Source organism: Anianabacter salinae (assembly GCF_019061145.1).
Lineage (GTDB): Bacteria > Pseudomonadota > Alphaproteobacteria > Rhodobacterales > Rhodobacteraceae > Anianibacter > Anianibacter salinarum.
This window is the reverse complement of the sequence record NZ_JAHQZS010000006.1, coordinates 1-54,835: the sequence shown is the minus strand read 5'-3', so window position 1 is coordinate 54,835 and position 54,835 is coordinate 1. Positions and strand designations below refer to the sequence as shown.

Annotated in this window: 57 protein-coding genes, 1 tRNA gene and 1 pseudogene (1 of these 59 cut by a window edge); 27 read left to right on the top strand and 32 right to left on the bottom strand. The window is 63.8% G+C overall.

All coding sequences use genetic code 11. From position 1 onward, the window contains the following. From KTJ87_RS15640 to KTJ87_RS15620, 5 genes are all read right to left on the bottom strand, one after another. Positions 1–1,369 carry the beginning of an efflux RND transporter permease subunit gene (locus tag KTJ87_RS15640; protein WP_267140083.1) on the bottom strand. 1,793 nt of this gene lie to the left of the window's left edge, so 1,369 of the gene's 3,162 nt are visible here — the first part of the coding sequence; it begins with the start codon at positions 1,367–1,369; the stop codon falls past the left edge of the window. Beyond that, the gene (locus KTJ87_RS15635; protein ID WP_267140082.1) at positions 1,366–2,742 is read right to left on the bottom strand and encodes an efflux RND transporter periplasmic adaptor subunit; all 1,377 of its coding nucleotides are present in this window, start codon (positions 2,740–2,742) and stop codon (positions 1,366–1,368) included. The genes KTJ87_RS15640 and KTJ87_RS15635 overlap by 4 nt, the downstream gene beginning before the upstream one ends. A gap of 73 nt (positions 2,743–2,815) precedes the next feature. Continuing rightward, a complete protein-coding gene (locus KTJ87_RS15630) occupies positions 2,816–3,175 on the bottom strand; it encodes a hypothetical protein (protein ID WP_267140081.1) in 360 nt (119 codons plus the stop codon). 216 nt (positions 3,176–3,391) lie between these two features. Then, a complete protein-coding gene (locus KTJ87_RS15625; protein WP_267140080.1) occupies positions 3,392–3,715 on the bottom strand; it encodes an EF-hand domain-containing protein in 324 nt (107 codons plus the stop codon). Positions 3,716–3,762: 47 nt separating this feature from the next. Beyond that, complete coding sequence (locus KTJ87_RS15620) at positions 3,763–4,395, bottom strand: hypothetical protein (protein WP_267140079.1); 633 nt, start codon at positions 4,393–4,395, stop codon at positions 3,763–3,765. A 251-nt stretch (positions 4,396–4,646) separates the two neighbouring features. On the opposite strand from KTJ87_RS15620, the gene KTJ87_RS15615 reads away from it, so the two are divergent. After that, a complete protein-coding gene (locus tag KTJ87_RS15615; protein WP_267140078.1) occupies positions 4,647–5,426 on the top strand; it encodes a response regulator in 780 nt (259 codons plus the stop codon). A 31-nt stretch (positions 5,427–5,457) separates the two neighbouring features. After that, positions 5,458–6,837, top strand: coding sequence for an ATP-binding protein (locus KTJ87_RS15610; RefSeq protein WP_267140077.1), 1,380 nt, complete (start codon positions 5,458–5,460; stop codon positions 6,835–6,837). A 239-nt stretch (positions 6,838–7,076) separates the two neighbouring features. On the opposite strand, the gene KTJ87_RS15605 is transcribed toward KTJ87_RS15610, so the two are convergent. The 3 genes from KTJ87_RS15605 to KTJ87_RS15595 are packed head-to-tail and all read right to left on the bottom strand — an operon-like array spanning position 7,077 to position 8,669. Next, entirely contained in the window at positions 7,077–7,625 is a 549-nt protein-coding gene (locus KTJ87_RS15605; RefSeq protein ID WP_267140076.1) for a luciferase domain-containing protein, read from the bottom strand. Positions 7,626–7,668: 43 nt separating this feature from the next. After that, entirely contained in the window at positions 7,669–8,163 is a 495-nt protein-coding gene (locus tag KTJ87_RS15600) for a nuclear transport factor 2 family protein (RefSeq protein WP_267140075.1), read from the bottom strand. Between the two features lie 26 nt (positions 8,164–8,189). Continuing rightward, positions 8,190–8,669 (bottom strand): ester cyclase, encoded by a 480-nt coding sequence (locus tag KTJ87_RS15595; protein WP_267140074.1) that lies wholly within the window; start codon positions 8,667–8,669, stop codon positions 8,190–8,192. Positions 8,670–8,798: 129 nt separating this feature from the next. Between KTJ87_RS15595 and KTJ87_RS15590 the strand changes: the two genes are divergently transcribed. Then, complete coding sequence (locus KTJ87_RS15590; protein ID WP_267140073.1) at positions 8,799–9,620, top strand: LysR family transcriptional regulator; 822 nt, start codon at positions 8,799–8,801, stop codon at positions 9,618–9,620. Between the two features lie 189 nt (positions 9,621–9,809). Here the strand turns inward: KTJ87_RS15590 and KTJ87_RS15585 are convergent, their stop codons facing one another. Beyond that, positions 9,810–10,736, bottom strand: a complete 927-nt coding sequence (locus tag KTJ87_RS15585) for a LysR family transcriptional regulator (protein WP_267140072.1) — start codon at positions 10,734–10,736, stop codon at positions 9,810–9,812. Between the two features lie 103 nt (positions 10,737–10,839). On the opposite strand from KTJ87_RS15585, the gene KTJ87_RS15580 reads away from it, so the two are divergent. The 4 genes from KTJ87_RS15580 to KTJ87_RS15565 all read left to right on the top strand — a co-directional run bounded on the left by KTJ87_RS15580 (position 10,840) and on the right by KTJ87_RS15565 (position 13,991). Further along, positions 10,840–11,742: an NmrA/HSCARG family protein gene (locus tag KTJ87_RS15580; RefSeq protein ID WP_267140071.1), complete on the top strand. Its 903-nt coding sequence runs from the start codon at positions 10,840–10,842 to the stop codon at positions 11,740–11,742. Positions 11,743–11,829: 87 nt separating this feature from the next. Further along, a complete protein-coding gene (locus KTJ87_RS15575) occupies positions 11,830–12,228 on the top strand; it encodes a VOC family protein (RefSeq protein WP_267140070.1) in 399 nt (132 codons plus the stop codon). A 45-nt stretch (positions 12,229–12,273) separates the two neighbouring features. After that, positions 12,274–12,933 carry a glutathione S-transferase family protein gene (locus tag KTJ87_RS15570; protein ID WP_267140069.1) on the top strand — a complete coding sequence of 220 codons (660 nt, stop codon included), beginning with the start codon at positions 12,274–12,276 and terminating at the stop codon, positions 12,931–12,933. 74 nt (positions 12,934–13,007) lie between these two features. Then, complete coding sequence (locus KTJ87_RS15565; protein WP_267140068.1) at positions 13,008–13,991, top strand: zinc-binding dehydrogenase; 984 nt, start codon at positions 13,008–13,010, stop codon at positions 13,989–13,991. Between the two features lie 183 nt (positions 13,992–14,174). Here KTJ87_RS15565 and KTJ87_RS15560 read toward each other — a convergent pair whose 3' ends face one another. Together KTJ87_RS15560 and KTJ87_RS15555 are read right to left on the bottom strand one after the other, a co-directional pair. Continuing rightward, positions 14,175–14,546, bottom strand: coding sequence for a hypothetical protein (locus KTJ87_RS15560; RefSeq protein ID WP_267140067.1), 372 nt, complete (start codon positions 14,544–14,546; stop codon positions 14,175–14,177). Positions 14,547–15,072: 526 nt separating this feature from the next. Continuing rightward, entirely contained in the window at positions 15,073–15,384 is a 312-nt protein-coding gene (locus KTJ87_RS15555; RefSeq protein ID WP_267140066.1) for an ETC complex I subunit, read from the bottom strand. A gap of 334 nt (positions 15,385–15,718) precedes the next feature. Here KTJ87_RS15555 and uvrB point away from each other — a divergent pair, with 334 nt between their 5' ends. The 7 genes from uvrB to KTJ87_RS15520 all read left to right on the top strand — a co-directional run bounded on the left by uvrB (position 15,719) and on the right by KTJ87_RS15520 (position 23,755). After that, complete coding sequence (gene uvrB / locus KTJ87_RS15550) at positions 15,719–17,911, top strand: excinuclease ABC subunit UvrB (RefSeq protein ID WP_323371851.1); 2,193 nt, start codon at positions 15,719–15,721, stop codon at positions 17,909–17,911. A gap of 217 nt (positions 17,912–18,128) precedes the next feature. Further along, a complete protein-coding gene (locus KTJ87_RS15545; RefSeq protein WP_267140065.1) occupies positions 18,129–19,310 on the top strand; it encodes a substrate-binding domain-containing protein in 1,182 nt (393 codons plus the stop codon). Positions 19,311–19,426: 116 nt separating this feature from the next. Further along, positions 19,427–20,188, top strand: coding sequence for an ABC transporter ATP-binding protein (locus KTJ87_RS15540; protein WP_267140064.1), 762 nt, complete (start codon positions 19,427–19,429; stop codon positions 20,186–20,188). Next, positions 20,181–20,903, top strand: a complete 723-nt coding sequence (locus tag KTJ87_RS15535; RefSeq protein WP_267140063.1) for an ABC transporter ATP-binding protein — start codon at positions 20,181–20,183, stop codon at positions 20,901–20,903. The genes KTJ87_RS15540 and KTJ87_RS15535 overlap by 8 nt, the downstream gene beginning before the upstream one ends. After that, a complete protein-coding gene (locus tag KTJ87_RS15530; RefSeq protein ID WP_267140062.1) occupies positions 20,900–21,931 on the top strand; it encodes a branched-chain amino acid ABC transporter permease in 1,032 nt (343 codons plus the stop codon). The genes KTJ87_RS15535 and KTJ87_RS15530 overlap by 4 nt, the downstream gene beginning before the upstream one ends. A gap of 4 nt (positions 21,932–21,935) precedes the next feature. Next, positions 21,936–22,988 (top strand): branched-chain amino acid ABC transporter permease, encoded by a 1,053-nt coding sequence (locus KTJ87_RS15525; RefSeq protein WP_267140061.1) that lies wholly within the window; start codon positions 21,936–21,938, stop codon positions 22,986–22,988. Next, entirely contained in the window at positions 22,985–23,755 is a 771-nt protein-coding gene (locus KTJ87_RS15520; RefSeq protein ID WP_267140060.1) for an alpha/beta fold hydrolase, read from the top strand. Before KTJ87_RS15525 ends, KTJ87_RS15520 begins: the two co-directional genes overlap by 4 nt. Here KTJ87_RS15520 and KTJ87_RS15515 read toward each other — a convergent pair. The 5 genes from KTJ87_RS15515 to KTJ87_RS15495 are packed head-to-tail and all read right to left on the bottom strand — an operon-like array spanning position 23,752 to position 27,301. After that, complete coding sequence (locus KTJ87_RS15515) at positions 23,752–24,123, bottom strand: hotdog family protein (protein ID WP_267140239.1); 372 nt, start codon at positions 24,121–24,123, stop codon at positions 23,752–23,754. The genes KTJ87_RS15520 and KTJ87_RS15515 overlap by 4 nt on opposite strands. Continuing rightward, complete coding sequence (locus KTJ87_RS15510) at positions 24,123–24,476, bottom strand: MaoC/PaaZ C-terminal domain-containing protein (RefSeq protein ID WP_267140059.1); 354 nt, start codon at positions 24,474–24,476, stop codon at positions 24,123–24,125. Before KTJ87_RS15510 ends, KTJ87_RS15515 begins: the two co-directional genes overlap by 1 nt. After that, complete coding sequence (locus tag KTJ87_RS15505; RefSeq protein WP_267140058.1) at positions 24,473–25,954, bottom strand: AMP-binding protein; 1,482 nt, start codon at positions 25,952–25,954, stop codon at positions 24,473–24,475. Before KTJ87_RS15505 ends, KTJ87_RS15510 begins: the two co-directional genes overlap by 4 nt. Next, positions 25,947–26,720, bottom strand: coding sequence for an enoyl-CoA hydratase/isomerase family protein (locus KTJ87_RS15500; protein WP_267140057.1), 774 nt, complete (start codon positions 26,718–26,720; stop codon positions 25,947–25,949). The genes KTJ87_RS15505 and KTJ87_RS15500 overlap by 8 nt, the downstream gene beginning before the upstream one ends. Further along, positions 26,717–27,301 carry a TetR/AcrR family transcriptional regulator gene (locus KTJ87_RS15495; protein WP_267140056.1) on the bottom strand — a complete coding sequence of 195 codons (585 nt, stop codon included), beginning with the start codon at positions 27,299–27,301 and terminating at the stop codon, positions 26,717–26,719. Before KTJ87_RS15495 ends, KTJ87_RS15500 begins: the two co-directional genes overlap by 4 nt. A 180-nt stretch (positions 27,302–27,481) precedes the next feature. Here KTJ87_RS15495 and KTJ87_RS15490 point away from each other — a divergent pair. Beyond that, positions 27,482–27,558: transfer RNA gene (locus KTJ87_RS15490), tRNA-Arg, on the top strand. 161 nt (positions 27,559–27,719) lie between these two features. Here the strand turns inward: KTJ87_RS15490 and KTJ87_RS15485 are convergent. Together KTJ87_RS15485 and KTJ87_RS15480 are read right to left on the bottom strand one after the other, a co-directional pair. Then, complete coding sequence (locus KTJ87_RS15485) at positions 27,720–29,066, bottom strand: ATP-binding protein (RefSeq protein WP_267140055.1); 1,347 nt, start codon at positions 29,064–29,066, stop codon at positions 27,720–27,722. Further along, positions 29,063–29,722, bottom strand: coding sequence for a response regulator transcription factor (locus KTJ87_RS15480; protein WP_267140238.1), 660 nt, complete (start codon positions 29,720–29,722; stop codon positions 29,063–29,065). Before KTJ87_RS15480 ends, KTJ87_RS15485 begins: the two co-directional genes overlap by 4 nt. A 150-nt stretch (positions 29,723–29,872) precedes the next feature. Here KTJ87_RS15480 and KTJ87_RS15475 point away from each other — a divergent pair, with 150 nt between their 5' ends. The 5 genes from KTJ87_RS15475 to KTJ87_RS15455 all read left to right on the top strand — a co-directional run bounded on the left by KTJ87_RS15475 (position 29,873) and on the right by KTJ87_RS15455 (position 34,609). Then, positions 29,873–30,178 carry a PepSY domain-containing protein gene (locus tag KTJ87_RS15475; RefSeq protein ID WP_267140054.1) on the top strand — a complete coding sequence of 102 codons (306 nt, stop codon included), beginning with the start codon at positions 29,873–29,875 and terminating at the stop codon, positions 30,176–30,178. A 381-nt stretch (positions 30,179–30,559) separates the two neighbouring features. After that, complete coding sequence (locus KTJ87_RS15470) at positions 30,560–30,952, top strand: PepSY domain-containing protein (protein ID WP_267140053.1); 393 nt, start codon at positions 30,560–30,562, stop codon at positions 30,950–30,952. 41 nt (positions 30,953–30,993) lie between these two features. Further along, on the top strand, positions 30,994–31,464 hold the full coding sequence (locus KTJ87_RS15465) for a DUF2271 domain-containing protein (protein ID WP_267140052.1): 471 nt from the start codon (positions 30,994–30,996) through the stop codon (positions 31,462–31,464). A 12-nt stretch (positions 31,465–31,476) separates the two neighbouring features. After that, on the top strand, positions 31,477–33,684 hold the full coding sequence (locus tag KTJ87_RS15460; protein WP_267140051.1) for a PepSY domain-containing protein: 2,208 nt from the start codon (positions 31,477–31,479) through the stop codon (positions 33,682–33,684). After that, entirely contained in the window at positions 33,665–34,609 is a 945-nt protein-coding gene (locus KTJ87_RS15455; RefSeq protein ID WP_267140050.1) for an FAD:protein FMN transferase, read from the top strand. Before KTJ87_RS15460 ends, KTJ87_RS15455 begins: the two co-directional genes overlap by 20 nt. Positions 34,610–34,668: 59 nt before the next feature. On the opposite strand, the gene KTJ87_RS15450 is transcribed toward KTJ87_RS15455, so the two are convergent. After that, the gene (locus KTJ87_RS15450; protein WP_267140049.1) at positions 34,669–35,670 is read right to left on the bottom strand and encodes a helix-turn-helix transcriptional regulator; all 1,002 of its coding nucleotides are present in this window, start codon (positions 35,668–35,670) and stop codon (positions 34,669–34,671) included. A 177-nt stretch (positions 35,671–35,847) separates the two neighbouring features. Between KTJ87_RS15450 and KTJ87_RS15445 the strand changes: the two genes are divergently transcribed. From KTJ87_RS15445 to KTJ87_RS15430, 4 genes are all read left to right on the top strand, one after another. After that, positions 35,848–36,597 carry an SDR family oxidoreductase gene (locus tag KTJ87_RS15445; RefSeq protein WP_267140048.1) on the top strand — a complete coding sequence of 250 codons (750 nt, stop codon included), beginning with the start codon at positions 35,848–35,850 and terminating at the stop codon, positions 36,595–36,597. A 23-nt stretch (positions 36,598–36,620) separates the two neighbouring features. Continuing rightward, positions 36,621–37,151, top strand: coding sequence for an anthrone oxygenase family protein (locus tag KTJ87_RS15440; RefSeq protein ID WP_267140047.1), 531 nt, complete (start codon positions 36,621–36,623; stop codon positions 37,149–37,151). Positions 37,152–37,186: 35 nt separating this feature from the next. Beyond that, a complete protein-coding gene (locus KTJ87_RS15435) occupies positions 37,187–37,657 on the top strand; it encodes a cupin domain-containing protein (RefSeq protein WP_267140046.1) in 471 nt (156 codons plus the stop codon). Positions 37,658–38,060: 403 nt separating this feature from the next. After that, on the top strand, positions 38,061–39,455 hold the full coding sequence (locus KTJ87_RS15430; protein WP_267140045.1) for an MATE family efflux transporter: 1,395 nt from the start codon (positions 38,061–38,063) through the stop codon (positions 39,453–39,455). Positions 39,456–39,941: 486 nt separating this feature from the next. On the opposite strand, the gene KTJ87_RS15425 is transcribed toward KTJ87_RS15430, so the two are convergent. The 11 genes from KTJ87_RS15425 to KTJ87_RS15375 all read right to left on the bottom strand — a co-directional run bounded on the left by KTJ87_RS15425 (position 39,942) and on the right by KTJ87_RS15375 (position 48,900). Continuing rightward, positions 39,942–40,742 (bottom strand): metallophosphoesterase, encoded by an 801-nt coding sequence (locus KTJ87_RS15425; RefSeq protein ID WP_267140044.1) that lies wholly within the window; start codon positions 40,740–40,742, stop codon positions 39,942–39,944. 7 nt (positions 40,743–40,749) lie between these two features. Further along, on the bottom strand, positions 40,750–41,550 hold the full coding sequence (locus KTJ87_RS15420) for a carbohydrate ABC transporter permease (RefSeq protein WP_267140043.1): 801 nt from the start codon (positions 41,548–41,550) through the stop codon (positions 40,750–40,752). Beyond that, a complete protein-coding gene (locus KTJ87_RS15415) occupies positions 41,547–42,440 on the bottom strand; it encodes a carbohydrate ABC transporter permease (RefSeq protein ID WP_267140042.1) in 894 nt (297 codons plus the stop codon). Before KTJ87_RS15415 ends, KTJ87_RS15420 begins: the two co-directional genes overlap by 4 nt. Positions 42,441–42,498: 58 nt before the next feature. Further along, positions 42,499–43,761 carry an ABC transporter substrate-binding protein gene (locus KTJ87_RS15410; RefSeq protein WP_267140041.1) on the bottom strand — a complete coding sequence of 421 codons (1,263 nt, stop codon included), beginning with the start codon at positions 43,759–43,761 and terminating at the stop codon, positions 42,499–42,501. Between the two features lie 2 nt (positions 43,762–43,763). Beyond that, a complete protein-coding gene (locus KTJ87_RS15405; RefSeq protein WP_267140040.1) occupies positions 43,764–44,870 on the bottom strand; it encodes an ABC transporter ATP-binding protein in 1,107 nt (368 codons plus the stop codon). Next, on the bottom strand, positions 44,867–45,628 hold the full coding sequence (locus KTJ87_RS15400) for a DeoR/GlpR family DNA-binding transcription regulator (RefSeq protein WP_267140039.1): 762 nt from the start codon (positions 45,626–45,628) through the stop codon (positions 44,867–44,869). The genes KTJ87_RS15405 and KTJ87_RS15400 overlap by 4 nt, the downstream gene beginning before the upstream one ends. A 248-nt stretch (positions 45,629–45,876) precedes the next feature. After that, a complete protein-coding gene (locus KTJ87_RS15395) occupies positions 45,877–46,056 on the bottom strand; it encodes a tyrosine-type recombinase/integrase (protein ID WP_323371852.1) in 180 nt (59 codons plus the stop codon). A 24-nt stretch (positions 46,057–46,080) separates the two neighbouring features. Beyond that, complete coding sequence (locus KTJ87_RS15390; protein ID WP_267140038.1) at positions 46,081–46,245, bottom strand: hypothetical protein; 165 nt, start codon at positions 46,243–46,245, stop codon at positions 46,081–46,083. 58 nt (positions 46,246–46,303) lie between these two features. Next, entirely contained in the window at positions 46,304–47,695 is a 1,392-nt protein-coding gene (locus KTJ87_RS15385) for a serine hydrolase domain-containing protein (RefSeq protein WP_267140037.1), read from the bottom strand. Between the two features lie 176 nt (positions 47,696–47,871). Continuing rightward, positions 47,872–48,423 (bottom strand): hypothetical protein, encoded by a 552-nt coding sequence (locus KTJ87_RS15380; protein WP_267140036.1) that lies wholly within the window; start codon positions 48,421–48,423, stop codon positions 47,872–47,874. Positions 48,424–48,600: 177 nt separating this feature from the next. Further along, positions 48,601–48,900 carry a tyrosine-type recombinase/integrase gene (locus KTJ87_RS15375; RefSeq protein ID WP_267140035.1) on the bottom strand — a complete coding sequence of 100 codons (300 nt, stop codon included), beginning with the start codon at positions 48,898–48,900 and terminating at the stop codon, positions 48,601–48,603. A 197-nt stretch (positions 48,901–49,097) separates the two neighbouring features. On the opposite strand from KTJ87_RS15375, the gene istA reads away from it, so the two are divergent. Together istA and istB are read left to right on the top strand one after the other, a co-directional pair. Continuing rightward, the gene (istA, locus tag KTJ87_RS15370) at positions 49,098–50,609 is read left to right on the top strand and encodes an IS21 family transposase (protein WP_267140034.1); all 1,512 of its coding nucleotides are present in this window, start codon (positions 49,098–49,100) and stop codon (positions 50,607–50,609) included. Next, a complete protein-coding gene (istB, locus tag KTJ87_RS15365; protein ID WP_267140033.1) occupies positions 50,606–51,421 on the top strand; it encodes an IS21-like element helper ATPase IstB in 816 nt (271 codons plus the stop codon). The genes istA and istB overlap by 4 nt, the downstream gene beginning before the upstream one ends. A gap of 619 nt (positions 51,422–52,040) precedes the next feature. Here the strand turns inward: istB and KTJ87_RS15360 are convergent. After that, complete coding sequence (locus KTJ87_RS15360; RefSeq protein ID WP_267140032.1) at positions 52,041–52,553, bottom strand: hypothetical protein; 513 nt, start codon at positions 52,551–52,553, stop codon at positions 52,041–52,043. A gap of 238 nt (positions 52,554–52,791) precedes the next feature. Between KTJ87_RS15360 and KTJ87_RS15355 the strand changes: the two genes are divergently transcribed. Then, positions 52,792–54,084: an MFS transporter gene (locus tag KTJ87_RS15355; protein WP_323371848.1), complete on the top strand. Its 1,293-nt coding sequence runs from the start codon at positions 52,792–52,794 to the stop codon at positions 54,082–54,084. A 318-nt stretch (positions 54,085–54,402) separates the two neighbouring features. On the opposite strand, the pseudogene KTJ87_RS15350 reads toward KTJ87_RS15355, so the two are convergent. Continuing rightward, a pseudogene (locus tag KTJ87_RS15350) lies at positions 54,403–54,681 on the bottom strand (ATP-binding protein); the annotation flags it as partial. Between the last annotated feature and the right edge of the window lie 154 nt (positions 54,682–54,835).

Genomic DNA, 54,835 nt, shown 5'->3' with positions numbered 1-54,835 from the left:
CGCGCAGAAGCTCTCCGATAGTGCCCTCGAGGAAGGCAAGCGATCCGAAGACGATCGTCGTAGTTGCAAACGAGGCCACAACGCCGGGCGCCACTTCGGCGACGCCGGCGACCGACGCCTCGGCTGGGGACAGGCCCCTCGCACGCTGGCTGGCGATGTTTTCACCAATGACGATGGCGTCATCCATCAGGATGCCGATCACGATCAAGAGCCCCACCATCGTCAGCATGTTCAGCGAATACCCAAGCGCCGCCATCGCCGCGATCGCGCCCAGAAACGAAACTGGCAACCCGGCGGTGATCCAGAATGCTTGCCGGAACCCGAAGAACAGCCACATCGCCGCGAAGACGAGGACAAGACCGGCAATCGCGTTGACCGTCAGCATCGTCAGACGGTCCGCCAGCACGCCGGACGTGTCCCCCGTGATGGTGAGCGCGACGCCCTCGGGCAGACGCGGACCTTCGTCGTCCAGAAAGGCGCGCAGCGCATCCATCACGCGCAACGTGTCGTCGCTCGGCGTTTTCGAGACACTCAGAAGCGCCGCGCGTTCCCCGTTCAGCACCGTCAGGACCTCGGCATCGCTGAAGGTGTCGGTGATCGTCGCGATATCCCCGAGCCGGACCTCGCCGCCCGCGTCGCTCGACGCTATGACAAGGTCTCGATAGTCGGCAAGGGACCGCCGCTCGGCGGTGAGCCGCAGCAGTGTCGATCCCTCGGGCGACACCACCTCGCCGACCGGAGCATCGACATTCTGACGGGCAATGATGCCCGAGATGTCCGACAGGCTCAGTCCCAGTTGGCGGACCGCAGCCTCGGGGATTTCAATGCGGATCTGGTGGTCGGAAAATCCTTCGAGGTCGACTCGCGGGATGCCGCCCCAGCGCAGCATGCGGCGTCTGACGTCCTCGGCCAGCGCCTTGAGATCCGCCGCCGCCACGTCGGGTCCCGCGGTAAGCGCTACCGAGGCGACGGGATCCACCCGGCCGAGCTGTTCGAGAACCGGTTCCTCGGCCTGTTCGGGCAGGCCGGTGATCGCGTCGATGGCCGCCTCCACATCGGTGACAAACTGATCGAAACCGGCGCCTTGCCGCATCACCACATTCGTCAGGGCGAGAGATTCGCGCGCCACGCAAACCACTTCATCGAGGTTTTCGATCCCTTCCAGCGCCTCTTCGAGCGGTCGGCAGATGGACCGCGCCACCTCGGCGGACGTCGCGCCGGGATTGGCTACGGTGATCTGGACGGTTCTCGAGTCTATTCGGGGAAACGTCTCCCGCAAGAGCGACGGGAGCGCGACCACACCCAGCACCAGGAATACGGTCATGAGGATGTTGGCGGCCGTCGGGTGCTTGGTGAAATACCGGATCATTCGTCTACTCCGCCGCTGCCCGCCGCGTCTGTCGCCGTCGGAAGGGCTGTCGACGCAAGCCGGGCTTCGGTCCCGATGTCGCGCTCGGGGGCGAGAAGCGTTCCCGGAATGGCCGGCGACGGCGTGCTCACGATCACCTGCGTCCCCTCGACAAGGCTGTCGGGGAACACAAGCGCCAGATCGTCCTGCGCAAAAACGATCTCGACATCTGCGAAGGCGAGCCGCCCTGTCTCGTTGATGACCATGATCTTGCCGCCCTCGATCGCCCGGCGCGGCAGCACGATGACACCCTCTACGACCGGCCCTTCAAGCTCGACCTCCACGAACATGCCCTTGATGAGAGGCGGACGCTCAGCGGCGCGGGCCAGACCATAAGGATTGTCCACGGCTACGATGACGCCGATGGACCGTGTTTGAGGATCGACGCCATCGGTGATCCGGTCGACTTTGGCGACCCATTCAGCGTCGAAGCCCTCGACATTGAGGCGCACCCGGGCCGTAAGGCGCTCAGCGGCAAGGTTTGACGGTGAGATCGAGGGGCCGCGGTCTGCGAAGATCAGCCGGGACAGCTGGGCCATGTCCTGGGGGGCCACCTGTGCATCAATCTCGGCGGTCGCGATGCTGTCGAGCGTTCCAAGCCGGCTGCCGTGGCTGGCGAATTCCCCTACATCGACATCAGCCATCGCGACGCGACCGTCGAAGGGTGCAAGAATACGTGTCCGGTCGAGATCGAGCCGGGCCTGATCGAGCGAGGCTTCCGACACCGCAAGCGCCTGTTCGAGCGCATCGCGCTGCGCGGGCACGAGGTTCAGCTGGTTTTCCAGCGACTGCACGGCGGAGCGTTGGCTCAGCAGGGCCCGCTGTTGGGACTCCACGGCAGATGCAGCCAGTTGGCCACGCTCGGCCAGTTGGCGTTGCCGGTTCAGCTCGCGTTCCGCGAGGTCCAGCGCCTCGCGTTCGATGGCGAGGAGCGCGCGCGTGGCCTCGGCATTGGCATCAAGTTCGGCGAGTTGCGCGGCGCCGCTGCGGACATTTGCCTCGGCCTGGGCGACGGCCAGGTCATAGGCCTCAGGATCGATCCGCGCGATCACTTGTCCGGCACGTACTGTGCCGCCCCGAACGAATTCCGTATGCAGATCCACGATGCGGCCCTGCACCTGCGCGACCGCATTCCAGCTGCGCCCCGGCTCCACGACTCCGAAACCGGTGACGCGGGGCACAAAGCTTCGCGTCTCGGCCACGATGTAGGATACGGGCACCGCACGTTCCGAGATGTCGCGCGTCTCGGGCTGCAGCCTGTTCGCCGTGGCCCAGTAGATGACAGCGAACCCGGCGATCACCGGCGGAAGTATCAGAAGGCGTTTCCACAACACGGGTGGCTTCCTTTCCTGTTTGCGCCAACCACGCCGCCACGCTCGAGACTCGGGGCGTCGTGGTGCCAAGGCCCTAGACGGGGGCGGCGGCCCCTGCCTTCGCGTGCAAGCGCCCGAGGCGGTAGGACAGCCAGAGACTGAGCGCCATGAATGCGAAGAGCGGCGCGCGATTTACCCCGGTGACCGGGTTCTCAAGCCCGAACAGGGCGACGAAGACTAGGTTCAGGACGACGTAGCCGATTGCCCCCGCCCAAAGAGCCGTGCGCGAAGACCGGGTGAGGAACACGCCCAGACTGACCCCGATCACAAGCACCGCGTTCGACAGGATCCGCAACGTCTCCACTTCGTTGATCGCGATGTGCAGGCCTGCATCCACGACCTGAAGGGCAATCACCGCCCCGGCCATGGCCAGCGTTTTTCCTTGTGTTTCCATCGGCTTCTCCTTTTCTGTTCCTGATGAGTGCAAGCCCACGTGCAGGCGGCGATCCGCCCGAGCGCCGGGTTCGGCACTTTGGGTGGACAGGATCGGGCTCCGCCTGCGGGTCATCGTATTGCGAACGCCGACCACGGCGCGTTTGGCTTGCCCGGTCCCTGCGTCGCAAGACGCCGGGACGGACGGGGTTGGTCGCGCCGCATCCGGGTGTTCCGCCTAGCCCTGCTGCTGCATCAGGGCCTGCATTTCAGACTGGGTCGCGACGCCGTCGCCATTGGCGTCGATGCGCCCGAATGCCCTGCCGTAGCTGCCGGTCCGAACGATCATCGCGGCACGTCCCAGATTGTCGGCGGCGTTGAGATTGATGAGCGTCTCGAACTCTTGACGGGTAAGCACACCGTCGGAATTGGCGTCGGCCTGGACAAGGTTCTCGACCATCAGCTGACGTTCAGCGTCCGACGGGCTTTGTGCATGCGCCCCGGTCACGGACAGGACGACTGCGGCGGCAAGGGCAAGGTGCCCGATGGTTGGGAGGTTCATGTTCGACTTCCTTTCTGAATGGATCGTTGTTTCCCGCGTCTGCCGGATCACGGGCAGTTCACCACGGCCCCGCTGGCATCGATGCAGGTCACGGACCGCGAACCGCCCGAGCCAAGCTCGTATGCGCCTTCGACGGTCGCCGATTGTCCTTCGGTCCCCGAATACGTCGCGTCGCGAGAATAGGTGCCGTCGTCCAGGCTTGCGTTTCCGCTGTAGCTGCCATTCAGGCCGGACGCGTCCACTTCACTGGTGCCGCTCCAGGTCCCGTCCGCATCGCGGTCGAGGCTGCGATTGCCACTGAAGAAGCCGTTCTCGCTGGTGATCTCGGTGGCGGCCGCGCCACTGAAGGTGCCATCCGATCCCCAGGTCGCCACCCGGCCGCTGCACCCGGCGGCGTTGACGTTCGCGGCGCACCCGCCGGAGCGCGCGGCACCGTTGCCCTGGCCATCGCCGATCACAAAATTGCGCCCGATGGCGCCGCCACCCTGACCATTGGAAATCACGCCGCGCGAGCCTGCGATGGCGCCGTTCTGGCCGGACGCGGCCCCAGCGCGAAAGCCGAACCCCTGCGCTTCTGCCGAAACGGGCATGAGGAGGGTTGCGGCCAGGGCGCTGACCAAGACGGCGAACGCGGGTTTCGCCACAGATGCGCGGCGGGTGGTTTGATTGCGGGATTGCATGTCTTCTCTCCTTCTTAGGCTGGAACGGCAGCGCCGACTGGCGTGCGTTCCCTGAACGAGGAGAAAGATTGCAGGGGCCTTTTTCACCCGGATGTCCGGTGCGTCTCAAATACTGCGGAAATCGCGGTTTTTTGTTGCAGTATGTTGCAGCCTGAAATGCCCGGGCAAAAAAAGTGCTACACTCTGCGCCGGTAGCATGCGCCAGCGGCAAGCCGGCCCGCATCAAGGCATACAAGTCCAGGTCCCGATCGATGCCCGAACCCACGCCTTCCGCCGCGGAAACACTTCTCCGCATCGCTGTCGTCGAGGACGACCATGAAATCCGGGATCTGGTCGTTGCTTATCTCGAACGCGAGGGGTTCGCACCGCGCGGCTTCATAGACGGGCGGTCTTTCGACGAAGGCCAGGCCGCTTTCGCGCCCGATCTCGTGGTGCTCGACCTGATGATGCCGGGCGAAGACGGTCTGTCGATCTGCCGGCGGATCGCGCCGCGCCTGCCCGTGCTGGTGCTGTCGGCGAAAGGGGAGGACATTGACCGCATCATCGGGCTTGAGATCGGCGCCGACGACTACCTTGCGAAACCCTTCAATCCGCGAGAGCTTGTTGCGCGCATCCGCGCCATTCTCAGGCGGCGGGCGCTTGGAATGGCGGACGTCGCTCCACCGATGTCTTCCACGCAGTCGCCCGATAACGAACCGCGCGAGGTCTTGTCGTTCGAGGGATGGGTCCTTGACGTCGATGGCCGCCGTCTTGCCGCTCCGTCCGGCACGCAAACGCCGCTATCCTCGGGGGAGTTCGCGCTCTTGACCGAGTTTGCCCGCCGCCCGCGGCGCGTTCTGACACGCGACCAGCTTCTCGACCTGACCCGGGGGCGTGACACTGACGCCTTCGACCGTGCCATTGATGTCCAGCTTTCACGATTGCGCAGGAAGCTGTCGGCGCATGGCGGCGAGAACCTCATCACGACGATCCGCAACGAAGGCTATCTGTTTTCCGCTGACGTCGCGCGGGTGAGCGGCGCGGGAGAATGACATGAACTCCGGTCTGCGCACACCTCGACCATTGACCGCGATCCTGAGCGCGGTGAGCAGGCTCGGCCTGCGGACGCTCGTTCTGACGATCTTCGCGCTCGCGTTGGTCAATATCTCCTTGGCAATCGCGATGGGCTGGTCGGCCCCTGACTTCGATAACAGCCTTGCGGGGCTGCCGATGGTCCGTCAGGCCGCCGCCGCCGCCCGCCTGATGGACAAACTCGACGACGAGGCCCGGCCGGTCGCGCTGGCGGCCCTCAACTCACCGGTGTTGCAGTTCTCGCTAAGTGAGCGGTTCGACGACACACCTCCGGTCGAGAACCCCGCACCGGTCTTCGTCCCGCTGATCTCCATGTATCAGGCCGTCTTGGGCGAGAGGCCGTTCAGCGTCTACAAGCGGGGCGGGGTTCGCACGAACTTCCTGAGCCGCGCAACGCTTTCCGACGACATCATCATCGTGATGCGGCTGGCCGACGGGACAGGCCTTATTGTGTCCAGCGGCGAAGAGTATCGCCGCCTCGTCGGCTCATACAGTGTGACCCTTGCTGTCGGGATCCTGAGCGTCGTCCTGATCGGGCTGATGGCCTGGGCAAGCCTGTCCTATGCCCGCCCGCTCGAACACCTGGCCCGTGCGTCGCGGACCTTCGTGGAGAGTGCGAACAACGCCGCCCGTCTCGAACCTCTGCCGGAAACCGGCCCAAAGCCGGTGCGTGAATTGGCCTCGGCCCTCAATCTCGCCGGGATCCGGATTGCGCGCGCGATGACAGAGCAGACCACGACGCTCGCCGCCATCGCGCACGACCTGCGGACCTACCTGACCCGACTGAGAATGCGGAACGAGTTCATCGAGGACCCGGTGCAGCGGGAAAAGATCTCGAAGGATATCGAGGATATGTCTCGGCTGATCGACGACACGCTGTTGTTCGGCGAAGCGGCCCACAGGACACTTAACTTCACCCGGGTCGATCTGACGGCGTGGCTTGCCGAATTCGTGGCCCGTCGCGCGGACGTGGGCGACGCCGTCCGCGCCGAGGTGCCGTCGACCGCGATCACCGCCGATATTGCAGCACCCGAGTTGACACGCGTGCTCAACAACCTTGTGGACAATGCGCTTCGTTATGCCGGGGCGGCGTCCGTCGCTGTTTCCTATGTCAGCGCCGAAACCGTCGCCATCGATGTCGTCGACGAGGGGCCGGGCGTCCCGGCCGACTTCATCGCGGAGATGAGCAATCCGTTCACCCGGATCGAGGGATCGCGGTCACGCGACACCGGCGGCGCGGGTCTCGGCCTCGCCATCGCAAAGGCTCTTCTGCAACAGATCGGCGGTGGCCTGAGCCTTTCGAACCTGGATCGCGGCGGGTTCCGTGCCCGTGTGACGCTTTCCGTCGCCTCTCTGGACCAGCCGCCTTGAGATGCCTGAACGGCGGCTCTGTCCGGCTGACCCACGTTTAGGCCGACAGAATGCTGCGAGATGCACGAACGGCCAGTCTGGCGAAGTTGCACTGCGGCAAGGGCTTCACTGGCGAATGACAGGAGTGGGCCGTGTCCGTCGCTTATGCCTGCGCCAGAAGCCGGACTATGCTGCGCCGCCGCAGGTCGGCTATGAGCCCGCCATACCGATGCTGCGTGGCATGCGAATGGCTGCTATCGCTACGTTTCAGGCAAGGCCTCGCCAGTGATGTAGGTGTACGACCCACGCACCAGTTGCAGCACCACCTCCAATTCAGCTTCGTTGAGCGGTGTGTAGATCATCACGAACCCTTCCCAACCCGCGCGTTGATCGGCCCAAGGATGCGCCACTGCCCAACCGGCGTCTATGGCGGCACGGGCTGTGTCGGGGTGCAGCGAGGCATGTAGGCTGCCGTCAGGATGAAGGTGCGCAAACTCGCGCCCGCCGACGATGGCCTGCGGCTGTGCGATCTGGACGTCGCCCGTCAATTGAAACCCGACCGCACCGGGAAGCGATACGCGGGTCGCCCCAAGAACGACGCCGGGAAGTTCAGCGACTTGACGTTGCAATTCTTCCGACAGCTCAGGAACCGGCGACACGTCGATCTGCATGTGCGGCACGCCGTTCGTCGTATCCGGACGAGCGCCATCCCGCATCGGGAAAGTGACGTTCTGAGCGGAGGCGGGCGCTGTTGCGCTGAGCAGTGATACTGCGGCCGAGATCAAGATCAGGTTTGGGAGTTTAGGCATCTGGATATCCTTCTTGTCCCGGCCGCAGCGTTGTTTGACTGGGTCAAGTCGCGTGAAACGCCCGGCTCACGGCAAAGCTGTCCTCGAACCAGTTCCAGAGCACGACCTGGCCGTCGCGCACCTTGGCGCGCAGAGCAAAGGTGAACGCGTCGGTTTCCGCGCCAGAGGCCGTCAGCCGCAATTTCATCCGACCGAATACGGCCACGGTGTTACCTGAGGCAAAAGCATCCTGGTTTCCCCAAAGGGTAACCTGAACATTCTGCGAGAACGTGGCAAGGAAGCCAAAGATCGTCTCCTTGCCTTCCCATGTGCCGATCCATGGCAGGTCAGGGTCGCCTTCGTTTTGCCAAACCATGTCGTCGGCCATAAGCGCGCCTATGGCATCCATGTCACCGCCCCCCATGGCCCCCATGAAGGCCATGACCGCATCGAGCGAAGCTTGGGCTTCGTCGCCGGTTGTCTGCGCTGTTGCGGGCGCCGCAAGGGCGATCCCGGTTGCTGCGGCAGCGGATGCCGCAAGAAGCTGTCGTCTATCCATAGGGATTCTCCAATCCTGGTGGACGATTACCGGCCGGACAGCTGCCGCAAGGCGCTGGCCCAGTCTTCGACGTGATAGGTGCGGACAATCACACCGTCGTCCAGCTCGTGGACATCGATCGTCAGGATATCAAAGCTCCGGCCTTCGCCATCGACACCAAAGAACGGGCCTGTCGGCGTTCCCGTCGCGCGGCTGCGCACGGTCACGAAATCACCGTCCTGATGCATCGCCTGAACGGACCAGTCGAGATCAGGGATGAGCTGGCTGAAGAACCCCATCTGGCCGACAAAGCCGTCGCGGCCCTCGGTCTCGCCGGAGTAGTCGCCAACGCTTTCCCAGGTCTCGGACGTCGCGCCAAGGAATGCTGCGACATGCGTTTCCGAGCCGGGGTTGCTGAGCAGATCGTAGAAGGTTTGCACGGTGGCCATGTCGTCTGCGGCTGCGCTGGTTGCGATGGCTGTCAGCCCAAGTGCAGTTGCTGCAAGAGTTGCTCGGAACGCGTTCATGGATGTTTCTCCTGGTCGGTCAATGACGGTGCCGCGCGGGGGTGCCGGCCTCCTCCCACCAAGATGGACAAATCCAGATAGCAGCATAAGCTAGAATAGCTAGATTTCACTGTTCGGATATCTTGACGAATGATCGACCGGCTGCGCCAAATGGCAATCTTCGCAAAGACGATTGACCATGGATCATTCCGCGGGGCTGCGCGGGAGCTGCGGCTGTCGCCCTCGGTGGTCAGTCACCATATCTCGCAGCTTGAGGAGAGCCTTGGCGTTGCGCTGATCTATCGCTCGACCCGAAAGCTGACGCTGACGCGCGAGGGCCACAGGCTTCTGGCTGCAGCGCACAAGATGCTGGAGGCCGTCGAAGGCGAGTTGGCTGATCTGTCGGTCTCCGCAACTGCGCCAAGCGGCGAGCTTCGCGTGACTATTCCATCCGTCCTGTCACAGTCGCATTTCACAGAGCAGATCGCGTCGTTTTCCAAGTCATACCCTCGGATCAAACTGTTTCTGGATTTCTCGGACACTCGGCGTGCGCTGATCGATGACGGCTTCGATATTGCGATCAGAATGGGGCCGAAGGCGAAGAATACTGCGACCTCCCGCAAACTGTTTTCGGTCGAGCGCAAGTTGGTCGCGTCCGCTGAATACCTCTCATCGCGAACGGGTCCCGAAGATCCCAAGGACCTTGTCGGTTGGGAATGGCTGGCATTGACACCTGCCCAGAATGTCCCCTTGGAATTCAGCAAGACTGGCGTCACTCAAGCAACCATCAAACCCGCAGCGCACATCTTTGCAAACGATGCCCAAGCACTCTATCGGTTGGCCCGTGCGGGCGCGGGGCTTGCAATAGTTCCGGATTTTCTGGCCATTGAAGACGTTGAAGCTGGATCAATGAGATACGTTCTGCCCGACTGGACGTTGCGCGCTATTGATGTCTTTGTTGCGCGCTATTGATGTCTTTGTTGCGCGCTATTGATGTCTTTGCAGTCTGGCCAGCCAACGCGCCAAAGCATGGCCTTATTCATCTGGCATTGGATGCTTTGAGTTAGAGCTAGCCCCGAAGCGGGCATAATGATTAGCAGCCTTAGGTTTGGGTGTTGCTTGCACTCAGACCGTCATACTGGTTCAGATCTTAGTCATCTCCTATTTTGGCTCGACCACTTCAAAGGAATTAGGGGGTCTGGCCGTTTCGACCCGTTTGGAAAAGAACCTAACCGCCCGGTCAATGAATACCCGCATGGCAGGTGGCATCAGGGTGCGGTCGACAAAGACGAGATTCATCGGCGTCTCGGCCCCTACCTCATCCTCGAGCACGGGCCGCAACTGACCCGCGTTGATCTGCTCGGCGATCAACGCGCGTGGCACAAGAGCAATGCCAAGGCCACGCTCAGCGGCGGCAATGCGCAGACCGATATCTTCCGCGCAAAAGCGCGCGGGAATGCGAATGCTTCCGCCTGATAGAAGCGGCCAGGTCAGAGCGGGCGTCCGCTCTCCGGCGAAGCCTACGATGCAGTCTTGATCCGCAAGCTGCCTTGGCGTCGACGGAATGCCGCGGCGCAGGAGGTACGCGGGCGACGCCACCAACAGCGATGTCGTTGTCGAGAGTTTGCGCGTGACGAGCGACTCGTTGGCGACGGTTCCAAAGCGGATGGCCACGTCGATCCCCTCGCCGATGAGATCCACATGCCGATAGGTCATGGTGACCTCGAGCCGCACTTCGGGGAAGTCCTCGGCGAACGTGACGAAAAGGTCCGCCGCCGCCAGCCGGGCGTCCGGAACCGAGACTCGCAGTGGGCCACGGGGGATGGTGTCCATCTTGCGCACGCTCTCCCAGGCCGCGTCCACGTCCACGACCACCCGCTGCGCACGCCGATAAAGTTCCTCCCCTGCCGGTGTAAGCGTGAGGCGCCTCGTCTCGCGGTGCAGCAGCCGCACGCCAAGGCGGGATTCAAGATGCGACAGCCTTCGGCTCAGGCTGGTGCGGCCCACATCAAGCGCGCGCGCCGCCTCGGAAATGCTCCCGGCGTCGACGACGGCTGCGAATTCGGTCAGGTTATCGGCTTTGAGCATTTGTACCATTTTCGAGACAAGTCATGTCCTACAGGAGAACTTGTTCCAAGATAATGGCAGGCGCATATTTTTTGTCATGGACAAGTCAACCAAGGGACAAGACATGAAGACCATCGTCGTATTCGGCGCCAGCGGACAGCAGGGAGGCGGCGTCGTTCGCGCCCTCAAGACGCAGGGCAAGTTCCGTGTTCGCGCCGTCAGCCGCGATGCGGCGCGACTTGCAGGACTGGGTGCCGACGAGGTCATCAGCGCTGACCTGACCCGCCCCGAGACCCTCGGGTCGGCCTTTGCCGGTGCCCATGGCGCCTTCGTGGTCACCAACTTCTGGGAAGGGCCGGGCGTCGACGAGCCTGCGCAGGGACGCGCGGCTGTGGAAGCCGCTCGCGCGGCTGGTGCCCAGCACTTCATCTGGTCGACCCTGCCGAATGTCGCGGCGATTTCAGGTAATGCGTTTGATGTTCCGCATTTCACACAGAAAGCGCATGTGGATGAGTTGGTGAGCGCGGCAGGGTTCCCCGCATACACTTTTGTCGAGCCGCCGTTCTACTTCCAGAACCTTACCGGACAGATGGCGGCCCAGCCGCAGGGGGATGGCAGCAAGGGCTGGGTCATGCCGATGGCCCCGGACGCGCGTGTCATTCATGCGGGCGACATAAGCGAACTGGGCACTCTGGTCGCAGGTGCCTTTGCCAATCCTGACCGGGTCGGCACCGGACAGCACCTCGCGCTTTCGGGCGATCGGCTCAGTTGGAACGACATCGTCAAGACCCTCCGGGACCAGGGACACAATGTGCGCTTCCAGTCTGTCCCCGGCGAAGTGTTCGACACCTTCTTTCCGCAAGCCCCCGAGCTGCGAAGGATGATGAACTACTTCGAGGCGCACTCCTACTTCGGGCCTGACGCGGACGAAAAGATCGCGCTGGCGCGTGAAGTCGCGACGGTGCCGCCGACGTCGTTCGCCGACTGGGCGCGGGTGAACTTCGTCAAGGACGCAATGGCCCAATAGGCACCGCCTTTCGAACCGCGCCAGACTCTGCGCAGGCACGGCGCAACCCGAAACCCCTTGGCGGGGACTGAATCGCAAGGAGCGACCATGCGCGAGATCAAGGGAGTTCACCATGTCGGCATTCGGGTGCGGAGTCTCGAGACAGCCCGCGCCTTCTACGAGAAACTCGGGTTCCGCTTTATTGCCGGTCCTTTCGGCCCCGAGCCGGCCGCGATCATGGCTCACCGCTCGGGGCTGAACATCAACCTCATCCTCAACGCGTCGAACGCGTCCGAAAACAATATCCTGATGGACGTGCCGGAAAAGCACACCGGATACACGCACATGGCGCTTGAGGTGGGCGACCTGAACGCCGTGCAGGACGCGCTTGAGGAACGGGGCCTTCCGCTTTCTGGCGGTCCGGTCAACCTGCCAGGCGGGACAAGTTTCATCTTCGTCCGGGACCCGGACGGAAACGTCATCGAACTCCATAGCCCCGGCGCATGAGCCGATCGGCGGCCTGTCAGCACCACCATAGAAAGAGAGAAAGAGATGCCTTCCGAGAGCAATAGCCAGGATGAGACTGGCATACCAACGCTTTACTATCGGCCGGGCGCCTGCGCGCTGGCCCCCCATATCCTTCTCCACTGGGTTGGAACAGAGCATGTCGCCAAGCGAGCCGAACGGAACGATCCCGCGCTGCTCGCGATCAACCCCAGCGGTGCGGTCCCCGCCTTCCGCACCTCCGACGGTCGCGGGCTGACGCAAGCGGCTGCGATCATGCAGCACATCGCCCTGCACGCAGGACGCGGCGACCTTCTTGGCGCCGACGATCCAATCACGCGCGACGAGGTCGCCGTATGGCTTTCGTTCTTCACCGGAGACTTCCACCCCAGCTTTTGGCCCTATTTCGTGCCGATGATGTACATCTCTGGCGCGACGCAAGAGCAATATCCGGCGATCAAGGACGCGGGCATCAAGCTGGTGCAGAGCGGTTTGGCGAAGATCGACGCGCATCTTGCGGGGCGGGAGACCTTCGTCGGCGGCGCAAAGACGGCGGTGGACGCCTATGCCGTGCCGATGCTGCGGTGGGCCAGGAACATCGACGGGGTCGACTTCGCCGCCTATGCCAACGCCGTTCGGTTTTACGGGATTATCACCGCGGACCCGGGAGTCGTCGCCGCGATGAAGCATCAGGGCATCGAACCCTGAGCAGCAAATAACACAATCCCGCTGGCACATTCGATGCGCACAGCGTGACGCCCGCAGTTAGAAGAGGAGAAATCATGCGTGCCATCATCGCAAGCAAACCTGGCGGCCCGGAGGTCCTCGAGAGTGTCGAGACGGTCGAACCCCAGGCCCAGAACGGAGAAGTTAAGATCAGGGTCCATGCATTCGGGCTGAACAAGGCCGAGAGTTACTACCGCGCCGGCAACTACGGGATCTTCAGCCCGGAGTTGGCCCTGGGATACGAGGCGGTCGGTGAGATCGTCGAAGATCCAAGCGGTCGTCTGTCGCCAGGTCAAAGGGTGGCGACGGCCATGGGCGGCATGATGACCGCGCGGCACGGCGGCTATGCCGAATTCATAACCGTCAACGCAGGCAACGTGATCCCCATCGATAGCGCGTTGGATTGGACCGAACTCGCCGCGCTGCCAGAAGCGTATCTGACGGTCTGGGGCGCGCTGGAAAAAAGTCTGCGGATCACCAAGGGTCAATGGCTTCTGGTGCGTGGTGCCACGTCCAGCCTTGGTCTGGCGGCGGTCGCCTATGCAAAGATGCAGGGCTCTACCGTTATTGCTACATCGCGCCGGGCCGAAGGCGCCGAGCGGTTGAAAGCCTTCGGGGCCGATCATGTCGTTGTGGACCCCGGGCAGGTCCGCGATGCCGTGCTTTCGCTTCGACCGGAAGGGGTGGATTGCGCCATCGAGATTGTCGGCGCGGCGACGCTTCTCGACACGGCACGTTGCGTGACGCCCTGGGGCGAGGTCGTGGTCGTCGGACTGCTGGGAGGGCCGCCGATCCTCAACAACTTCAACCTGATGATGGACATCCCCAACACCGTGAAGATCAGTTTCTTCAACAGCCAGATGCTGGGTTCCGACGCGCTACCGCTCAAGGATGCACCGCTGAATGCGATCGCCAACGGAATTGCAGGCGGTGTTGTTCCGAGCAGTCTGGCCAGGGTGTTCATGGTTGAGGACATCCGGGAAGCGCATCATCTGCTGGACGGCGGGGCCGCCGGTGGCAAGATCGTCGTGACCAGATAGGGACCCGCTGAAACGTTCAAGCAGCGATCCCGCGGTCGTTCATGGCTTTGGCCTATTGTCGCAAGAGCGGCGCAGAGGGTCGCATCCTCTGCCGGATTTGGGCAGTGACAAGAGGAACCTTCAGACCAGAGTCCCAGCCGGGCGGCCAACATGACCGTGGTTGAATAATCGCCCGGGGCACTGTCAGAAGAGCCTGGCTTGAGGCATCCAAGGCATCACTTCCAGCAATTCCGCCGCGATCTCGTCGGCGCGATGCTCGGTCGCGGGACCGTCAAGCGCGATGCCGTTGAAGACGGCGCTCAGCTGTTCCCAGTCTTCCTTCCTGAGGTTGGGGTTCTTCTGCGCCTTGCGCTGCGCCTCGTGCAGCTTGCGCGCGCGGCGGCCGATGCGGTCCAAGTCAGGGCGGGGGATCGGGTCGCTCATGGTTTCTGCGTCGTCATCGGCGGCTTTTCGAAGCCGGAGGTCGGCGAGAAACCGACCGAGGCGGTTCTCGATCTCGTTCGTCGGAATGGGTGGCCGGCGAAGGCCGGGGGCGAAGTTGAAGGGTTTCGGCATGACATGTCCTTCGCGCCGCCAAGCCAGTGGCTGGCGCGGTCCTATGGATGTGCTGGATCAAGAGGGTGATCGCGCGCTCAGCGCGAGTGTGATCCGGCTATCAACCAGCGGCGTGGCACAGCACAGCCCGCATGGGCCAGCGCAGGTGATACGCGAGGAGCACCCTTGATGCGAAAGAGGATATCGGAAGGCGGCATGGCAAAGGCTCGAACAGCAAGGCGGTGTCACCGGGATGAGTGCCCCGGGTCGGAATGGTCAGCGAGACCAGCCTATGTGCTGCGAGTATTCCATAGGCGGAGGAAGCACGGTGTCACGGAAACTGTCAACGTGTCTTCGCAAGAGTCGAGAGGCGCACAGCGCAGAAAGGGCTGCATGCATGCCGCTCTCCCCACTTGTTCAACCAGGCCCAAAACTGAAGCTAGATGTAGGGGTTCGCACAAAGATCACTACCACCGAAGGTAGCTGCAATCTGCTCGCGAAATCCTTGCCCCGATTCCGAGACAACTTTGCCCGGATTTACACAGCCCTAGTGCGTCCAGGCGCCCTTGCGTTCTGTCGCGAAATTCTCGCCGTAGCCGCGGGGGCGGATGTTAGGTTTGCGCGCGTGCGGTTCCTGAACGACGGCGTCGATCCCGTGCTCCTTGGCGTAGTCCAGCGCGGCTTCCTTCGTCTCAAAGCGGATACGAACCTGGCTTTGGGTGTCCGAGGAGCTTGTCCAGCCCATGAGCGGATCGACCTCACGGCTTGAGGCGTGAACGAACTCCAGAACCCAGTGATGCGTTCGCGCGGTGCCCGACGACATCGCGGATTTGGCCGGTCTGTAGATGCGTGCGCCCATGATCGTCACCCTATTGGTTCCGGCCTTGTTATGCAGAACCGAGTGCGGCGGTGCAAGGCCGACTGTCGGCCGCCGAAGGGGGAGCGAAGAGTGGGGGGGGGGGTTCGCCCGGGCGGCCGACAGCCGTTCTGCTGCTTGCATGCCAGAGCTATCGCGCCTGCGCGATTGGTGCAAGAAAAAAGTAACCATAGGTTGCATTTCGCGTGCCCGCGGCACTGCTCCCGACATCCTCCTGACAGGGCGCTGTCGGCAGCGCAATGGCTTGCCGACACGCCTGCCCTTGATGCGCGGCAACAAACCTTCACATAGTTGCAGAGCCAAAGGACCTGTCCCCATGCACAACAATCGCCCCGACCAGATGCCGCTTTTGCACGCCCCCGCCCCGCCGGTGGAAGCGCGCGACAAGCTGGAAGGCGGCAAGCGCTTCGTCATGCAGACGGAGTTCAAGCCTGCCGGTGACCAGCCCACCGCGATTGCAGAGCTTGCGTCCGGCGTGAAGGAGGGCGAGCGCAACCAGGTCCTGCTGGGCGCGACCGGTACCGGCAAGACCTACACCATGGCGAAGGTGATTGAGGAAACCCAGCGCCCCGCGATCATCCTGGCGCCCAACAAGACGCTGGCGGCGCAGCTGTACGGCGAGTTCAAGGGGTTCTTCCCGGACAACGCGGTCGAGTATTTCGTCAGCTACTACGACTACTACCAGCCCGAAGCCTACGTCGCGCGGTCGGACACCTACATCGAGAAGGAAAGCCAGATCAACGAACAGATCGACCGGATGCGCCACTCGGCCACCCGGGCGCTTCTGGAGCGGGACGATGTCATCATCATCGCCTCGGTGTCCTGCATCTACGGCATCGGCTCGGTCGAGACCTATGGCGCGATGACCGTCGATCTGCACACCGGGCGCGAATACGACCAGCGCAAGATCATGGCCGATCTGGTGGCGCAGCAATACCGCCGCAACGATCAGGCCTTTGCCCGCGGCAGTTTCCGGGTGCGCGGCGACGTGCTCGAGGTGTGGCCCGCCCACCTTGAGGACCGCGCGTGGCGGCTGTCGTTCTTCGGCGAGGAGATGGAGGCGATCACCGAGTTCGATCCGCTCACCGGGCAGAAGACCGACACGTTCGAGCGGGTCCGCATCTATGCCAATTCGCACTACGTCACGCCGCGCCCGACGCTGAACCAGGCCGTGGGCGGCATCAAGAAAGAGCTGCGTACGCGGCTCGACCAGTTGGTGAACGAGGGCAAGCTGCTGGAAGCGCAGCGGCTGGAACAGCGCACCAACTTTGATCTGGAGATGCTGGAAGCGACGGGATCGTGCAACGGGATCGAGAACTACTCGCGCTATCTCACCGGTCGCGCCCCCGGCGAGCCGCCGCCGACCCTGTTCGAGTTCATCCCCGACAATGCGATCGTCTTTGCCGACGAATCCCACGTCTCGGTCCCGCAGATCGGCGCGATGTACAAGGGCGACTTCCGGCGCAAGATGACGCTGGCCGAGCACGGTTTCCGATTGCCGTCCTGCATGGACAACCGCCCGCTGAAGTTCGAGGAATGGGACGCGATGCGCCCGCAGTCGGTGTTCGTGTCAGCCACCCCCGCCGGGTGGGAGATGGAACAGACCGGCGGCGTCTTTACCGAGCAGGTCATTCGCCCCACCGGCCTGGTCGATCCACAGGTGGAAATCCGGCCCGTAGAGATGCAGGTCGATGATCTGCTGGACGAGATCCGCCTTGTCGCGTCGCGCGGGTTCCGCACGCTTGTCACCGTGCTGACCAAACGCATGGCCGAGGATCTGACGGAATACCTGCACGAACAGGGCATTCGCGTGCGCTACATGCATTCGGACATCGACACGATCGAGCGCATCGAGATCCTGCGCGACCTGCGCCTTGGCGCCTTTGACGTGCTGGTCGGCATCAACCTCTTGCGCGAAGGCCTCGACATCCCCGAATGCGGACTGGTGGCGATCCTCGACGCCGACAAGGAAGGCTTCCTGCGGTCCGAAACCTCGCTGATCCAGACCATCGGACGCGCCGCCCGGAACGCGGAAGGCCGCGTGATCCTTTATGCCGACCGGATGACCGGCTCGATGGAGCGCGCCTTGCGCGAAACCGACCGGCGCCGCGAAAAGCAGGTCGCCTACAACCTCAAGCACGGGATCACCCCTGCCACCGTCAAGAAGAACGTCGAGGATGTTCTGGCAGGGCTCTACAAGGGCGACGTGGACATGAACCGGGTGACCGCGACCATCGACAAGCCGATGGCGGGCGCGAACCTGCAAGCTGTGCTGGACGGTCTGCGCACCGATATGCGCAAGGCCGCAGAGAACCTAGAATTCGAAGAGGCTGCGCGCCTGCGAGACGAGGTCAAGCGACTGGAAGCGGTGGACCTGGCGATCTCGGACGACCCGCTGGCCCGTCAACAGGCGGTCGAACGGGCTTCCGAAGCTGCGGTGGGCGCCAAGGGCCGCTCGACCGGCGGTCGCGGCGGCCAGCGCGGCGGTGTGAAGCGGAAGCGGCGGTAGGATTTCGGCGCGTCCCTGTCTGCAGCGGCGCTTCCCGACCCCGTGCAAATGCAGGCTTGCAACCTCCGCCTCTTCCTGGAGCCTGACTGACCGACCTGTCTGGCCCCAATGCCACCAGCGATAGCCATCAACTCCGGCACCGTTACGCGGTTCGATCTTGACATGAATACTGATTCATATTTCATGTGCGGCACAGTGATCAGGGAGGAGAACTGGTATGTCGACCTTGAAACGTCTGGGGGCCGTAGCCCTCGCGCTTGCGGTCAGCGGAACAGCGGCGCATGCGGAAATCCGCATCGCCCATGTCTATGGCAAGACCGGCGCGCTGGAGGCTTATGCCGCGCAAAGCCACATCGGCCTCATGCTGGGCCTCGAATACGCGACCGGCGGCACGATGGAGATCGACGGCGAGCCGATCACCGTCATCGAGAAGGACACCCAGCTTGATCCCGCGACGGGCCGCGCCGTTCTCGCCGAGGCCTACGGAGATGATGGCGCGCAGATCGCGGTCGGGCCGGTCAGCTCGGGCGTTGCGCTGGCGATGCTGCCGGTGGCCGAGGAATACGAGCGCATCCTGATCGTCGAACCGGCCGTCGCGGACTCGATCACCGGCGAGGCATGGAACCGCTTCATCTTCAGGACCGGGCGGAATTCGTCGCAGGACGCCATTTCCAACGCGGTCGCGCTGGGCGGTGAAAACGTCAAGATCGCCACCCTGGCGCAGGACTATGCCTTTGGCCGCGACGGCGTCGCAGCCTTCCGCGAGGCGCTGGGTGACACCGGGGCCGAGATCGTGCACGAGGAATACGTTCCCACCGACACCACCGACTTCACCGCGGCGGCCGAACGCATCTTCAACGCAATGGAAGGCGTCGATGGCGACAAGAAGCTGTTCATCATCTGGGCCGGCGGCGGTAACCCGATGGGCAAGATCAACGCGATGGACCCCTCGCGGTTCGGCGTCGAGATCGCAACCGGCGGCAACATCCTTGCCGCGCTTACGGCGTACAAGGAGCTTCCCGGCCTCGAAGGCGCCACCTATTACTACTACGAGATTCCCGACAATGACGTGAACGACTGGCTTGTCGAGCAGCACATGGCGCGTCATGGCGGGCCGCCCGACTTCTTCACGGCAGGCGGCATGGCGGCAGGGATCGCCGTGGTCGAGGCGATCCGTGCCGTAGGCGGTGCAGACGACACCGAGGCGCTGATCTCAGCCATGGAAGGCATGGAATGGGAGACGCCGAAGGGCACCATGCGCTTCCGCGCGGAAGATCACCAGGCGCTGCAGTCGATGTACCACTTCCGCACCGAAGTGCAGGACGGCAAGGACTATGGCGTCCCCGTGCTGGTGCGCGAACTGGGCATCGAGGACATGGATATCCCGGTTCGTAACTAACCGGGTGACACCGGTGGGGCCTTGGTCGGCCCCGCCGGTGTCCCGCACGCTCTCTGCGCATTCAGAATCTTGCAAGAACGCCTCGACCTTCTGACCGCGAGTCCAGAGGATGAACGATGACCGACCTTCTTCAGACATCGAACCTTACCGTTCGCTTCGGCGGTCACGTCGCTGTTGACGCTGTAAGCTGTTCCTTTCGCGCGGGTGAACTGACGGCGATCGTCGGCCCGAACGGCGCTGGCAAGACCACTTATTTCAACCTGATTTCGGGGCAGATACCGGCAAGTTCGGGGTCCGTCCACCTGCTGGGCCAGGACATCGGTCGGCTTTCCCCGTCCGAAAGATGCCGCCGCGGGCTTGGCCGGGCGTTCCAGTTGACCAACCTGTTTCCCAAGCTGTCGGTGCTGGAGAACGTGCGCCTTGCGATCCAGGCCCACCGGCTCGTCCGCGGCGCGTTGTTCTCGATGGCCAGCAGCCACACCGCGCTGACCGACGAGGCGATGGCGGTGCTGGAGCGTGTGCGTCTGCACGCCATCGCCGAGCAGCCGGTCACCGAACTCAGCCACGGCAACCAGCGCAAGCTGGAGGTGGCGATGCTGATCGCGCTCGATCCAAAGGTCTACATGTTCGACGAACCCACGGCGGGGATGAGCGCGGACGAGGCGCCTGTGGTTCTCGACCTGATCGCGGAACTGAAGGCCGACACCGACCGGACGATCCTGCTGGTCGAGCACAAGATGGACGTGATCCGCACCCTCGCCGACCGGATCATCGTGCTGCACAACGGCGCGCTGGTCGCCGACGGCGATCCCGCCGAGGTGATCGCGTCGGACGTGGTGCAAGAGGCTTACATGGGCAAGGAACTGGCCGATGTCTGATCCCATTCTGCGGCTCGAGGGCGTTCATACCGACATCGCCCAGTATCACATCCTGCACGGCGTCGACCTTGACGTGCCGCGGGGCGCGGTGACGATGCTTCTGGGGCGCAACGGGGTCGGCAAGACCACCACGCTGCGCACCATCATCGGCCATTGGACCGCGCGCGCCGGGCGCATCGCGTTCGACGGAGCCGACATCACCGCGATGCGAACCTCAGACCGCGCCCGGGCCGGGATCGGCTATGTGCCCGAGGACATGGGCATCTTCTCGGACCTTACGGTGGAAGAGAACATGACGCTCGCCGCCGTATCCGGTCCTCTCGATCCAGTGCGGAGGGATCGCATCTTTGCCGCTTTCCCGCCGCTTCGCACCTTCTGGCGCTCAGCTGCCGGTACGCTGTCAGGTGGCCAGAAGCAGATGCTGTCGATTGCGCGCGCCATGGCCGAGGAACGCCGCCTTTACCTGATCGACGAGCCGACCAAGGGCCTGGCCCCGGCCATCGTGTCGACCATGGCGGGGGCCTTGCGTGACCTCAAGACCGAGGGCGCGTCGATCCTGCTGGTGGAACAGAACTTCGCCGTCGCAAAGGCGCTGGGCGACCACGCCGCAGTGATGGACGACGGGCGGATCATCTGGTCCGGGCCGATGCAGACGCTCGCCACCGACGCGGCGCTGCTGGAACGCCTGATGGGCCTGAGCATGGAGCAGGCATGACCGACGCACCCGATCACCGCCCGACGATGGCGGACGTGCCGATTGCCGACCGGATCGCGCGGGCGATGCCGTTGCTGCTGGTGCCGATCTTGCTGGTGGTCGGCTTTGTCGCAATCGGCAATCCGTCAAGCTGGCTGACACTTACAGTGTCCGGTCTGGCGATGGGCATGATGATCTTCATCATGGCCTCGGGCCTGACGCTGGTCTTCGGCCTGATGGATGTCATCAGCTTCGGCCACGGCGCCTTCATCTCGGTCGGGGCCTTCGTCGGGATCAGCGTGGTCTTGGGCCTTGCGGAATGGGCGCAGGCGCCGTCGCTTCTGTTGAACCTTGGCGTCGTGCTACTGGCGGTGCTGGCCGCGATGGCGGTGACGGGCCTTTTGGGCTGGGCGTTCGAACGGGTCATCGTCAAGCCGGTCTACGGCGCGCATCTCAAGCAAATCCTCGTCACCGTGGGCGGCCTGATCGTGATCGAACAGCTGATCCACGTGATCTGGGGGCCGGACGAGATCTTCTTTGCCCGCCCCGAGATGTTGAAAGGCGCGTTCACCTTCTGGGGCGCGGCGCTGGAAAAGTTTCGCCTGCTGGCTGTCGTCATCGGCCTTGTCCTGTTCGTCGCCATGCGCCTGGTGTTCCGCCGCACCCGGATCGGCCTGATCGTCCGGGCCGGGGTCGAGAACGGCGAGATGGTCGAAGCGCTTGGCTATCGGCTGCGCCTTGTCTTTGTCGGCGTCTTCATCGCCGGATCCGCGCTGGCGGGTCTTGGCGGGGTGATGTGGGGCCTTTATCAAGAGGTCATCACCGCCGGCATGGGCGAGGAAATGATGATCCTTGTCTTCATCGTCGTGATTATCGGCGGGCTCGGCTCGGTCGAGGGCGCGTTCATCGGGGCGCTGATGGTCGGCCTCTTGCAGAACTACATCGCCTTTCTCGAACCCAAGCTGGCCCTGATTTCCAACATTGGCCTGATGACCGCGATCCTGATGTGGCGGCCACAGGGCATGATGCCCGTCGTGAAGGCGAAGTGATCCCATGTTGATGCGTCTCATCTCTGGCGACAGCCCCCGCTCGCGCCTCCTGACGGCCCTGCTGCTGGTGATCTTCTTCGGCCTGCTGTTCGCGCCGTTCCTGTTTCCCGGCGTGCGGGCCCTCGAAACGGCCGCGCGGATCTGCGTCTTCATCCTGCTCGCAGCAAGCTATGACCTTCTGCTGGGCTATACCGGCGTCGTCAGTTTCGCCCACGCGATGTTCTTTGGCATGGGCGCTTACGGCGTCGGGCTGGCGTCGCAGCACATGGGGCGCGGGTTCGGTTCGCTGATCTTTGGCTCGCTCGCCGGGGCTGCGCTGGCCGCCGCCTTTGCCCTTGTGATCGCGCTGTTTTCGCTTCGCGTGAGGGCGATCTTCTTTGCCATGATCACGCTGGCGGTTGCCTCTGCGATGGCGGTGCTGGTCAGTCAGCTGTCGCAGATCACCGGCGGCGAGGATGGCTTTACCTTCCAGATTCCCCGTGCGCTTGGCCCGGCGAACCGGATGGGCGAGTTCGGTGGCATCAACATCACCGGCAAGATCCTGAATTACTACGTCGTCTTCTTCGTTTCGCTGGCGCTGTTCCTTTCCTTGCTGCGGATCGTCAATTCGCCGTTCGGACGGGTGCTTCAGGCGATCCGCGAGAATGATTTCCGGGCCGAGGCCATAGGCTACCGCGTCGTGCGCTACCGGATCATCGCAACCTGCATCTCGGCGGCTGTTGCGGCGCTGGCGGGAAGCCTGTTCGCGCTGTGGCTGCGCTATGTCGGCCCCGACACGACGCTGAGCTTCGCGATCATGCTCGACATCCTTCTGATGGTGGTGATCGGCGGGATGGGCACGATCTGGGGCGCCGCGATCGGCGCGACGCTGATGGTGCTGGCGCAGACCTACCTGCAGAACCTGATGGGCTCTGCCGCAGAGGCGACGGCGGCGATCCCGCTACTGTCGCGGCTTCTCGATCCCGACCGCTGGCTTCTGTGGCTGGGCGTGCTGTTCATCCTGAGTGTGTATTTCTTTCCGGCTGGCATCGTCGGGCGGCTTCGGACGGGCCGGTGAGGGCATCGCCCCTGAACCGCCCGGTCATCCTGCTGCATGGCTGGACGATGCGCGGGTCCGTATTCGGCGATCTCTGCGACCGGCTGGGGCAGGGCGTGCGCGCGCCCGACCTGCCGGGGCATGGCGCCGCGAGGGATCAGGCGGCCTCGCTGGAGGCTGCCATCGACATGCTTGAGGCCGAGGTCGCGCAAACCGGCCCCGAGACGCTGATCGTCGGCTGGTCCATGGGCGCGGCGGTGTCCTGGGCCTGGCTGGGGCGGCACGGCGGAACGGGCGCGGCGGGGCTTGTCACCATCGACATGAGCCCTCGCCCCGTGAACGCCGATGGCTGGGCGCTTGGGCTGATCGGCCAGACCGAAAGCCACCTGCGCCGGAACACCGAGGAAATCCATACCGACTGGCCCGCCGCCGCCGAGAAGATCGCGACGACCATGTTCGCGGACCGGGCAGGCGCGCCCGGGTTCAGCCGCGCCGATGCGCTGGCGCAGATCCTGTCGAACGATCCGGCCCGCATGGCGTGCTACTGGGATGACATGATGGCGATGGACTTGCGCGGTGCCGCGTGCGGCGTGCGTATCCCGTGGCGGGTGGTGCACGGCGCGCGCAGCAAGGTGTATCCCGCCGAGACCGCCCGCTGGCTGGCAGAAGGGGCGCAGGCGGCGCGGCTTTGCCGGTTCGACAGGTCAGGACATTCCCCGCATCTTGAGGAACCCGAGGCCTTCGCCGCCCTGATCCGCGACTTCGACGCCGAGTTGTCTGCGGGCTAGACCGCCGACCCTGCGTGGCCGGTATCGGCAAACTTCACCAGCGATCTGCCTTCGGCAACCACCGTTCCGTCCGGCAGGCGCGCTGTCGCCCAAAGATCGACGATGTTCTTTTCCGGCCGGATGCGTGTAACTTCGACCGTAGCAGTCAGAGGAACACCCAAAGGAGCCGGGGCGAGATAGGCGATGTCCTGCTTGAGATAGTTGGTGCCCGGCCCGGGCAATTCGACGCCCAAGAGATACGAGAACAGCGCAGCGATCAGCGGCTCTGGTACCGTGCCGTCCGGCGGGCCGCCGCCCAGTTCCGCGTAGGCCGTCAGGTCGCCCGTGGTGAAGCTGCGCTGCAGCTCTGCCCTGTCGCCGATCCGCATCACGCCACCTCTGCTTCGCCAAGGAACAGTTCTGCCTCGTCGGCGATGCGGATCGCCCGCATCGTGACGGCGCCGGGCAGCGCACCGTCCACCTCCAGGCGCACCTCTTCGCCAGTGAAGGCCGGGTTGGGGAACATCATAGTCTGGCGCCGCGCAGCCGCCTCGGGGTAAGCCGCACGGATCATTCCCCAGAGTTTCGTATAGATCAGCATCCCGTGCGACACCGTCCCGCCGAACGCCGTGCGCGCCGAGAAGTCGGGATCGACGTGGATCGGGTTGTCGTCACCCGACACGTCCGCGAAGCGGTCGAAATCGTCCTGCGTCGGAAGCCATGTCTGGCGAAGCTCGGTCATGTCATCATCGCTTTCAGGTCGGGTTTGCGGACCTTGCCCGCGGCGGTGCGGGGAAGGTCGTCGAGCACGGTGAGGGTCGCGGGGATCTTGTAGGCCGCCAGCCTATCGCGGCACCACGCACGCAAGGCGGCTGGGTCGATCTGTTGACCTGGACGCAGCAGCAGGAACGCGGCGCCGGTCTCTCCCCATTTGGCATCGGGCACGCCGACGACTGCCGCTTCCAGCACCGCCGGATGCTCGACCAGCACACGCTCCACCTCTGCGGGATAGACGTTTTCGCCGCCCGAGATGTACATGTCCTTGAGCCGGTCCACGATCCACAGGAACCCGTCGGCATCGCGCCGCCCGACATCGCCGGTTCGCAGCCAACCGTCTTTGGCAAAGGCCGCCTGTGTCGCCTCGGGATTGTCGAAATACCCCGGCGTGATGTTGGGGCCGCGCAGCAGAACCTCGCCTTCGCCGGGTGAACTGTCCGGCACGCCGTCCAGCCGGCATTCGGTCAGCATCTGCGGCCGCCCGACCGAGCCGATCTTGTCCTCGGCGTGGGCCGCATCCATCAGGAACACGGTTGGCCCCGTCTCGGTCATGCCGAAGCCGTTGAGCACCTTGGCGCCGCGTTCGGCAAAGAAGCGGATCAGCGGCTCGCTCAGCGGCGCGCCGCCGCAGCCGCAACGAAGCGCGGCCCAGTCCACCGTCTCGATGTCCGGCGACAGGCTGAAGGCCTGGTAGATCGCGGGCACGCCGAAGAACTGCGTCACCTCGCCCGAACGCAAGAGCGCCAGCAGGTCTGCCGCCTCGAACTTGGGCAGAACGGTCGACCTGCCCCCGGTCAGATAGACCGGCAGCGTGTAGAGATTGATGCCGGCGGTGTGAAAGATCGGCAGGAAATTCACCGATGTATCCGCAGCGGTCAGGTGGATTGCCTGGCCGATGTTGATCGTGTTGGCCCAGGCCATCCTCGCGGTCTGGATCACCGCCTTGGGCCGCCCGGTCGTGCCAGAGGTGAACAGCAGATACCATGGGCGATCCGCCGGGATCATTCGGGTAGGCGCGGACCCTGGCGCCTGCCAGATGTCCGACCCGGCCTCCAGCGAGGCAGCCGTGATGCCCAGTGCCCGGGCCACGTCGGCGGCGACCTCGGCAAAGCTGTCATCATGCAGGATCAGACGCGGCGACACGGCGCCCAGCGTCTCGATCATTTCGGCGGGCGGCTGACGCCAGTTGAGAGGGCACAGGATCAGCCCCGCCTTCTGGCAGGCCATCAGCAGGATGAAGAACTCTGCGCTGTTCAGGCACAGGCAGGCGATGCGGTCGCCCTCGGTCAGCCCTCGGTCCGCAAGCACACGTGCCGCGCCGCTAGCCGCCGCGTCGACGTCGCGAAATATCCAGTCCCGGCCCGTGCGGCTGTCGCGGAACGCCACGGCATCACCCGACAACTCGGCGCGCTTGGCGGCCATGTCGGGCACACGGTCAAACATCGGCGGCCTCGTGGTTGCGGGCGACGAAGGCAGCCATGCCGCGCCGGACATCGGGGCGGTCGATGCGGTCGAGGAACGCCTCTGTCTCTGCTTTCAGCCGTGCTTCGATCCCGGCGCAGTGCGCGTCATCGCGCAAGAGTGCCTTGGTGGCGATCCGGGTGTCGGCCCCGGTCTTGCCCAGGAGGTCCACAATCGCGGCTTCCGGCGACGGGCTTACATCGTTGCACAATCCCATCTGCCTGAGGGATTCTGCCCCGTGCCGGTGGTCGCCAGCGATCCATGCCCCGGCCCGGGCGTGTCCGATCCTGCCCGGCAACAGCGCCGTCCAGCCCCCATCGGGCGCAAAGCCGACGCGGCCATAGTAGGGCTGCACGAAGGCCTCCGGCGCCAGAACCGCGCAATCCGCAGCAAAGAGAAACCCCGCGCCGCCGCCGGTGATCGCACCGCGCGCCGCCACCGCGACGGTGGCGGGCATCCGGTAGAGCCGCAGCACGATCTCTTGCAGGGCGGGAACCACGCGGCGGGCATAGTCGCGGGCCTCGCCCGAGTCTGCAGCCTGCAGAAACCGGGCGACGTCTCCACCAGAGCAAAAGTTGCGCCCACCTGTCAGAAAAAGCGTATGGGGCGCACTGCGTTCGGCGGTGTCCAGCGCGGCGCGCAGGGCATCCAGAACTTCCGGTGTAAGTGCCGCAGCGCGCGGGGCAGTCAGGGCCAGCGTCACGGTTCCACGCCCGGACTGCAGGGCAGAGACAAGATCGCCCGTCATGGCGACAGCCCGTCGCGGATCATGTCGAAGGCAGCCTCGGCGATGGCTTCCAGATCGCCGTGTTCTTCCCACAGGACAAACCGGTCGCCAAGGTTCTTTGCGATCCCCATCAGCGCCCAGGCGCGCACCTCTGCATCGCCCGGGCGGATCTGCCCCGCCGCCTCGGCCTTGCGCAACTGATCGCGGTAGGCGGCGGCGAAGCTTGAGAAATAGTCCCGGTAGGCTTCCGGATCGACAAAGCGCGCCTGCTCGACGATCCGGTACAGCGACGGGCGGTCAGCGACAAATCGCAGGAAGGCCAGAAGCCCCCGACGCTCGGCGTCCAGCCGGTCGGGCGCGCCGGTGACGGCATCGCTCATCACGCTGCGCGTCAGGTGCCCCATTTCGACGACAAGCTCGCGAAACACCTGCTCTTTCGAGGTGAAGTAGATGTAGAACGTGCCGAGGGCGGTATCGGCATCGCGGGTGATCTCGGCAATGGATGCGGCGGCAAAGCCCTTTTCGCCGAACACCTTTTCCGCCGATCTCAAAAGCTGCTCGCGCCGCGCGGTGCCGCGCAAGGTCTTGGGTATCTTGTCCATAGGACATGAATACTCATTCATGTTCGACAGGGCAACAGGATACGAAAGCCGATTGAACGAGTTCGAGGCTCAAGGCGGCCCGCCCCTGCGACCCGGACGAAACGACAACACCGCTGCCCCGCCCGCCGACGATAGACGCGCTTGCCCCGATACCCCCGACGACGCTAAAGCAGGCGCAACGGTCCCATAGCTCAACTGGATAGAGCAGCTGACTTCTAATCAGCAGGTTCGGGGTTCGAGTCCTCGTGGGATCGCCAATTGGATCATACTGTTGTTCGGCACACAGAACCTGGTCGTCGGCGAGTCCACACAATGTGGGCGACGCGGGCATTCGCTACGATGATACAACCACCTGCAGGTCGAGGGTGGCACTCGGAAAGAAGCAGATCGCAAGTTCCCGATAATTCCGAACTCCAATTCATGACCAAGCGCCGGCAACCTCTGTCGGTAGATTCACGCTGGCCTGGAAACCGGTTTCAGAACCCGGCCTTGGCGACGCGAGAACAAGCGGGCTTCCGAACCGGTCCGTGATGGCGGCAACGATGGCAAGGCCCAGCCCGCTGCCATCGGTGTTTGAGCCCGCTCGTTCAAAACGGGTTGTCAGCCGGTCCAGAGCGTCGCGCGGCAGGACTGGGCCGTCGTTTGCCACGACAAGTTGCCCGTCAGACGTCAACATCACCTCGACCGGCGAGGTCATAGCGCCATGACGCACGGCGTTTTCGACAAGATTTCGGCACAGTATTCCGAAGGCGTCGGGATCCAGGTCCGACATGACCGGCGTTTCGGGCAAGCTCAGCACGATACGCTCTGGCGCACTCATGCGCTCGATGTCCTGCACCACGAGTTCCGCGACGGTGCGCAGGTCGGCGCTTTGGTCCATGCGAAGCCGCCCACCTTCGGCCCTTGCAAGTTGCATGAGCCGTTCGGACAGGCGCGTAAGCCGTTTGAGCGTTGTCTCGATCTCTCCGGCGCGGGCCTTGGCAGCCGGGTCGGCGGTCTCGGACTGCAGGCGCTGCGCCTGTGCGATGGCTCCGGCGAGCGGCGTGCGCAGCTCATGCGCTGCATTGGCAGCAAAGCTGCGCTCGGCCTCGAACGCGGAATGCAGCCGCGCCAGAAGGCTGTTGAGCGTGGTGGCGACCGGGCCGATCTCGGCAGGCAGATCATGCGCGGGAACCGAGGACAGGTCCCGCGCATTTCGGGTCTCCAGACTGGCGCGAAAGTGGCGCAGCGGGGCGAGGTTCCGGCGCACGGCAAAGACGATGGCCGCAAGCGCGATGGGCAAGACAATCATCAGAGGCAGGCCAAGCCCCATCTGGATATTCCGTGCAACCTCTTGGCGATGGTCCAACGGTTCCGCGACGGTGATGCGGATCGTTTCCTGAAGCACCGCAGCGCTATAGAGCCGGTGGGTCGCGGTGTCATGAAACCCAGGCCTGTCATAGGGCGGAAACACCGACGGGTCGGCGGCATGTGATTGCAGCAGGATACGGCCATGAGGATCGCGCACGACATAGGTGAAGAACTCGTCATGGGCGCGAATAGCAGCGAGCCTTTGAGTCAGACCTTGCTCTTCGCGACCGATGATTTCGGTCACGGCCAAGGGCAGGATGCGTTCGGCCGTCTCGCGCAGCGCCGCGTCGAACACCTCGTCCATTTCATGACGCACCAGAACGGCCGTCGCCGTCGCCGCAAATATCCAGCAGACCGCAAGAACCAGACCGACCGACAGCCCCAGCCGCGCCTGTAGGCTGCGCGGCAGTCTCATGCTTTGCCCAACCGGTAGCCCATGCCGCGCTCGGTTTCGATCAGATCTGACCCAAGCTTCTTGCGCAGACGGCTGACATGGACTTCGATGGTGTTGCTTTCGACCTCCGTATCGAAAGCATAGAGCTTTTCTTCAAGCTGCGCCTTGGACAGAAGCTGGCCGGGACGCGCCAGGAAGGCCCCGAACAACGCCCATTCGCGGGCGGTCAGCTGCACGGGCTTGCCAGCTTTGTGGATACTGCGGGCGGCAAGGTCGATGTCGAGCGAGCCGTGGCTGATGATCGGGTTCGGATTGCCGCTGTAGCGCCGCCCGACCGACCCGATCCGCGCGGACAACTCGGCCAGATCGAAGGGTTTGACCAGATAGTCGTCCGCCCCGGCATTCAGCCCCTCGATCCGGTCTGACACCTGATCCAGCGCGGTCAGGATGATGACGGGTGTCACATCGCCTTGCTTGCGCAGGGTCTTGAGGAACCCGACCCCGCGGCCATCGGGCAGCATCAGATCCAGCAGGATCAGGTCATAGGACGCGCCGCGCACCGCCTCGCCTGCCGCATCCAGCCGCGTCACCCAATCGACGGACTGGCCATCGGCGGCGATCTGGTCCCGCACGGCGGGGCCCAAAACGGTGTCATCCTCGATCAGCAGGATACGCATGGCGGCTCTGTTCCCATTCATGCTCGGAACCCCAGGCATGGCCTGCCTGACTGACGCAAAGCTTACGCCGGTGGACAAAGCGCTTCAGTCTCCCGTCAGCTTGGCCCCCTATACACTGAATATCGCTGCCCGGAACAAGGAGCTTGGCCCATGCGAAAGACATCCATGATGCTTGCCTGCCTCGCCATTTGCACGGCCAGCCCGGCGCTGGCGGATGATGATTGCTTTGTCCCGATGGAGAACTGGCAGCCCAGAGACGCGGTTGCAGAGCTTGCCAAGAGCAATGGCTGGACCGCTCGCCGGATCAAGATCGACGATGGCTGTTATGAGATCGAGGGCCTCGATGCCGCGGGCCGACAGATCGAGGTCACGGTCCATCCGGCCACGCTCGAAGTGATCGAGTTCGAATACGAGGACGAGGACGAGGACAAAATCGAAGGCCATGACGATGACTGATCGCGCGTCCCATGCCGTCGCCCATGAGACAAGCGGCCCGTCGCGGGCCTTTTGGCCGTCCGTCTTGTCCGGGGACTGATCGGCACGCGCTACGCGCGCTTTGCCCAATTCACGAAAGGGCCGAGAGCACCGCTTGCCTATCTCAAGGACAGGACCGGCGGCAATGAACAGCGCTATCTTGCACACACCCTGCGGGCGCCTGAGCCGGAGGCTATCCAACAAACCCAAGGCCAACTTTCCCTTCGGCCTGCATTGGCCCCGCCCGTCCCGGCGGGGCCTTTTCGTTCCTGACAGCAAGCTGAAGCAGAAATCGCCGCCGTGTCAGGTAGCGCTCAGATCAGCCTCGCAGATTGGGTTCATCAGAAAACAGGAGATGACCCCATGAAAAAGACCCTGACGATGCTGACGATTGCTGCGCTGCTGCCCGCAGGTGCCGCGCTTGCCGATGACGACGACTGCTCTGTGCCGCGCACCCAGTGGCAGCCCCGCGAAGCTGCGCTTCAGGTGGCGCAGGACAATGGCTGGACCGTTCGGAACTTTGAAGTCGACGATGGCTGCTTCGAGATCAAGGGCCGCGACGCGGACGGTCGGGAGATCGAGGTCAAGCTCGACCCGGCGACGATGCAGGTCGTCGAGATGGAATACGAGGACGACGATGACGACGACGACGACTACGGCACGGCTGTCGGCAATCCGGCCCCGGCTGGCACCGTGGCCCCGCCGCAAAACGGCCTGTTCGGCACCGGCACGCCGCCGAAGGTCAAGGTGAACTGAGCGCCTTTGACGCCCGCCCTTCCAGCAACAGGATAAACCCGATGAAATCCCTTCTTTCTACACTCGTGCTGACCACGGCCCTGACGATGCCCGGCCTTGCCATGGCGCGACAGGTCACCTTGACCACCAACCTCACGTCCTACGGCGGCGATGGTGCCTATCTCGCGCTGTACGTGACGGACGCTTCGGACACCTATGTCGGCACTCTCTGGATGGCTGGCGGAAAGTCGAAGTATTACAATCATCTGACCGGATGGTATCGCGCCACAGGGGGCGACACCGCGCAGGTCAACGGGATCACAGGCGCCAGCGTCGGCGCGGGCCGGTCGCTTGAGATAACCCTCGACCTGGCCGACGCGCTGTTCGATGCGGGCTACACGCTGCACATCGACGCCTCTGTCGAGGATATGCGCGACAGCCCGAACGAAGTGTCGGTGCCGCTGACGTCAGGCGGGAGGGGAACCCTCGTGAAGGGTCGTCGCTACATCGCGGATTTTTCCTACGACATGTAGAGGGGGCGGGTCATGATCCGTGCATTCCATCGCTGGCCGGGTCTTCTGGCCCTTGCCCTTGTCACAGTTCTCGCGCTCAGCGGGGCGGCGCTTTCCGTCTTCCCTGCGGCGGATCAACTGACCGCCCCGCAGGCCGAGGCTGGCCTGACGGTCGCGCAACTGTCCGAGCGGATTCAAGCCGTCTATCCCACGGTCGAGCAAATCCGGCGCGCGCCCTCGGGCCGGATCACCGCCTATTGGTTCGAGAACGACTCTCCCGGTGCGGCGGTCATCGATCCCGCCACGGGCGCGGGCGCGGGATTGGCCGATCCCAACAAGGTCGAGCGTTGGCTGACCCATTTCCACCGCTCGCTCTTGCTTGGCGATGCGGGCCGTCTCGTCATGGCGGTGGGCGCCCTGGCGATGTTGATCTTATCTGTCACCGGTGCGGCCCTTGTGGCGCGGCGCGCAGGTGGCTGGCGACACTGGTTCGCGCCCCTGCGCGGGACAGCGCCGGGCCGTTTGCATGTGGAAATCGCCCGGATTGCGGTGGTTGGTCTGGTGCTGTCCTCCGTGACCGCGCTGTGGATGGTCGCCGTCACCTTTGAGGTGCTCCCGGAAAATGCTGCCATGCCGGACTTCCCGGCGGAGGTCAGCGGCGAGACAGGCATCGCGTTTGCGGACATGGCGGTGATCGGCATCACGCCGGTGGACACCCTGCGCGAGTTGAGCTTTCCCTATCCCGGTGATCCGACGGATGTCTTCACGCTCAAGACGGATCAGGGCACCGGGTATCTTGATCAAGGGACCGGGGCGCTTTTGGCCTGGGCTGATCTGTCCCTGTGGGAGCGTACTTCGGAAACCATCTACATGCTCCACACCGGACAGGGTGCCACAACGCTTGGGCTTGTGCTTGGGATCATGGCGCTTGGCGTGCCGCTCATGGGGGCGACGGGCGTTCTGATCTGGCTGGCCGGGCGGCGTGGACGCCCCCGAATCCGAGGCAACTCGGCCAAAGGCCGAGCCGAGACCATCGTGCTGGTCGGCAGCGAGGGCGGCAGCACTTGGGCCTTTGCCGCGACGCTTCACGCCGCGCTGACGCAGGCCGGACAAAGCGTGCATCTCGCGCCGATGTCAGCGTTGGACCCGGCCCGCTATGGCCGTGCCGAGCGGATGATCGTGCTGGCCGCGACCTATGGCGATGGCGATGCGCCCGCCTCGGCCAAGGGGTTCCTGGATCGGTTGAACGCGCTTGACCGCGCGCCCGAGATCCCCTTGGTCGTTCTTGGTTTTGGCGACCGGAGCTATCCAGCCTACTGCGCCTTTGCCAAGGCCGTCACGGCGGCGGCACAGGCCAAAGGCTGGCCCGGACTTATGGCCATGGGCATGATCGACCGCCAATCGCCGCAGGAATTCGCTCGCTGGGGGCGTGACCTCGGACAGGCTATGGGGATCGCGCTTGACCTCATCCATCAGCCCGTCTTGCCCAGGACCAAGGCGCTGACCCTGATCTCGCGCCGCGACTATGGTGCAGAGGTGCAGGCCCCGACCGCAATCCTGCGCTTTGCACTGCCGCGTGTTTCGCTGTGGCAGCGGCTGGCCGGACAAGGCTTTGCCCGTTTCAACGCAGGCGATCTGATCGGCATCCTGCCCGAGGGCAGCCCGGTGCCGCGCCTCTATTCGCTCGCATCCGCCCGCCGCGATGGATTTGTCGAAATCGTGGTCAAGAAGCACCTCGGCGGCCTGTGTTCAGGGCAACTCACGGCGCTGGAGCCCGGCGACACCGTGACCGCCTTCTTGCGCCGCAATCCCGATTTCCAACCGCGCGGTGACGACGGCCCGTTGATCCTGATCGGGGCAGGCACCGGGATCGGACCACTGGCGGGATTTGTGCGCGGCAACGCTCGGCAGCGGCCCATTCACCTGTTTTTCGGGATCCGCCACCCGAGCAGCGATTTCCTTTATGGCGAGGCACTGCGCGACTGGCAGAGCAAGGGCTTGCTGACCCGGCTGATCACGGCGGTGTCGCGTGAGACGCAGCCTCAATATGTTCAGGACGCGCTGCGCGGCGACGCCGCCCAAGTCGCCCAACTGATCCGGGACGGGGCCCGCGTGATGGTCTGCGGCGGGCGAGACATGGCCGCAGGCGTCGCCGATACTCTGGCCGAGATCCTCGCGCCCGCCGGGCTGACCCCCGCGACCCTGAAGGCAGAAGGGCGATATGTCGAAGATGTCTACTGACCACACGCGCCACGCGCTGAACGGGGCCACCATGGGCACGCGCTGGTCTGCGCTGTTCTTTACGGCGAAGGGCCATGATCCAGAGCCGATCCAAGCGGCGCTACAGTCCGCCGTGGACGCGGTGGATGCCCAGATGTCCACCTGGAACAAGGCCAGCGACCTGATGCGCCTGAACGCCGCGCCGGTCGGCGATTGGGTCGCGGCGCCCGAACAGCTTCGAGAGGTCTTGCGCCTTGGGCTGGAGGCCGGGCGCGCCACGGGCGGTGCCTTTGATATCGGCATGGGCGATGCGGTGATGGCCTGGGGCTTTGGGCCGCAGGTTGCCGCGCCACACCGCATCCGCGAGGCGATGACAGCCAACCGCCAACCCGCGCATACGGCGTTGGAGATCGACGGGACCCATGTTCGCAAATCTGCGCCGGTTGCGGTCGATCTGAACGGTATCGCCAAGGGATACGGCGTGGATCGGCTGGCCGACACCCTGCGCACCCATGGCATTGAGAATGCGCTCGTCGGGATTGACGGCGAGATGCGCGCGCTTGGGGTCCGACCGGACGGGCAAGCCTGGACCATCGCGGTCGAGGCGCCGGACCCGGACCGGCGCGCGCCCCATTCCATTCTCGCGCTTGAGGAGGCTGCCGTGGCTACCTCGGGCGACTATCGCCACTGGGTCGAGGTGCGGGGCCGCCGTCTGTCACATACGATGGACCCAGACCGCAGGACACCCTTACTTGCCTCGCCCGCCTCGGTCACCGTGGTGGCGCGCACCTGCGCGGAGGCTGACGCGTGGGCAACGGCGCTTATGGTGATGGGAGTCGAAAGGGGGGCAGCATGCGCACAAGAGCGTGGTCTGAATGCCCTGTTCCAGCTGCGAGACGGTGACGGGGAAACGCAGAGCAAGGGCGTTGGAAGTCTGTTCCGTTGAGAGTGTGCGAGGATCGATCCCTCCGAAGGGACGACCGTTCTTGGCGTCTGCGCGTTCCCCTACCCGCGATGTGGGCGCAGAGCCTGCGGGGTCATCCCCGTCCATTTCCGGAACGCCCGCTGGAAGGCGTTCGAGTCGCGGTAGCCCACCAGATGCGCGATCTGCTGGTTGTTGAGATCGCTCTTGAGCAGATAGCGGATCGCCAGCTCTTTTCGCGTTTCGTCAAGCAGCGACTGGAAGGTCACCCCTTCGTCCGCCAGACGCCGCAATAGGGTGCTGCGGCTCAATCTCAGGCGTGCGCAGACATGGGCGATGCTGGGTTCGGTGATCGAGAACGCCTCCAGCATGGTCGCGCGAACCCGGTCCGACAGGGGCACGCCCTTGGACTGGATCATGGCCTGGCTTTGCAGGTCCGCTTCGGTGGCTTCCCAAAGCTCGGGGTTGTCAGAGATGAACGCAACACGCGCATCGGCGCGGGCATAGGTCAGCATGGCGTCGCCATGTTCCGGGACCTGGCCAAAGGTCTCATCCAGACGCTCGCGCTCGTCCTGCGGCAGCGGCAGGCACACCCGCAGCGGGTGGATCGCATGACGCGCCAGCGCATTGGCCTGCGCGTGCAGGTAGATGATCTGCGGGCTGCTGAACGATCCCGGCAACGACGCGGTGGCCACATCCGGCACGACCCGCACGGTGAACTCGGACGCACTGCGCGATACGATGAATTGCATCGGCCCGAACAGGCTTTTGAACTCGGCCATGCGCAGGATGCCGGTCTCGAAATCCGGCGCGGTGGAAAGAGCGAAAAGAACCGGGATCGCCGGGCCCCCCGCCATCCGCAGCCCTAGAAGCTTCGAGATGTCCTGCTGCCCCGAGAGGTCCATCATTGCGGTCCAGAGGCGCAGATACTCCTCTGCGGTCACGAGAAAGGCATGGTCGTTGCGCTCGGTCGCCACGATGCCCGCGCGGGTCAGAACCTCGTCCCAGCCGAGGCCAAGCATCCCGCAGATCGGGCCCGACAGGACAGCGGATGTGTAGATCGGGGATCGCTCATGCGGCTGCATGCGGGGGCCTTTCTCGCGGGGGACACCGCCAGACGTTCTAGAAACGATCGGCTCGTGCCACGCAATGGCTTTGAGCCGATCTGCAAGTCATTGATCCGATCTGCAAGTCGCAGGCGGTGGGAGAAGGCCATCCGGCAGGGCAGATTGGCGACGACATTGTCCTTGGGAGAGACCGACTTGGACCTGACATCGAAGATCATACTCGTCACCGGCGGCGGTTCGGGCATCGGGCGCGAGCTGACCCGGCAGCTTGTCGCGCTTGGCAACACGGTCATCATCTGCGGACGCGACGCGGTCAAGCTTGCCGAGGCCGCGCGCCTGACCGGGGCGCAGGCCATCGCGGGGGACGTGACGATTGCGGAGGATCAGGAGCGGATCCTGTCAGAGATCAAGGCGCAGCACGGCCGCCTTGACCTTCTGGTCAACAATGCGGGCATCTTCCTGGCCTATGACTTCCGGACCGACCCCGACACGCTGCAAAAGATCGAGCGCGAGATCGCGATCAACGCAACGGCGCCGCTGACCCTGACGTGGCGGGCCTTGCCGCTGCTGGAGCAAAGCGCGCAGCCCGGCGTTCTGTTCATCGGATCGGGCGTCGCGTTCGTCGCGTCGCCCGGAACGCCGGTTTATTCAGGCACCAAAGCCCTGATCCATCACTGCGCGCAGACCTTGCGCCACCAGCTGCAGCCTCACGGCATCACCGTCTTCGAGGCCCTGCCGCCCGTCGTCGATACCGACATGGCATCGGTGCTGAAGTCCGACAACTTCAAGAAGATGAAGCCCGCCGACCTCGTGCGCGACATCCTGGGCGGGCTGCGCCGGAACCAGAGCGAGATGCTGCTGGGACAATCGCGCCAGATCAAGTGGATGAGCCGGATCGCGCCCGCGTTCCTGTTTCGTCAGTTCGCCAAGACCGAGTTTCATTGACCCCCAACGACAGGGCCACCGCAATGCAGTCTGATCCCTATCGCGCCCGCGTCAATACGCTGGCCGTCATCACCGCAGCCGCCTTCTTTGGCGCCAATCTGTTCATCGGGCTGTCGATGGGGGCCTATTGGCTAGGCCTGCCTCCGGCCGATTTCGCGGCGCAGTTCTTCCCGCAGTTCAGCAATTTCCTTTACACGATCATGCCGTTGTTCCTGCTGATGCTGGTCGGCCTGATCCTGTCGGCCCGGTTCGATTGGAACCATGCCCCGGCGCGGCGGAACTGGGTGATCGCGCTGTGGCTGTATCTGGCCCTGTCGCTGATCACGATCCTTTTTCACATGCCCCTCAACGTGCGACTTGCGGCTGCGATCGGGTCGCCCGTTGGGGATGCTCTGGCCTTCTACAAGGCCATCGCGCTGATCGGTCCGGTGAGCGAGGACAACGCAGCCACGATTCGCGCGACCTGGCTTCTTGGCCACGTCCCCCGCGTCCTGCTCACCCTTGCCATTCCCGTCTATGCCCTGCGCGCGATGGCCGCCGGAACCACACGCTGAACCGATTTTTCCCCACTTGGATGAGGCTGCCCACGATGCACCAGAACGTCCTCTCCCGCCTGCTTTTGCTCGGCTCAACGGCCTTCCTGATGGTTGCGACCTTTGGCCTGTCCGCGCAGGCACAACACCTGCAAGAGCCCGACGCCCAGATCCGTGTTCCGGCCGATCAGGTGGCATTCGCCCCGTTCCCGGCCCCCGGCGTCCGAAGTGTCGCTCTTTATGGAGGCGTCGGAACAGGGATGCCGACGGCGATGACCTCGCTGCTCGACCCCGCAGCTTACGAGGTCCTGCCGCACACCCATACGCACGGCTACTGGGCGATGGTCGTGAAAGGCCGGATGCAGCATTGGCAACTGTCCGAGCCGGACCGGGGACCGGACCTTCTGCCCGGGTCCTACTGGTTCCAGCCCGGCGGCGTGCCCCATGCCGAAGATTGCCTGGGCCCCGAGGTCTGCCAGGTCTTCGTCGTCTTCGACGCGCCTGCGGATTTCACGCCGGTTCAGTAAGCCAAGGCCAACGCCACGGGAGCAAAGCGCGCTGTGATGACTGCGGGTCTACTCCGCCTCTCCGGTCTGCGTTGTCGGACGGACCAAGGCCTGGCGAAAGGCGACAGGCGCTTACCCATTCTCTCGGTACGGACTGGTATCACCTGAACCTGCCAGTGGCGCTGACATTCGGGGCCGCCCTTGGTGTCCTTTGCGTCCTTCTTTTCACCCGCAGGGGGTCATTCTCGCCGGCCGCACGACTGAGGCTCTACGGTCTGCTCGGCGTTTTGCCCTTCGCTTTCCTCGTAATCTGAGGCCAACTCCTTCTCAGCGCTGAAAGGGCGAACGACGTGGGCGCCGGTTCCAGCCTCGGCCCTTCGTCGCAAAGAGGGCTGGATTGACCAGAAACCGAACCGGAGGCCCCATGGCCGAAGCGCGCGCCGTCTTTCTCGAAGGCAATCTTCTTCGCCACATCACGGTGATGGCGCTGACCTCGTCGGTGGGGCTGATGGCGGTCTTTGCGGTCGACTTCATCGACATGGTCTTCATCTCGATGCTGGGCAACGCGGAACTGGCGGCTGCGGTGGGCTACGCGGGCGCGATCCTGTTCTTTACCACCTCCTTCGGCATCGGCATGGCCATCGCGGCGGGTGCGCTGGTGGCGCGCGCCTTGGGACAGGGCGACGCGGACCTCGCCCGTGCGCAGGCGGCGGCGGCGCTGGTCTGGGGCGTGGTCTTCGGCGCGATCTTTGCAGCGGCGGTCTGGCTGAACCTTGAGGCACTGGCGTCGCTGATGGGCGCCACGGGCGAGACGCTCGATCTTGCAGTTCTTTACCTGCAGATCATCGTGCCGAGCCTGCCATTCCTGATTGTCGGCATGTTGGGCGGCGCGATCCTGCGCGCCCATGGCGACGCGCGCCGCGCGATGATGGCGACGATCTGGGGCGCGCTGGTCAACGCGGTGCTCGACCCGATCCTGATCTTCGGTCTGGGGCTCGACCTGACAGGGGCGGCGCTGGCCAGCGTCGCGGCGCGGCTTGCGATCGCGGGCACGGCTCTGATCCCGATCTTTCGCCATCACGGCGGGCTGGTGCGACCCGGTCTGCCGGAGATGTCCGTCGCCTTCGTGCCCATCGTGACCATCGCAGGCCCGGCGATCCTGACCCAGCTTGCCACGCCTCTGGGGCAAGCCTTCGTGACCCGGACCATGGCCAGCTTTGGCGAGGCGGCGGTCGCGGGCATGGCCATCGTCAGCCGGATGACGCCGGTGGCCTTCGGCGTGATTTTCGCGCTGTCGGGGGCCATCGGGCCGGTGATCGGCCAGAATTTCGGCGCGGGACGGATGGACAGGGTCCGGCAGGCCTATCGCGATGGGCTGCTGTTCTGCGGCCTTTTCACCGTGGCGATGACCGCGATCCTGTTCGCCCTGCGTGGCCCGATCATCACGCTCTTCGGAGCCGAGGGGGTGACGCGCGACCTGCTGGTCCTGTTCTGCGGGCCTCTGGCGCTGGCGTTCTTCTTCAACGGCGTGATCTTCGTCACCAATGCGGCGTTCAACAACATGGGCCATCCGTTCCGGTCGACATGGATCAACTGGGGGCGGCACACGCTGGGGACGGTGCCCTTCGTGCTCGCAGGCGGCGCACTGTTTGGCGCGGCCGGAGTGCTGATCGGGCAGGCGGTGGGCGGCGTTATCTTTGCGGGCATCGCCGCTGTGATGGTCCGGCGGATGATGGACGGCGAAGCCGGTCCCGCGATGCCCGAAAAACCTTTCGACCGTCAGGCGCGGCTGATGAGCCTGATGCACCGTCGTCGGTGATTATTGTGTAGTTGGGCTGTGTGAGTGCAGATCGAGGCAGGGATATGCAGGTCTCGACCAGAAATCGAGTCCCCGGTCCGGAGCGTCAGAGAAGCTGTGTTCGAACCTCCGAAAGCCACGACTCCGCGGACGCCGCCGAGGGTGAACGGTGGGACGACCTCGCCCTATGACCCATTTAGTTCATTCACATTGCGATATGATGTGGTGCCCGGGGGCGGAATCGAACCACCGACACGAGGATTTTCAATCCGGCCTGACTGAATTTCATGTTCTGAATTTTGCTTTGCGTTGTGCAACGCAAAGCCATCGACGAGCCTGTCCGATTGCTCGACACGTGAGGGCTTCTCCTTCCCTTGTTACCCGCCTTGCTCGGTTTCAGTTGCCTGATCTCGACGTCAACGGGCGATTGCATGCCGCTGATAGTGTGCTTGCCCTTTGAGTGCTCGGCTCCCCCCGACCTTCATCCGGCGGTTACCAGAGCCGAACCTAGCTGAACGGGAACGGATCGGCGAAATCTGCCGATGAGATCAGGGCACTTTGGCAATGGTCGCCGAAGCTGTGCAGAACAGCGCCGCGATGGCCTGGGATAAAGCCAAACTCCATTCGCGCGCGCATATCGAGGATGACGGCATGAGAGGTGCCTGGCGCGATCACCACCTGTCGACCCGCGAACTGTCCGATCATCATGCGGTGGACATGACCGCAGGCGATCTGCAATGGGCCGGCATGGGCGACGACGATTTCGGCCAGTTCACTGTGGTTCAAAAGGCCGATGTCATCCATCGCCGCGATCCCGGTCGTGCAGGGGGGGTGGTGCATGAACAGCAGGACCTGCCGCCCTTGCAGGCCGCGAAGTGTGGACGACAACCAATCGAGGCTTTCGGCGGCGAGCGTGCCGTGCGCGGCTCCCTCGACGAGGGTATCGACCCCCAGTAGCGTCACGTCGCCGACATCCTCGCGCCAGTTGATCGGCCCTGTTGCGGGCATCGAGAGCGCATCCGCTGCAAGCGCGCGCACGCCTTCGCGGCTGTCATGGTTGCCGGGAATGACGCGCCAGGGCAATGGACATTCCGCCATGATCGCCTGAAGCATCGCATAGGCATCGACGCATCCGGTCTCGGTCAGATCCCCCGAGAGAACAATACGTTCGACCGGTCCGATGGCAGGTAAAAGCCCGGCTAGCCCCGACAGCATTTCTCGCAAGGCTTGGGCGGTATCGATTTGGCCGTGGAATAACTGTCCCTCTGGCATGATGTGAAGGTCAGAAACTTGTAGGATACGGGTCATGGCTGCCTCATTTCACGCCTGCCGTGAGGAAGGCTTGGACAAACTGGCGCTGGAAGATCAGGAACCCGACAAGCAAGGGCGCGATCACCATGACTGTCGCCGCCGAAATCACCGCTATATCGACGCCGTTCTCTGGCGCAGCAAAGAGCGACAGGCCGACGGTCAGGGGTCGCGTCGAAGGCGAGTTGGTTACGATCAGGGGCCAGAGAAAGTTGTTCCAGTGTGTCGCCACCGAGACCAGCGCATAGGCCAGGTAGGTGGGGCGTGCGGCGGGAACGTAGACCCGCCAGAGAACGCCCAGCGTTCCACAGCCCTCGACGCGGGCAGCCTCTTCAAGCTCCTTTGGGACCGATTTGAACGCCTGCCGCATCAGGAAGATGCCGAAGGCCGAGGCCATGTAGGGCGCGCCGATGCCTAGTATGCTGTCCAGCAGGCCAAGGGACGCCGCGACGCGGTAGTTTTCTACGATCAGCACTTCGGGCAGGATGAAAAGCTGCATCAGCACAAGGATGAACAGCGCGTCTCGCCCGCGAAACTCGGTCTGGGCAAAGGCATAGCCCGCCAGTGTGCATAACAGGAACTGCCCCGCGAGGATCAGCGTGACCAGCAGGAAGGTATTGAAAAAATAGCGCAGCCACGGCGCCCCCGCCCAGACGGTGCGGAAATTGTCGAGTGTCAGCGGCGCGCCAAGACGGAAATTGACCGCGTCGCCGACATTGTGGAACGCCGCCCAGAGGGCAAAGATCAGCGGCGAAATCCACAGAAGGGCCAGCAAGAGCGCCGCCGCGGGCTCAAGATACCGGATCATCGGTAGTGCACCCTTCGGTCCAGCACAAGAAACTGGAAGGCGGCCAGCGCCCCGAGCAGCAGCAGCACCAGCACTGTCATTGCTGCCGCCGATGGCCGGTCGAAGAAGGCAAAGGCGTTTTCCCAGATGTAGTAAAGGATCAGCTTGCTGCTGTCCGACGGCCCGCCCTTGGTGAGGATGAACAGGTGGTCGATCAGTTTGACCGAATTGATCATCGCGTTGACCAGAATAAACAGCGTCGTGGGCATCAGAAGCGGGAGCACGATCCGGCGCGTATAGGTCCAGCGGCTAGCCCCCTCGATCTCGGCGGCTTCCTGGAGGTCGGGCGGGATCGTCTGGAGGGCCGCCAGGTAGAAGACCATGAAGAACCCCGCCTCCTTCCAGATCGTCATCACGCAGATCGCCCAGAGCGCGGTGTCGGGTTGACCAAGCCAGTTGACCGGGCCCGCGCCGAACAGCGCGCCGATCTGGTTGAGGATGCCGAAACTCGGGGTGTAGAAGAACAGCCACAGGTTCGCCGCCGCGATCATCGGCAAGACGGTGGGCGTGAAATAGGCGGTGCGGATGAAGCTGCGCGCTGGAATGCGCGCGTTCGCCCAGAGCGCCATCACGAGAGCAAGTGCCATCGACACGGGGATCGTGACCGCCGCATAGAACAGGTTGTTGCTCACAACTTGCCAGAAGGTCGGATCGTCGAAGAGATAGCGATAGTTCTCAAGCCCGATGAATTCTGCCGGGTTGCGTCGGGTCCCGCGTGACCAGAGCGAGGTGATGACCGTGGCAAGCGACGGGTAGAAGGCAAATGTCGCAAGCATGATCAGTGCGGGCGACAGCAACAACCATCCGTGCAGGGCACGTCGGCGGCGTTCCAGAGTGAAGGCATCGGTCATCGCAAGCTCCATCACGGGACCGGTATGGAACCGGACCCGTGACTGATCGGAAAAGCGCTTAGCGGTAGGCGCGCAGCTGTGCGTCGGCCGCGGCCTGCGCCCCGGCAAGCGCCTCTTGCGGGCTCTTGGCGCCGGTAAGCGCTGACTGGATCGCGTTGTTCAACTCCTCGCGCACCCGCGCCGTCTCGAAGGTCGAGAATTCGGCCACCGCATCTTCAAGCTGGTCGCGCGCCACAAGCGCAGGCGGGAACTGGGCGGTATAGGCCTGAAGCGCCTCGGTCTCGTAGGCAGCGGGCGACACGCCCATGTAGCCGGTGGCGATCGACCACTCGGCCGCCTGCTCGGGCGCGGTCATGAACTTGATCAGTTCCAGCGCAGCCTGCTTTTCCTCATCGGTTGACTCCTTGAACAGGTAGAAGTTGCCGCCACCCGTGGGCGAACCGGCACGGGCGTTGCCCGGAAGCACGGAGACGCCGAAATCGAACGTGGCGCTGTCTTTCACGGCCGTTAGGTTGCCCGTCGAGTGCCACATCATCGCGGTCTCGCCTTCGAGAAACGCCTGGCGCAACGTGCCCCATTCCACGGTGCCCTCGGGCATGATGCCATGCTCGGTCGACAGAGATTGCCAGAACTCCAGCGTCTCGACAACGGCCGGGTCGTCGAAGCTGGTGGTCAGGCCGTCGCTCGACATCAGTTCCTTGCCGTTCTGGATCGCCAGTGCCTGGAACATCCAGTAGGGATAACCGGTGGAGGGGATCATGATCCCATAGTGATCGTCATTGGTCAGGGCCTTGCCCATCTCGACCATTTCGTCCCAGGTGGTGGGGGCCTTTTCGGGGTCGAGCCCCGCCTCGCGGAACATGTCCTTGTTGTAGTAGGCGACGATGGTCGAGCGCTGGAACGGCACGCCCCAGGTCTGGCCCTCGATGATGCTGTTGGCCATCAGCGCAGGGTAAAATCCGTCGAGCCAAGCCTTGTCCTCTTCGGTCTCGATGACGGACTCGAAGGGGACGATCAGGTCCTGCTCAATCAGGTCGTAGGCGTCGATCGAGAACAGCACGGCAAGCTGTGCAGGCTCGCCCGATTCCAGCGCGGCCAAGGCCTTGATCCGGGTGTCGTCGTAGTTTCCGGCATAGATCGCATTGACTGAGATGTCGGGGTTCTGCGCCTCGAACCTGGCGACGATCCCGTCCACCACCTCGGTCAGCGGGCCGCCAACGGCGATCGGATAATACATGGTCAGCTCAATCTCGGCATGGGCCGGATTGACCAATGCGGTGGAGGCCGCCAAGATGGCGGATACAGCAGCGATACGGGTCATGTTCAAAGGTCCTCTTTGACTGTTTTCGGTGAAGGGGGGGCCTTCTGGCCATCCTCAGGCGCGGGAATTTGGCGATTGCGCGCCTTCGGATTCTGTTGCGGCTCCTTTTCCAACTTTCCGGTGACGGAGTTGAAAAGGAGCCGGTTCTCCTCTGGGATGGTGACACCGACTGTCTCGCCGATCCCGATGTGTGCCGCGCCGGGCAGCATCACGGCTAGGCCGCGCGCTGCCGACTGGTCGAGCTCCAGCCGTGTGTCGCCACCAAGAAACTCGATATCCGCTACAACAGTGTCCAGGTCTCCGCCCCCGGCGGCGGCGAGCCGGACGTTCTCAGGCCGGATGCCGACCGTAACCTCGTCGGGATATCCCAGAGCCGGCCCTTCGATCAGCGACATGGGCGGCTCACCGATGAATTGCGCGGCAAAGGTGGTGGCCGGGCGGGAGTAGAGGTCGGAAGGCGTGCCGACCTGCTCGACTCGGCCATCCTGCATCAGCACGACCGTGTTCGACAGGCTCATCGCCTCGCCTTGATCGTGGGTGACATAGACCACCGTCAGCCCCAGCTTGCGCGCCAGATCCCGTATGTCACGTCGCACCGAATGACGTAGCCTCGCGTCGAGGTTCGAGAGCGGCTCATCCATAAGGCATAGCGGTCGTTCGGCCACCGCCGCGCGGGCTAGCGCCACGCGCTGTCGCTGTCCGCCCGACAATTCGGACGGCTTGCGCCGTTCCAGCCCATCGAGCCCCGTCATCGTCAGCACCTCGGCAAGCCGCTGCTCGCGCTCCGCCCGTCCGACGCGCCGCACCTTGAGGCCGAAGATCACGTTCTCGGCGACGCTCAGGTGCGGAAACAGCGCATAGGATTGAAACACCATCGACAAGTTGCGCGCCGAGGCCGGCAAGGCAGTGACATCGCGCCCGTCGATCACGATGCGGCCCGCTTGTGGCTGTTCAAGTCCAGCGATCAGACGCAGCAACGTGGATTTTCCACAGCCCGACGGTCCAAGGATCGATAGGAATTCGCCGCGGGGCAAAGCGAGGCTGATGCCTTGCACGCCGCCTTGTCCCTTCCATTGCCGGGTGACGCCGTCGAGGGTGAGAAAGCTCATGATGCGTCCCCTACGACAATCAGGCGATCGTCGAGCGCGTCGAGAAGCGCAGAGAACCGCGCATCCGGGCGCGCCTCGGTCACCACGTGGTCAGCCTCGTGCAGATATCCGCCGACAGCGGGAGCGTGTCGGCCGAATTTCGAACGGTCTACGACCAGTATGGCTTGGCGGGAATTGTCGCGCGCGGTCTGACGAATGCGCACCTCAGGGGCATGGAAATCGAGCAGCATCCCGTCGTTGTCGATCCCGGCAGCCCCGTAGATCGCGAAATCGGCCCGGTAGGCCTTGAACAGATCGACCGCCTGCGACCCGAGTATGTCTCGATCCGGCAGGCGCAACTCGCCTCCGGGCATGATAATTCGCGCACCGGGAGCCTCTGAGAGCGCCATCGCGGCGTTGAGGTTGTTGGTGATGACCGTCAGTCCTTCGCGCTCCGCAAGGGCGGCGGCCACCACGGCGGGCGTCGTTCCGATTGAGAAGAACAGCGTCGCTCCATTGGGGATCAACTGCGCTACACGTCCCGCGATCTGCTGCTTGGCCGCGACATTGAGCGAGCTGCGCGCCGCATAGGGCAAGTTCGAACTGCCTTCGATGAACTCGGCCCCCCCGTGCAGGCGCCGCAGCTTGCCCTGTGCACACAGCGCATTGATATCGCGACGAACGGTGTGGCTGGAAACGCAGAGAACCTCTGCCAACTCGTCCACCATGACGCGTCCGCGCGCCTGGGCCGTTTCAAGAATCGTCGACTGCCTGTTCATCTCGCATCCCCTCAATGCTCTTATGAGCACGAATCATGACATGCGGATGAAGTTTGTGCTCAAAGAAGCCTTTCGCACATGCAGATCGAGTTGGGTGTCATTTTCACTCAGCCAAAAGACCAAGGCTGATGGCCTTCCGTTGACCCCACCTCGATTCAGACACTGAACGCGTGCCTCCACACCGAAAGAGTGGCCACAGCATGTTTCGTCGTTCATGCGGAGCCATCTTGAAGGTAGGTTGGAACAGCCTAAGCCGCCCGGAAGTCCTGCTCGAGCTTCTCGAACATGGCGACGTCCTTCTCGGGGTCCTCGAACAAATGGCCATAGCAGTCCATCGTCATGGTGATGTTCGCGTGACCGAGTAGCGTCTGTGTCTTCTTCGGATTCCAGCCCTGCTCGATGAACAGGGACGCCGCTGCGTGTCGCAGACTGTTGATCGTGATCAGGCACTTTCAGTCACCGGCGGCGAGCCCGGGATCGCGCATCATCGGCAGATAGACGCGGTTTTGGAAGTTGGCGTAGTTCTGCGGTTTGGCGATGCTGGCGGTGGTGCCAATGAGCGCGGCGTGTCTCGCTGCGTTCTCCGATGCCCCCCCGACCGCCTGTGCCTCTGCCAAGCAGCTTTGACCTCTTGGATTCGTCCCGATGCGGCGCAGGGTCTTCAACCTGACTGATCTACGTCCTGCGCCACCGGCGGATCCGGATCAGGCCGCCCACCGCCGTCAAGGCGAACATAACGCCGATCCAGATTGCGATATCGGGCGCCTGACGCGCGAACTGCGGCAAGGAAAGACCAAGATATGCGGGCAGCCCGATGATCAGTGCCAGAATTATCGCAACATCCGCTGAGGTCGCGCGCAGGGGGCGCTCTGCGGGGTCGCGTCCCGACAGGATGCGCATGGTGGAATAGCCGTGGTGCAGCAATAGCGCGGCCAGGCCGGTCCAAAGCACCATGAGCCAGGCCCGGAACGACACCCAGAACGAAAGCGGCTCCGATCCGAGGATGAGTCCTGCGGTGTCTGCAGCCAGCCTGTGGCTGGTCGGACGCGTCGGCAGTGGCAAGGTCGAGGACGCGTTCAGCAAGACGGCGATCCCGATGCCTTGGTCCGGCAAGAGGATCATCATGCCCTGATGTTCGGGGAGCACGCCGCCGTGATGGATGGCCCTTGCCCCGCGCAAGGTTCCTTCTCGCCAGCCAAGCGCATAGCGAAACCCGCCGCCGTCCACCGCGCCATCGTGCATTCTCCGCATCCCGGCCGTGCTTAGCAGAACCTTGCCGGTCCAGCGCCCGTCACCGAGCTGGAACCTGAGGAATTGAGCCATATCCTGCGCGCTGGCTGTGACGGAGGCCGTCGCGAGGCGGCCCTGTTCTTCCCCCGGGCGGTGGGCGATTGGCCAGATCGTCCAGTAGCGGTGGCCGGCCGTGCCTGACTGCGCGCCCAACCCGAGCGGGGCGCTGACCTCACGCGCCAGCAAGTCAGAGAACCTCGCCCCGGACGCACGTTCGAGCATCCGCGCGGCGACAAGATAATTCGCGCTCGAGTAGATGTGGCGCGTTCCGGGCGGCGCGACGAGGCTGACATCGACAAGGGCATCGACATGCTTCGAAAGCGGATCCGAAGGGCCCGCCTGAGGCGTGCGCGTCGGCAGGCCGCTGGTGTGGTGCAATAAGTCGGCGAGAGTTGCACCGCTCTGACCCAGTTTTGCAAGATCTGGCAAGAGCGATGACACCTGCGCATCCAGCGTGATAGTGCCCTGTTCCACCAGGCGCATGGTGACGAGAGCGGTGAAGGCCTTGCTCATCGATCCCAGACGAAAGGGCTTGCGATCCGTCACAATGGTCCCTTGTGCGTCCACGCCATAGCCGCCGAGAAAAAGAACCTCATCCTTGTCCACGATGACGACGGCCGCGCCGGGCACATGGTTGGTTTCGAGCATTCGCCGGACATGGCTATCGATCGCTTCGGAGTCGACGGAGGCAGCGCATGCCAGCCCCGCGCCGGACAAGATGGCCAACGCCGCGAGCCAAAGGGCCGCCGCCGCACCGCCGCGCCACAAGGCGTGCATGCAAAATCGGGGCGGCTGCCGTGGTGCCTGATGCGCCGAGATACACCGCCCGCCCATGATCGACCTCACTGTTCAGCACCCGCGTAGCGACCCTGCCAAGCCTGCATCAAACCCGATCGAGGTCGAAGCATTATTCCCGAGGATTCCGTTTCATGGCCAGTCCCGACGCGAGTCTTCTACGACCTGTCTTTCGGTCTGCGTCGCTCAAAGTCCTTTCGCAGATTGCGGACGCGGGCCCGTACCGACGCGGCGGGATCCTCTGCCATCTTTTCAAGCAAAGAGTCGTCAGCCGTTCCCGCCAGACTGCACAGGGCATCCAGCGCCCAAGCCCGCAGAAACGGCCGCTCGGCGCCAAGCCTGTCCAGCAGCCACGCCCGCAGCCGATCTTCGTCGACCCCAGGCACCTCCAGCCGCCGCACGATCTGACAAACGTGCAGCCTTGCCTGCCATGCCGTCACCTTGTCCAGCGAGGCAATCAGGCGTTCGGTGCGCGCTGCATCCAGGCTGCCGCCGGCCTCCAACGCCGACTTCAAGATCCAAGTGGCGCCTTCGGATACCCTTTCTTCCTCACTTGCTGCGAGGTCGACGATGCAATCGAGGAACCCGGGCTCGTTGTGGAACCGCACTGCCAATTCCGCAAGGGCGGACGGTGACCGGCCATCGTAGGCGCCAAGACTGGCCCGCACCTGAGCGATCTGCATGGCCGATACAGGGCCCTGCTGGTCCATGGTTGATCAAGTCCTCGTCGCGTGCGGCCTTCCGTCGAAGGCAGGAGAGCGAATACCGACCAGACCGTCGGCTGATTGGCGGATCAAGTGCAGCTTGTGAAAGTATAGCGCTACACACGACCGGCCAGAGCTCCGGGAGCCCGGTCGCATTCGCGCAAGTGTTGTCGCAAGGCCTTCTCACGCCGCCCTGAAGTCCTGCTCGAGCTTCTCGAACATGGCGACGTCCTTCTCGGGGTCCTCGAACAGATGACCGTAGCAGTCCATCGTCATGGTTATGTTCGCGTGCCCGAGCAGCGTCTGGATCTTCTTCGGGTTCCAGCCTTGTTCGATGAAGAGGGACGCCGCAGCGTGGCGCAGGCTGTGGATCGTGAACAGGCAATTTCCCTCGCCATCCACGAGACCGAGATCGCGCATCATCGGCACGTAGATGCGGTTGTAGATGTTGGCGTAGTTCTGCAGGCCCGGGCAGCGGTGCACGCAGGCTGACCATGATCTTGTGTTGAGCGAAAACCACCATGGCCGGTGCCGACAACCACCTTGGCCGGTGGGGCTGAACGGAAGATGGGCATGCCCGTCTGGAGGGCAGCCCTACTGGCCTGAGTGATGTCAAGGAAGGTGCTGGTCGCTGCGGGTTGGTAAGCCGGGTTCCTCTGCCGTCAAATGGAGGATCCGGGTTGGCCTACAAACCCATCACCGACCAGCAATTGAGATTGTACCTGACCGACCTCCAAGACCACAGCCAGCGCACAGCGGCCGCCCGTGCCGGGTTCAGCGAACGGACCGCGCGACGGTTCGATGCCGATCCGACGCTGCCTTCGAACCGCAAGATCGTTCACGGGCGCACGGCGGCAGATCCCCTTCAAGTTTATTGGCAGAACGACCTCCTGCCGTTGCTGGAGAAGGACAGCGCGCTGCAGGCCGTCACCCTGTTGCGCCATCTTCAGAGCGAACATCCGCTGGCTTTCCCTGATGATCGCATCCGGCGAACGCTGGAACGGCGCGTCCGACAGTGGCGGGCGCTGAACAATCCCGAGCGCGACAGCATCTTCCGCCAGACGCCGGAACCGGGATACATGGCCCAGTCCGACTTCACCCATGCCGAGGAGCTGGAGGTGACGATCGCGGGCCAGCCGTTCCCGCACCTGCTCTACCACTTCGTCATGGTTTACAGCCGCTGGGAGCACGTCGGCGTGGTTCTGGGCGGGGAAAGCTTCACGGCGCTGGCCGAGAACCTGCAGCAGGCCCTCTGGTCGCTAGGCGGTGCACCGCAAAACCATCGCACCGACAGTCTCTCGGCAGCTTTCCGCAACCTGACCGCCGACGAGCGCGAAGACATGACCAGGCGATACAGTGCCTTCGTCGGCCATTTCGGCATGGACGCCAGCCGCAACAACCGCGGCGAGGCCCATGAGAACGCCGCGGTGGAATCCCAGCACCGGCATCTCAAGAAGGCGATCGAACAGGCGCTGATCCTGCGCGGCAGCCGCGACTTTGCCTGCATCGAGGACTACCGGCGCTTCGTCGACTTCCTGGTGGCACGGCGTAACCGGCAACGGGCGGCCGCGGTTCAGGCGGAACGGGCCCATCCGAAACCCCTGCCGCCCCGTCGCACGACAGACTTCACCGAGATCGTGGTGCCGGTCGCGCGGACGGGCGGCTTTCTGGTCAAGAGCATCTTCTACAGCACGCCATCGCAACTGATCGGGCAGCGTCTGCGGGTCCACCTCTACGACGACCGCCTTGAGGAGGCATTGCTCGGCAGCACCCTGGTCGTCAGCCACCTCCGCGCCCGTGGCCGCGTTGATGGCCACCGCGTGCATGTCATCAACTACCACCACGTGGTCAATGCCCTGCGGCGTAAACCGCAAGCCCTGTGGACTTCGATCTACCGCGACAGCCTGTTCCCGCGGACCGAATACGCTGAGGCCTGGAAGGTTTTGCAACGCGACCTGCCGCGCCGCGAGGCCTGCCGCCGAATGGTCGATCTGCTGTTCATCGCCCACGACCAGACCTGCGAGGCCGAGCTTGCGCATCTCCTCGCGGACGATCCCGCCGCTGGTCGGGTGCCGGATCCTGACCTGCTGGCATCCCGACTGAGCCCGATGCCGACGGCGCTGCCGAGGAATGTCGCCGTCGCACATCCGTCGCTCGACAGCTTCGACGCTCTGCTGGGGGCCCGCGCATGACCGCCCGCGAGGTCAATATCCACACGCTGCCCGGCATGCTGACCGCGCTGCGCCTGCCCAGCTTCCACAAACTCTGGGCCGAGATCGCCACCCGCGCCGATACCGAAGGTCAGCCCGCCGCCCGTTTCCTCGCCGTGTTGGCGGAATATGAGCTGGCCGAGCGGGACATGCGTCGCATCCGGCGCCACCTGAACGAGGCGCAGCTGCCGGCGGGCAAGACGCTGGCAACGTTCGACTTCAAGGCCCTGCCGACCCTGCCGCGTGCCCGGGTGGAGGCTCTGGCGGCCGGCGACCGGCTGGAGGGTGGCGGCAATCTGATCGCCATTGGCAACTCCGGCACCGGCAAGACGCACATTCTCTGTGCCGTCGGCCTCGCCCTCGTCGAGGCGGGATACCGCGTGTTGTATACCCGCACCAGCGATCTGGTGCAGAGGCTCCAGGCCGCCCGTTGCGATCTCGCCCTTGAAGCCGCACTCGCCAAACTCCACAAGTTCGACCTGATCATCCTCGACGACATCACCTACGCCCACAAGGACCAGGCCGAAACGGGCGTGCTCTTCGAGCTGGTCGCCAGTCGCTACGAATACCGCAGCATCGCCATCGCTGCCAACCAGCCCTTCAGCGGCTGGGACCAGATCTTCCCGGACAAAGCGATGACCGTCGCGGCCATCGACCGTCTGGTCCACCACGCAACCATCCTCGAGATGAATGCCGCAAGCTTCCCTCAGCGTGCGACTGCCTCCAACAAGAGGGCTCAGGTCGAAGCACCCGCGACAACCAACAACGACAACCAGAACCAAGGAGAGACCTGAGACAGAATAGCGAACGACACACCAACTCCGGCGGCTGAAAACCGGCCAAGGTGGTTGTCGGTCAAGGCCAAGGTGGTTGACGCTCTACAGTCGACGCTAGATCTCTTTCAGGAGCCGAAAGCCGTAGAGACTATCCTGCCCTAGATAGACCGCGAACGTCGACTAATTGAGATCAGCGTGCAATTCTCGGAAACGCACCGGACTTCCACTTCCCCGCCCAGGGGATAGCAAAAAATACGAGCGCAGTTCGCCTAGAGCAGCCTGTCCATGCCTTCCCGCTCGAACAAAAGGAAGATCACAGTGAAGCGGCCATAAGCCGCGAGATCGGCGTTGCCCAACGCAAAACCGCGCCGGGTCCAAACTCAACCAGAGCAGCTGAAATAGTGGTGCCCGGGGGCGGAATCGAACCACCGACACGAGGATTTTCAATCCGGCCTGACTGAAGTCTTGTAAGGTGTCTTCCAATTTGCGTTGAGCAACGTAATTTGAATTAATCGCTGCTGCCGCGGCTGCGGTGAGGCAGTTCCCGTCATCGCAGTGAAGCGTTCAGCCGTCGCTCTCCTATAGTGGTAGAAACTCGATGTGCTCTACCTTTGTCCGATGCTCTGCACTCGGCTGGCTAGGACGTTTCGGCGGTTCCGGGGCTGAAGAACGCTCGAAGCTTGGCCAGCAGGATCTGAGCGCGAGTAGAAATCGGCAAGTCTGGGATTTCGGTTGTGGGGTCCTTCATGAACTCCCAGATCGCGCGGTCGATATCCTCTAGGCCAGTGCCAAGCTCCCGGGCCTTTCGCACCACGTCGGTCTGGGTGTCGATCCAGTCCACGAGCCCTGCCTTGATCCGGTCATCGTCCAGCGGGATGGCATCGACCAGTTCCTGTGTCGCCGCGGCCGCATCCGATGCCCCAACCGCTTCCAGATGCGTGGGCATCTCTTCGATGCGTTGCGCACAGTCACGTTGAAGGACGCTGCCGAGAAGCCCGGCCGATCCTTGGGTGCATCGTCGCCAGATCAGGGCGCTGAGCACCGCCTCCTGATCCTGGGACAGCTCGTCCTGCGAGGCGAGCGCGCGTTCGATCTGCGGCAGGGAAGCGGGATCTTCCTGCCCCAGCAGATTGTGTAAGGTTTCCGTCATGCCTGCGATGGTATCAGGTTGATCAAGGAATCATAACCGCCCTTTTGCAAAGGTGGTTTAATCAATTAAAAACAATTATTTGGCCGGTCGGTTGCGGCCTTTGCAAAGACCCGATTGCGACTTGGCCAGATGCCCATGTCGCAAAGGACCGTGATTGTGGCGCTGCGGCGATGACGGCAAGGACCATGTCGTGACAGGACCGCCGCAACGTCACCTAGACCGTGCGAAGGGCCATCAGATGCAGAACACGTCGTCCGGTGTGGGTGCCCTCTTGATCGGGATATTCCTGATCATGCTCGGAAATGGCATGCATTTCACCCTGATCGGCCTGCGCGGCGGGATTGAGAACTTCTCGGCATCGGAGCTGGCCGTCGTCACCTCGGGTTACTTCCTCGGTTTCCTGTCCGGCGCGCGCCTGACGCCGTTGCTGATCCGGCGCGTCGGTCATGTCCGTGTCTTCGCGGCGCTGGGCAGTTTCATGTCAGCGGGACTGATCGCCTTTCCCCTTCTGGCCGAGCCCTGGGCCTGGACCGTGCTGCGCGTCCTCGTGGGCTTTTGCATGTCCGGCATCTACGTTGCCGCCGAAAGCTGGCTGAACAACGCGGCCACCAACGCCACCCGCGGCAAGGTTCTGTCGGCCTACATGATCGCGCAGACGCTGGGGATCATCGGGGCGCAGGGTCTATTGACGCTTGGCGATCCGACGACATCGGCGCTTTTCATCGGGGCCTCGATCCTTGTTTCGATTTCCTTTGCGCCCATCCTGTTGTCGGCAACGCCGGTGCCGCCGGTCGAGGTCGCGCAGCCTATGTCGCTGCGCAAGCTCTTCGTCGGCTCGCCACTGGGCACGGTGGGCATTTTCCTTCTGGGCAGCGTCTATGCCACCCAGTCCGGCATGGGTGCCGTTTTCGGAAGCCAGATCGGGATGACGACATCGCAGATCGCGCTGTTTGTCGCGATGCTCTTCGCGGGTGCCTTGCTGCTGCAATACCCGATCGGCTGGCTGTCCGACCGGATCGACCGGCGTCGGCTGATCTTCGGCTCGGCCCTGATCGGGGCGGCGGCCTGCACCTTTGGATGGATTGTGGGGCTTGGCGGGCCGTTACCGCAGGACGGCGGCAGCCAGTTGCTCTTGATGGCTGCAGCCTTCCTTGCGGGCGGTGTGACGACGCCGCTGTATGCGTTACTGCTGGCCTACACCAACGATTTCCTGCCCTCCGAGGACATGCCAGCCGCATCTGGGGGGCTGGTATTCACCTTCGGGCTGGGGGCGATCCTTGGCCCGCTGATGACCGGCTGGGCTATGCAGGGCATCGGACCGTTCGCCTTCTGGCTTGTCCTTGGCGTCACTTTCGGAAGCCTAAGTCTTTACGCGCTTTACCGGATGACCCAGCGCGCCAGCGCGCCCGCACAGGACACCGATAGTTATCTCGGCGTCCTTCCCACCACGTCGGCGGTTGCTGTCGAGGCGGCAGGCGTCTGGGCCGCCGAGCAGGCCGATGCCGACCGCACCGAAGACCGCACAAACTAGGGGCGCCGTGCGTCCCTATCCCGCCGCCGCCTCGCCACATCGGGGATGTTCTGCACGAGCCGTGTCGGTTCAACAGATCGACGGCATGCCCAGCCGATTTGACGCAGTAGCCCTAGCTGCCGGAGCCAAGACCCAGTAGTGGCTCGTAGCGGACCAGATGCGGCCCAAGCTGCCGAAACTTGCCACGCTCATGGATACGGCGGAGGAGGATGCGTATTCCGGAACATCCGGCCACCCATTCCGATCACATCCGGCCACCTGTTCCGATTTTATCCGGCCACCAGTGACGCGTTGCCGTGAGGCAGCGTGTTTCGGGTATCAGCTTTGAGGCATTTCGTCATCCGTCTTGGCGATGGTTTTGCGCATGGACGCGCCCTCCAGCTCGAGGCGGTAAGCGTTATGAACGATGCGATCGAGGATGGCGTCGGCGAAGGTCGGTTCTCCGATCACGTCATGCCATGCCGTGATGGGCAACTGGCTGGTGATCATCGTCGAGCCGCGGCCATACCGTTCTTCAACGATCTCCATCAGATCGCGGCGCTGCGTGGCGGTGAGCCGGTCCGGCCCCCAGTCATCCAGGATGAGCAGCTGCGCCTTGGTGGACTTGCCCGGGAAATGTGGAGAGCACCAACTGAGGAACCAGGAGGTGTTCAATGGGAAACGGAAACAGACCTACGCCAGAGTTTCGGCGCGAAGCGGTCAGGCTGGCACTGACCAGCGGTCGGACACGGCGCGAGATCGCGGAAGATTT

What these genes read in the sequence shown, in the direction of transcription:
- KTJ87_RS15465 (WP_267140052.1), top strand. Translation starts at nt 30,994, where the DNA reads ATGAAATCCCTTCTTTCTACACTCGTGCTGACCACGGCCCTGACGATG.
- KTJ87_RS15385 (WP_267140037.1), bottom strand. Translation starts at nt 47,695, where the DNA reads ATGCACGCCTTGTGGCGCGGCGGTGCGGCGGCGGCCCTTTGGCTCGCG.
- KTJ87_RS15515 (WP_267140239.1), bottom strand. Translation starts at nt 24,123, where the DNA reads ATGCGGATCGGCGACAGGGCAGAGCTGCAGCGCAGCTTCACCACGGGC.
- KTJ87_RS15500 (WP_267140057.1), bottom strand. Translation starts at nt 26,720, where the DNA reads ATGACGGGCGATCTTGTCTCTGCCCTGCAGTCCGGGCGTGGAACCGTG.
- KTJ87_RS15595 (WP_267140074.1), bottom strand. Translation starts at nt 8,669, where the DNA reads ATGAACGCGTTCCGAGCAACTCTTGCAGCAACTGCACTTGGGCTGACA.
- KTJ87_RS15625 (WP_267140080.1), bottom strand. Translation starts at nt 3,715, where the DNA reads ATGAACCTCCCAACCATCGGGCACCTTGCCCTTGCCGCCGCAGTCGTC.
- KTJ87_RS15525 (WP_267140061.1), top strand. Translation starts at nt 21,936, where the DNA reads ATGTTGATGCGTCTCATCTCTGGCGACAGCCCCCGCTCGCGCCTCCTG.
- istB (WP_267140033.1), top strand. Translation starts at nt 50,606, where the DNA reads ATGACCGCCCGCGAGGTCAATATCCACACGCTGCCCGGCATGCTGACC.
- KTJ87_RS15575 (WP_267140070.1), top strand. Translation starts at nt 11,830, where the DNA reads ATGCGCGAGATCAAGGGAGTTCACCATGTCGGCATTCGGGTGCGGAGT.
- KTJ87_RS15615 (WP_267140078.1), top strand. Translation starts at nt 4,647, where the DNA reads ATGCCCGAACCCACGCCTTCCGCCGCGGAAACACTTCTCCGCATCGCT.
- KTJ87_RS15565 (WP_267140068.1), top strand. Translation starts at nt 13,008, where the DNA reads ATGCGTGCCATCATCGCAAGCAAACCTGGCGGCCCGGAGGTCCTCGAG.
- uvrB (WP_323371851.1), top strand. Translation starts at nt 15,719, where the DNA reads ATGCACAACAATCGCCCCGACCAGATGCCGCTTTTGCACGCCCCCGCC.
- KTJ87_RS15480 (WP_267140238.1), bottom strand. Translation starts at nt 29,722, where the DNA reads ATGCGTATCCTGCTGATCGAGGATGACACCGTTTTGGGCCCCGCCGTG.
- KTJ87_RS15485 (WP_267140055.1), bottom strand. Translation starts at nt 29,066, where the DNA reads ATGAGACTGCCGCGCAGCCTACAGGCGCGGCTGGGGCTGTCGGTCGGT.
- KTJ87_RS15620 (WP_267140079.1), bottom strand. Translation starts at nt 4,395, where the DNA reads ATGCAATCCCGCAATCAAACCACCCGCCGCGCATCTGTGGCGAAACCC.
- KTJ87_RS15425 (WP_267140044.1), bottom strand. Translation starts at nt 40,742, where the DNA reads ATGACCCGTATCCTACAAGTTTCTGACCTTCACATCATGCCAGAGGGA.
- KTJ87_RS15470 (WP_267140053.1), top strand. Translation starts at nt 30,560, where the DNA reads ATGAAAAAGACCCTGACGATGCTGACGATTGCTGCGCTGCTGCCCGCA.
- KTJ87_RS15630 (WP_267140081.1), bottom strand. Translation starts at nt 3,175, where the DNA reads ATGGAAACACAAGGAAAAACGCTGGCCATGGCCGGGGCGGTGATTGCC.
- KTJ87_RS15535 (WP_267140063.1), top strand. Translation starts at nt 20,181, where the DNA reads ATGTCTGATCCCATTCTGCGGCTCGAGGGCGTTCATACCGACATCGCC.
- KTJ87_RS15530 (WP_267140062.1), top strand. Translation starts at nt 20,900, where the DNA reads ATGACCGACGCACCCGATCACCGCCCGACGATGGCGGACGTGCCGATT.
- KTJ87_RS15430 (WP_267140045.1), top strand. Translation starts at nt 38,061, where the DNA reads ATGGCCGAAGCGCGCGCCGTCTTTCTCGAAGGCAATCTTCTTCGCCAC.
- KTJ87_RS15380 (WP_267140036.1), bottom strand. Translation starts at nt 48,423, where the DNA reads ATGGACCAGCAGGGCCCTGTATCGGCCATGCAGATCGCTCAGGTGCGG.
- KTJ87_RS15505 (WP_267140058.1), bottom strand. Translation starts at nt 25,954, where the DNA reads ATGTTTGACCGTGTGCCCGACATGGCCGCCAAGCGCGCCGAGTTGTCG.
- KTJ87_RS15360 (WP_267140032.1), bottom strand. Translation starts at nt 52,553, where the DNA reads ATGACGGAAACCTTACACAATCTGCTGGGGCAGGAAGATCCCGCTTCC.
- KTJ87_RS15420 (WP_267140043.1), bottom strand. Translation starts at nt 41,550, where the DNA reads ATGATCCGGTATCTTGAGCCCGCGGCGGCGCTCTTGCTGGCCCTTCTG.
- KTJ87_RS15510 (WP_267140059.1), bottom strand. Translation starts at nt 24,476, where the DNA reads ATGACCGAGCTTCGCCAGACATGGCTTCCGACGCAGGACGATTTCGAC.
- KTJ87_RS15435 (WP_267140046.1), top strand. Translation starts at nt 37,187, where the DNA reads ATGCACCAGAACGTCCTCTCCCGCCTGCTTTTGCTCGGCTCAACGGCC.
- KTJ87_RS15605 (WP_267140076.1), bottom strand. Translation starts at nt 7,625, where the DNA reads ATGCCTAAACTCCCAAACCTGATCTTGATCTCGGCCGCAGTATCACTG.
- KTJ87_RS15455 (WP_267140050.1), top strand. Translation starts at nt 33,665, where the DNA reads ATGTCGAAGATGTCTACTGACCACACGCGCCACGCGCTGAACGGGGCC.
- KTJ87_RS15355 (WP_323371848.1), top strand. Translation starts at nt 52,792, where the DNA reads ATGCAGAACACGTCGTCCGGTGTGGGTGCCCTCTTGATCGGGATATTC.
- KTJ87_RS15600 (WP_267140075.1), bottom strand. Translation starts at nt 8,163, where the DNA reads ATGGATAGACGACAGCTTCTTGCGGCATCCGCTGCCGCAGCAACCGGG.
- KTJ87_RS15585 (WP_267140072.1), bottom strand. Translation starts at nt 10,736, where the DNA reads ATGCTCAAAGCCGATAACCTGACCGAATTCGCAGCCGTCGTCGACGCC.
- KTJ87_RS15410 (WP_267140041.1), bottom strand. Translation starts at nt 43,761, where the DNA reads ATGACCCGTATCGCTGCTGTATCCGCCATCTTGGCGGCCTCCACCGCA.
- KTJ87_RS15460 (WP_267140051.1), top strand. Translation starts at nt 31,477, where the DNA reads ATGATCCGTGCATTCCATCGCTGGCCGGGTCTTCTGGCCCTTGCCCTT.
- KTJ87_RS15400 (WP_267140039.1), bottom strand. Translation starts at nt 45,628, where the DNA reads ATGAACAGGCAGTCGACGATTCTTGAAACGGCCCAGGCGCGCGGACGC.
- KTJ87_RS15540 (WP_267140064.1), top strand. Translation starts at nt 19,427, where the DNA reads ATGACCGACCTTCTTCAGACATCGAACCTTACCGTTCGCTTCGGCGGT.
- KTJ87_RS15405 (WP_267140040.1), bottom strand. Translation starts at nt 44,870, where the DNA reads ATGAGCTTTCTCACCCTCGACGGCGTCACCCGGCAATGGAAGGGACAA.
- KTJ87_RS15450 (WP_267140049.1), bottom strand. Translation starts at nt 35,670, where the DNA reads ATGCAGCCGCATGAGCGATCCCCGATCTACACATCCGCTGTCCTGTCG.
- KTJ87_RS15495 (WP_267140056.1), bottom strand. Translation starts at nt 27,301, where the DNA reads ATGGACAAGATACCCAAGACCTTGCGCGGCACCGCGCGGCGCGAGCAG.
- KTJ87_RS15580 (WP_267140071.1), top strand. Translation starts at nt 10,840, where the DNA reads ATGAAGACCATCGTCGTATTCGGCGCCAGCGGACAGCAGGGAGGCGGC.
- KTJ87_RS15440 (WP_267140047.1), top strand. Translation starts at nt 36,621, where the DNA reads ATGCAGTCTGATCCCTATCGCGCCCGCGTCAATACGCTGGCCGTCATC.
- KTJ87_RS15545 (WP_267140065.1), top strand. Translation starts at nt 18,129, where the DNA reads ATGTCGACCTTGAAACGTCTGGGGGCCGTAGCCCTCGCGCTTGCGGTC.
- KTJ87_RS15475 (WP_267140054.1), top strand. Translation starts at nt 29,873, where the DNA reads ATGCGAAAGACATCCATGATGCTTGCCTGCCTCGCCATTTGCACGGCC.
- KTJ87_RS15570 (WP_267140069.1), top strand. Translation starts at nt 12,274, where the DNA reads ATGCCTTCCGAGAGCAATAGCCAGGATGAGACTGGCATACCAACGCTT.
- KTJ87_RS15560 (WP_267140067.1), bottom strand. Translation starts at nt 14,546, where the DNA reads ATGCCGAAACCCTTCAACTTCGCCCCCGGCCTTCGCCGGCCACCCATT.
- KTJ87_RS15555 (WP_267140066.1), bottom strand. Translation starts at nt 15,384, where the DNA reads ATGGGCGCACGCATCTACAGACCGGCCAAATCCGCGATGTCGTCGGGC.
- KTJ87_RS15415 (WP_267140042.1), bottom strand. Translation starts at nt 42,440, where the DNA reads ATGACCGATGCCTTCACTCTGGAACGCCGCCGACGTGCCCTGCACGGA.
- KTJ87_RS15590 (WP_267140073.1), top strand. Translation starts at nt 8,799, where the DNA reads ATGATCGACCGGCTGCGCCAAATGGCAATCTTCGCAAAGACGATTGAC.